At 72.3% G+C, this 57,538-nt stretch carries 49 protein-coding genes, 2 pseudogenes and 1 riboswitch (2 of these 52 only partly in view); of the genes and pseudogenes, 17 read left to right on the forward strand and 34 right to left on the reverse strand.

All coding sequences use genetic code 11. The features are described 5' to 3' along the window. Both lspA and ACH4NX_RS08020 read right to left on the reverse strand, forming a co-directional pair. Positions 1–375, reverse strand: partial view of a signal peptidase II gene (gene lspA / locus ACH4NX_RS08015; RefSeq protein WP_398127725.1) — the 5' portion only. It extends 219 nt beyond the left edge of the window; 375 of the gene's 594 nt are visible here — the first part of the coding sequence; the start codon lies at positions 373–375; the stop codon falls past the left edge of the window. A gap of 120 nt (positions 376–495) precedes the next feature. Further along, positions 496–1,275, reverse strand: coding sequence for a TraR/DksA C4-type zinc finger protein (locus ACH4NX_RS08020; protein WP_351392141.1), 780 nt, complete (start codon positions 1,273–1,275; stop codon positions 496–498). 594 nt (positions 1,276–1,869) lie between these two features. On the opposite strand from ACH4NX_RS08020, the gene ileS reads away from it, so the two are divergent. Then, positions 1,870–5,049, forward strand: coding sequence for an isoleucine--tRNA ligase (gene ileS / locus ACH4NX_RS08025; RefSeq protein WP_351392144.1), 3,180 nt, complete (start codon positions 1,870–1,872; stop codon positions 5,047–5,049). A gap of 182 nt (positions 5,050–5,231) precedes the next feature. On the opposite strand, the gene divIVA is transcribed toward ileS, so the two are convergent. From divIVA to rsmH, 16 genes are all read right to left on the reverse strand, one after another. After that, entirely contained in the window at positions 5,232–6,443 is a 1,212-nt protein-coding gene (gene divIVA, locus ACH4NX_RS08030) for an apical growth/hyphal branching protein DivIVA (RefSeq protein ID WP_398127726.1), read from the reverse strand. 55 nt (positions 6,444–6,498) lie between these two features. After that, positions 6,499–6,783, reverse strand: a complete 285-nt coding sequence (locus tag ACH4NX_RS08035) for a YggT family protein (protein WP_003976737.1) — start codon at positions 6,781–6,783, stop codon at positions 6,499–6,501. A gap of 81 nt (positions 6,784–6,864) precedes the next feature. After that, positions 6,865–7,506, reverse strand: coding sequence for a cell division protein SepF (locus ACH4NX_RS08040; RefSeq protein ID WP_279563271.1), 642 nt, complete (start codon positions 7,504–7,506; stop codon positions 6,865–6,867). 129 nt (positions 7,507–7,635) lie between these two features. Then, on the reverse strand, positions 7,636–8,355 hold the full coding sequence (locus ACH4NX_RS08045) for a YggS family pyridoxal phosphate-dependent enzyme (RefSeq protein ID WP_351392152.1): 720 nt from the start codon (positions 8,353–8,355) through the stop codon (positions 7,636–7,638). A 6-nt stretch (positions 8,356–8,361) separates the two neighbouring features. Continuing rightward, positions 8,362–9,090, reverse strand: coding sequence for a peptidoglycan editing factor PgeF (gene pgeF / locus ACH4NX_RS08050; protein ID WP_351392155.1), 729 nt, complete (start codon positions 9,088–9,090; stop codon positions 8,362–8,364). Next, entirely contained in the window at positions 9,087–10,289 is a 1,203-nt protein-coding gene (gene ftsZ, locus ACH4NX_RS08055) for a cell division protein FtsZ (protein WP_351392157.1), read from the reverse strand. The genes pgeF and ftsZ overlap by 4 nt, the downstream gene beginning before the upstream one ends. 287 nt (positions 10,290–10,576) lie before the next feature. Continuing rightward, positions 10,577–11,371, reverse strand: a complete 795-nt coding sequence (gene ftsQ, locus ACH4NX_RS08060) for a cell division protein FtsQ (protein ID WP_351392160.1) — start codon at positions 11,369–11,371, stop codon at positions 10,577–10,579. 59 nt (positions 11,372–11,430) lie between these two features. After that, positions 11,431–12,525, reverse strand: coding sequence for an undecaprenyldiphospho-muramoylpentapeptide beta-N-acetylglucosaminyltransferase (murG, locus tag ACH4NX_RS08065; protein WP_279563266.1), 1,095 nt, complete (start codon positions 12,523–12,525; stop codon positions 11,431–11,433). Between the two features lie 6 nt (positions 12,526–12,531). Further along, complete coding sequence (gene ftsW, locus ACH4NX_RS08070; protein WP_351392163.1) at positions 12,532–13,902, reverse strand: putative lipid II flippase FtsW; 1,371 nt, start codon at positions 13,900–13,902, stop codon at positions 12,532–12,534. A 76-nt stretch (positions 13,903–13,978) separates the two neighbouring features. Further along, entirely contained in the window at positions 13,979–15,394 is a 1,416-nt protein-coding gene (gene murD, locus ACH4NX_RS08075; protein ID WP_351392496.1) for a UDP-N-acetylmuramoyl-L-alanine--D-glutamate ligase, read from the reverse strand. A gap of 11 nt (positions 15,395–15,405) precedes the next feature. After that, positions 15,406–16,497 carry a phospho-N-acetylmuramoyl-pentapeptide-transferase gene (gene mraY / locus ACH4NX_RS08080; protein WP_351392499.1) on the reverse strand — a complete coding sequence of 364 codons (1,092 nt, stop codon included), beginning with the start codon at positions 16,495–16,497 and terminating at the stop codon, positions 15,406–15,408. Next, positions 16,497–17,912: a UDP-N-acetylmuramoyl-tripeptide--D-alanyl-D-alanine ligase gene (murF, locus tag ACH4NX_RS08085; RefSeq protein ID WP_351392166.1), complete on the reverse strand. Its 1,416-nt coding sequence runs from the start codon at positions 17,910–17,912 to the stop codon at positions 16,497–16,499. Before murF ends, mraY begins: the two co-directional genes overlap by 1 nt. Before the next feature lie 45 nt (positions 17,913–17,957). Further along, a complete protein-coding gene (locus ACH4NX_RS08090) occupies positions 17,958–19,478 on the reverse strand; it encodes a UDP-N-acetylmuramoyl-L-alanyl-D-glutamate--2,6-diaminopimelate ligase (protein WP_398127813.1) in 1,521 nt (506 codons plus the stop codon). Between the two features lie 250 nt (positions 19,479–19,728). Then, positions 19,729–21,696 carry a peptidoglycan D,D-transpeptidase FtsI family protein gene (locus ACH4NX_RS08095; protein WP_398127727.1) on the reverse strand — a complete coding sequence of 656 codons (1,968 nt, stop codon included), beginning with the start codon at positions 21,694–21,696 and terminating at the stop codon, positions 19,729–19,731. Then, positions 21,693–22,196, reverse strand: coding sequence for a septum formation initiator family protein (locus ACH4NX_RS08100; protein ID WP_351392171.1), 504 nt, complete (start codon positions 22,194–22,196; stop codon positions 21,693–21,695). The genes ACH4NX_RS08095 and ACH4NX_RS08100 overlap by 4 nt, the downstream gene beginning before the upstream one ends. Positions 22,197–22,255: 59 nt before the next feature. Continuing rightward, positions 22,256–23,212, reverse strand: a complete 957-nt coding sequence (gene rsmH / locus ACH4NX_RS08105; RefSeq protein WP_351392174.1) for a 16S rRNA (cytosine(1402)-N(4))-methyltransferase RsmH — start codon at positions 23,210–23,212, stop codon at positions 22,256–22,258. A gap of 423 nt (positions 23,213–23,635) precedes the next feature. Here rsmH and ACH4NX_RS08110 point away from each other — a divergent pair, with 423 nt between their 5' ends. The 4 genes from ACH4NX_RS08110 (at position 23,636) to ACH4NX_RS08125 (ending at position 29,581) form a co-directional block, all read left to right on the forward strand. Continuing rightward, complete coding sequence (locus ACH4NX_RS08110) at positions 23,636–24,184, forward strand: carbonic anhydrase (RefSeq protein WP_351392177.1); 549 nt, start codon at positions 23,636–23,638, stop codon at positions 24,182–24,184. Positions 24,185–24,442: 258 nt separating this feature from the next. Beyond that, a complete protein-coding gene (locus tag ACH4NX_RS08115; RefSeq protein ID WP_351392180.1) occupies positions 24,443–25,480 on the forward strand; it encodes a MoxR family ATPase in 1,038 nt (345 codons plus the stop codon). After that, positions 25,480–26,844 (forward strand): DUF58 domain-containing protein, encoded by a 1,365-nt coding sequence (locus tag ACH4NX_RS08120; protein WP_351392182.1) that lies wholly within the window; start codon positions 25,480–25,482, stop codon positions 26,842–26,844. The genes ACH4NX_RS08115 and ACH4NX_RS08120 overlap by 1 nt, the downstream gene beginning before the upstream one ends. A 346-nt stretch (positions 26,845–27,190) precedes the next feature. Next, complete coding sequence (locus ACH4NX_RS08125) at positions 27,191–29,581, forward strand: transglutaminaseTgpA domain-containing protein (protein WP_398127728.1); 2,391 nt, start codon at positions 27,191–27,193, stop codon at positions 29,579–29,581. A gap of 330 nt (positions 29,582–29,911) precedes the next feature. Here ACH4NX_RS08125 and ACH4NX_RS08130 read toward each other — a convergent pair whose 3' ends face one another. From ACH4NX_RS08130 to ACH4NX_RS08140, 3 genes and pseudogenes are all read right to left on the reverse strand, one after another. Beyond that, positions 29,912–30,352, reverse strand: a complete 441-nt coding sequence (locus ACH4NX_RS08130) for a DUF3040 domain-containing protein (RefSeq protein ID WP_351392187.1) — start codon at positions 30,350–30,352, stop codon at positions 29,912–29,914. Between the two features lie 279 nt (positions 30,353–30,631). Then, the gene (locus ACH4NX_RS08135; protein WP_398127729.1) at positions 30,632–31,459 is read right to left on the reverse strand and encodes a methyltransferase; all 828 of its coding nucleotides are present in this window, start codon (positions 31,457–31,459) and stop codon (positions 30,632–30,634) included. Positions 31,460–31,914: 455 nt separating this feature from the next. Then, a pseudogene (locus tag ACH4NX_RS08140) lies at positions 31,915–32,475 on the reverse strand (SAV_6107 family HEPN domain-containing protein); the annotation flags it as partial. A 160-nt stretch (positions 32,476–32,635) separates the two neighbouring features. On the opposite strand from ACH4NX_RS08140, the gene ACH4NX_RS08145 reads away from it, so the two are divergent. Together ACH4NX_RS08145 and ACH4NX_RS08150 are read left to right on the forward strand one after the other, a co-directional pair. Next, a complete protein-coding gene (locus ACH4NX_RS08145; protein ID WP_351392192.1) occupies positions 32,636–33,265 on the forward strand; it encodes a TetR/AcrR family transcriptional regulator in 630 nt (209 codons plus the stop codon). Positions 33,266–33,774: 509 nt separating this feature from the next. Next, positions 33,775–35,274, forward strand: a complete 1,500-nt coding sequence (locus ACH4NX_RS08150; RefSeq protein WP_351392195.1) for an NAD(P)/FAD-dependent oxidoreductase — start codon at positions 33,775–33,777, stop codon at positions 35,272–35,274. A gap of 46 nt (positions 35,275–35,320) precedes the next feature. Here ACH4NX_RS08150 and ACH4NX_RS08155 read toward each other — a convergent pair whose 3' ends face one another. The 5 genes from ACH4NX_RS08155 to ACH4NX_RS08175 form a co-directional block, all read right to left on the reverse strand. Next, a complete protein-coding gene (locus ACH4NX_RS08155) occupies positions 35,321–36,328 on the reverse strand; it encodes a hypothetical protein (protein WP_398127730.1) in 1,008 nt (335 codons plus the stop codon). Between the two features lie 56 nt (positions 36,329–36,384). Then, positions 36,385–37,308 carry a methylenetetrahydrofolate reductase [NAD(P)H] gene (gene metF / locus ACH4NX_RS08160; RefSeq protein WP_351392199.1) on the reverse strand — a complete coding sequence of 308 codons (924 nt, stop codon included), beginning with the start codon at positions 37,306–37,308 and terminating at the stop codon, positions 36,385–36,387. A gap of 148 nt (positions 37,309–37,456) precedes the next feature. Continuing rightward, complete coding sequence (gene thiE, locus ACH4NX_RS08165; RefSeq protein ID WP_351392201.1) at positions 37,457–38,119, reverse strand: thiamine phosphate synthase; 663 nt, start codon at positions 38,117–38,119, stop codon at positions 37,457–37,459. 311 nt (positions 38,120–38,430) lie between these two features. Further along, entirely contained in the window at positions 38,431–38,796 is a 366-nt protein-coding gene (locus tag ACH4NX_RS08170) for an Rv2175c family DNA-binding protein (protein WP_351392204.1), read from the reverse strand. A 76-nt stretch (positions 38,797–38,872) separates the two neighbouring features. Further along, positions 38,873–40,150 carry an NAD(P)/FAD-dependent oxidoreductase gene (locus ACH4NX_RS08175; RefSeq protein WP_398127731.1) on the reverse strand — a complete coding sequence of 426 codons (1,278 nt, stop codon included), beginning with the start codon at positions 40,148–40,150 and terminating at the stop codon, positions 38,873–38,875. Between the two features lie 153 nt (positions 40,151–40,303). Continuing rightward, positions 40,304–40,415, forward strand: a riboswitch (TPP riboswitch). On the opposite strand from ACH4NX_RS08175, the gene thiO reads away from it, so the two are divergent. From thiO to ACH4NX_RS08200, 5 genes are all read left to right on the forward strand, one after another. After that, positions 40,413–41,624, forward strand: coding sequence for a glycine oxidase ThiO (thiO, locus tag ACH4NX_RS08180; RefSeq protein WP_351392207.1), 1,212 nt, complete (start codon positions 40,413–40,415; stop codon positions 41,622–41,624). Its footprint overlaps the riboswitch before it by 3 nt. Next, positions 41,621–41,821 (forward strand): sulfur carrier protein ThiS, encoded by a 201-nt coding sequence (gene thiS, locus ACH4NX_RS08185; RefSeq protein ID WP_398127732.1) that lies wholly within the window; start codon positions 41,621–41,623, stop codon positions 41,819–41,821. The genes thiO and thiS overlap by 4 nt, the downstream gene beginning before the upstream one ends. Before the next feature lie 2 nt (positions 41,822–41,823). Next, on the forward strand, positions 41,824–42,621 hold the full coding sequence (locus ACH4NX_RS08190) for a thiazole synthase (protein WP_351392211.1): 798 nt from the start codon (positions 41,824–41,826) through the stop codon (positions 42,619–42,621). Positions 42,622–42,750: 129 nt separating this feature from the next. Further along, positions 42,751–44,706, forward strand: a complete 1,956-nt coding sequence (gene pknB / locus ACH4NX_RS08195) for a Stk1 family PASTA domain-containing Ser/Thr kinase (RefSeq protein ID WP_351392214.1) — start codon at positions 42,751–42,753, stop codon at positions 44,704–44,706. Positions 44,707–44,753: 47 nt separating this feature from the next. Beyond that, positions 44,754–45,644: a deoxyribonuclease IV gene (locus tag ACH4NX_RS08200; RefSeq protein ID WP_351392217.1), complete on the forward strand. Its 891-nt coding sequence runs from the start codon at positions 44,754–44,756 to the stop codon at positions 45,642–45,644. Between the two features lie 49 nt (positions 45,645–45,693). Here ACH4NX_RS08200 and ACH4NX_RS08205 read toward each other — a convergent pair whose 3' ends face one another. Further along, positions 45,694–46,341 (reverse strand): sulfite oxidase-like oxidoreductase, encoded by a 648-nt coding sequence (locus ACH4NX_RS08205; protein ID WP_351392220.1) that lies wholly within the window; start codon positions 46,339–46,341, stop codon positions 45,694–45,696. 182 nt (positions 46,342–46,523) lie between these two features. Between ACH4NX_RS08205 and bfr the strand changes: the two genes are divergently transcribed. Then, on the forward strand, positions 46,524–47,027 hold the full coding sequence (gene bfr / locus ACH4NX_RS08210) for a bacterioferritin (RefSeq protein WP_398127733.1): 504 nt from the start codon (positions 46,524–46,526) through the stop codon (positions 47,025–47,027). Positions 47,028–47,067: 40 nt separating this feature from the next. Here bfr and ACH4NX_RS08215 read toward each other — a convergent pair whose 3' ends face one another. Further along, positions 47,068–47,301, reverse strand: coding sequence for a (2Fe-2S)-binding protein (locus ACH4NX_RS08215; protein WP_351392226.1), 234 nt, complete (start codon positions 47,299–47,301; stop codon positions 47,068–47,070). A gap of 183 nt (positions 47,302–47,484) precedes the next feature. Next, positions 47,485–48,837 (reverse strand): class II 3-deoxy-7-phosphoheptulonate synthase, encoded by a 1,353-nt coding sequence (locus ACH4NX_RS08220; protein WP_351392229.1) that lies wholly within the window; start codon positions 48,835–48,837, stop codon positions 47,485–47,487. A gap of 104 nt (positions 48,838–48,941) precedes the next feature. Between ACH4NX_RS08220 and ACH4NX_RS08225 the strand changes: the two genes are divergently transcribed. Both ACH4NX_RS08225 and ACH4NX_RS08230 read left to right on the forward strand, forming a co-directional pair. Next, on the forward strand, positions 48,942–48,998 hold the full coding sequence (locus ACH4NX_RS08225; protein ID WP_351392507.1) for a trp operon leader peptide: 57 nt from the start codon (positions 48,942–48,944) through the stop codon (positions 48,996–48,998). 116 nt (positions 48,999–49,114) lie between these two features. After that, complete coding sequence (locus tag ACH4NX_RS08230; protein WP_351392232.1) at positions 49,115–50,974, forward strand: anthranilate synthase family protein; 1,860 nt, start codon at positions 49,115–49,117, stop codon at positions 50,972–50,974. Between the two features lie 60 nt (positions 50,975–51,034). Here ACH4NX_RS08230 and ACH4NX_RS08235 read toward each other — a convergent pair whose 3' ends face one another. From ACH4NX_RS08235 to ACH4NX_RS08255, 5 genes and pseudogenes are all read right to left on the reverse strand, one after another. Further along, the gene (locus ACH4NX_RS08235) at positions 51,035–52,030 is read right to left on the reverse strand and encodes a 2-hydroxyacid dehydrogenase (protein WP_351392235.1); all 996 of its coding nucleotides are present in this window, start codon (positions 52,028–52,030) and stop codon (positions 51,035–51,037) included. 193 nt (positions 52,031–52,223) lie between these two features. After that, positions 52,224–52,857: pseudogene (locus tag ACH4NX_RS08240) on the reverse strand (6-phosphofructokinase); the annotation flags it as partial. 344 nt (positions 52,858–53,201) lie between these two features. Continuing rightward, the gene (locus ACH4NX_RS08245; RefSeq protein ID WP_351392238.1) at positions 53,202–53,879 is read right to left on the reverse strand and encodes a response regulator transcription factor; all 678 of its coding nucleotides are present in this window, start codon (positions 53,877–53,879) and stop codon (positions 53,202–53,204) included. Further along, on the reverse strand, positions 53,876–55,117 hold the full coding sequence (macS, locus tag ACH4NX_RS08250) for a MacS family sensor histidine kinase (protein WP_351392241.1): 1,242 nt from the start codon (positions 55,115–55,117) through the stop codon (positions 53,876–53,878). The genes ACH4NX_RS08245 and macS overlap by 4 nt, the downstream gene beginning before the upstream one ends. Before the next feature lie 128 nt (positions 55,118–55,245). Then, positions 55,246–56,034 (reverse strand): lysophospholipid acyltransferase family protein, encoded by a 789-nt coding sequence (locus ACH4NX_RS08255; RefSeq protein ID WP_351392510.1) that lies wholly within the window; start codon positions 56,032–56,034, stop codon positions 55,246–55,248. Positions 56,035–56,227: 193 nt separating this feature from the next. On the opposite strand from ACH4NX_RS08255, the gene ACH4NX_RS08260 reads away from it, so the two are divergent. Together ACH4NX_RS08260 and ACH4NX_RS08265 are read left to right on the forward strand one after the other, a co-directional pair. After that, positions 56,228–57,031 (forward strand): alpha/beta fold hydrolase, encoded by an 804-nt coding sequence (locus tag ACH4NX_RS08260; protein ID WP_351392244.1) that lies wholly within the window; start codon positions 56,228–56,230, stop codon positions 57,029–57,031. Continuing rightward, positions 57,024–57,538: the 5' portion of a hypothetical protein gene (locus ACH4NX_RS08265; protein ID WP_351392247.1), read on the forward strand. It continues 160 nt past the right edge of the window; only the first 515 of its 675 coding nucleotides appear in the window; it begins with the start codon at positions 57,024–57,026; its stop codon lies beyond the right edge, outside the window. The genes ACH4NX_RS08260 and ACH4NX_RS08265 overlap by 8 nt, the downstream gene beginning before the upstream one ends.

Consider the following 57,538-nt stretch of genomic DNA (forward strand, 5'->3'; position numbering starts at 1 on the left):
CGCCCACGGCAGGCTGTAGAGCTTGCGCGCGAGGCGGGCGATCACGACGATCACGGACGCCGCGATCACCGTGAAGATCACGGTGAAGGCCTCACCGATGCCGAAGGCCGCGCCCGCGTTGCGGATCGCCACGAACCGCAGCCAGTCCCCGACGATCTCGATGGGCTCCTGGTGCTCCAGCTCGGCGACCACGATCATCTTGCTGACCAGGTCGAGGAGGTACGCGAACGCGGCCACCGCGAACAGCACGGCGATCCGCCGCTTGCCCCGGGGGCGCTCCGGGGGCTGCTCCTGCTCGGCGTCGGGCCGCTCCTGTCCGTCCCCGGCCGCGTCCGGGGTGTCCGGCGTACCGATGATGCGCTCCGCCTCTGCCACGTGAGTCCCTCAACCTAGGTACCTGACTGAGGACGAGGGTACGGCACGTCCCGCGTCCCGTACGTGCTCAGGACGCGTACGGGGGGCGGACGGCGGCGGACAGCGGCCTGCCTCGGCGGATCAGTACCGGCGCTCCTGCTTCTGCTTGCACTCGACGCACAGGGTGGCCCTCGGGAAGGCCTGCATGCGCGCCTTGCCGATGGGGTTGCCGCAGTTCTCGCACAGGCCGTAGGTGCCCGTGTCCAGGCGTTCCAGGGCGCGCTCGGTCTGGGTGAGCACCTCGCGCGCGGTGGCGGCCAGCGCCAGTTCGTGCTCGCGCGTGATGTTCTTGCTGCCGGTGTCGGCCTCGTCGTCGCCCGCGCCGTCCCCGGAGTCCCGCATCATGCCCTGCAGCGACCGCTCGGAGGCGTCGATCTCGGAGCGCAGCCGGTCGGACTCGGACTGCAGCTCCCCGCGCGCCTCGTCGACCTCCTGCGGGGTCCAGGGTTCCTCTCCGGGGCGTACCGCGAGGTCACCGGGGTCCGCGGCGCCGCGGGCCTTGGGAACGGCGGACTTGGCCGCCGTGGCCGTGCCAGGAGTCTTCTTCGCAACCACCGTCGTGGCTCCCGTCTGCTCCGCGGCCTCGGCCGCGCCCGCCTTCTTGGCCGTGCTCTTCTTCGCCGTGCTCTTCTTGGCCGCGGTCTTCCTCGCCGGGCCCTTCTGCTTCGCCGCGGTCTTCTCTGCCGCGTCCTCCGCCGTCGTTCCTGCCGTACCCTCAGCCGCGTTGTCTGCCGCTTCCTCTGCCGTGTCCCTCTCCGCAGTGCTCTCCTCCGCGGCGGCCTGCTTCGCCGGGGCCTTCCTCGCCGCGGACTTCTTCGCAGTCGTCTCCGACTGCTGTACGGCGGTCTTCTTCCCCACCATGGCCGCGGCCCCTTCACATCTTGCGATCTTGCGCGCGAATCGTGCTGGGACGATAAATCGACTCGGGTCCCGCGGCAACGGGGCACGCCGCCCGAATCGCCCGCCCACCGTGCGCCGCGCGGCGAGCATGCATGCGTTGTGCCCAGCTCCCCGCCCGGTAATCCGCCGGGATTCCTCCCTCCCGGGCCGCCCCGGGGCCGTACGCCCGCGACGGCATTCGGGTCACGCCCAGCCGTACGAAGGCCACGGAGCACCCCCGCTCGCCGCGGTGCCGAAAACCGGTCGGCCGCTGTCCGCGCGGCGCCGTACACTGGGCGCAGCGAAAGGCGTGGATGGGGACGAGTAGCGGCGTGAGCGGCCCAGAGCGACCCGGGGACGGTGTGAGCCCGGGGGCGAGCGCGACGTGAAGATCACCCCGGAGCCGCCGGAGGAAAGCCGTGACAAGACGGTCACGGCGAGTAGAACCGGCTCGCGACCCCAATGAGGGGGCTCACCGGCGCACACGAAGCACCGGAGAGCCAAGGAGGGTGGTACCGCGGGAGCACAACTCTCGTCCCTCCGACGGAAGGCAGCACGTCCGCCGGAGGAAGCTCGTTGAATACGCAGCCGCAGTACCGCCAGGTGCCCGCCCAGGTCGACCTGCCCGCGCTCGAACACGCGGTGCTCGACTTCTGGCGTGAGCAGAAGATCTTCGCCAAGAGCCTGGAGCAGTCCGAGGGCCGCCCCGAGTGGGTGTTCTACGAGGGCCCGCCCACCGCCAACGGCATGCCGGGCGCCCATCACATCGAGGCCCGCGTCTTCAAGGACGTCTTTCCCCGCTTCCGCACCATGCGCGGGTACCACGTGGGCCGCAAGGCCGGCTGGGACTGCCACGGTCTGCCGGTCGAGCTGGCGGTGGAGAAGGAGCTCGGCTTCTCCGGCAAGCAGGACATCGAGGCGTACGGCATCGCCGAGTTCAACGCCAAGTGCCGCGAGTCGGTGACCCGCCACACCGACGCCTTCGAAGAGCTCACCACCCGCATGGGCTACTGGGCCGACCTCCAGGACCCGTACCGCACGATGGACCCGGAGTACATCGAGTCCGTCTGGTGGTCGCTGAAGGAGATCTTCGGCAAGGGCCTGCTGGTCCAGGACCACCGCGTCGCCCCGTGGTGCCCCCGCTGCGGCACCGGCCTGTCCGACCACGAGCTGGCGCAGGGCTACGAGACGGTCGTCGACCCGTCCGTCTACGTCCGCCTCCCGCTGACCTCCGGCCCGCTGGCCGGCGAGGCCGCGCTGCTGATCTGGACGACCACGCCCTGGACCCTGGTCTCCAACACCGCGGTCGCCGCGCACCCCGAGGTCACCTACGTCGTCGCGACGAACGGCGAGGAGAAGCTCGTCGTCGCCGAGCCGCTGGTCGGCAAGGCCCTCGGCGAGGGCTGGGAGACCACCGGCCGGTCCTTCACCGGCGCCGAGATGGAGCGCTGGAGGTACCAGCGGCCGTTCGAGCTGGTGGAGTTCCCGAGCGCCGGCGAGGGAACCGACGGGCACAGCCCCGAGCCCGCCCACTACGTGGTGAACGCCGACTACGTCACCACCGAGGACGGCACGGGCCTGGTCCACCAGTCCCCCGCCTTCGGTGAGGACGACCTCAAGGTCTGCCGCTCCTACGGCCTGCCGGTGGTCAACCCGGTCCGCCCGGACGGCACCTTCGAGGAGGACGTCCCGCTGGTCGGCGGCGTCTTCTTCAAGAAGGCCGACGAGAAGCTGACGGAGGACCTGGACACCCGGGGCCTGCTCTTCAGGCACATCCCGTACGAGCACAGCTACCCGCACTGCTGGCGCTGCCACACCGCGCTGCTGTACTACGCGCAGCCGTCCTGGTACATCCGCACCACCGCCGTCAAGGACCGTCTCCTCGAGGAGAACGAGAAGACCAACTGGTTCCCGGACTCGGTCAAGCACGGCCGGTACGGCGACTGGCTGGACAACAACATCGACTGGGCGCTCTCCCGCAACCGCTACTGGGGCACCCCGCTGCCCATCTGGCGCTGCGAGGACGACCATCTCACGGTCGCGGGCTCCCGGGCCGAACTGACCGAGCTGACCGGCACCGACCAGTCCGCCCTGGACCCGCACCGCCCGTACATCGACGAGGTCACCTTCGCCTGCCCGCAGGACGGGTGCGGCAAGACGGCCACGCGCGTGCCGGAGGTCATCGACGCCTGGTACGACTCGGGTTCGATGCCGTTCGCGCAGTGGGGCTACCCGCACAAGAACAGGGAACTGTTCGAGTCCCGCTACCCGGCGCAGTTCATCTCCGAGGCCATCGACCAGACCCGCGGCTGGTTCTACACGCTGATGGCGGTCGGCACCCTGGTCTTCGACAAGTCGAGTTACGAGAACGTCGTCTGCCTCGGCCACATCCTGGCCGAGGACGGCCGCAAGATGTCCAAGCACCTGGGCAACACCCTGGACCCGGTCCCGCTGATGGACCGGCACGGCGCGGACGCGGTCCGCTGGTTCATGGCGGCCGGCGGCTCCCCGTGGGCGGCCCGCCGCGTCGGCCACGGCACCATCCAGGAGGTCGTCCGCAAGACGCTCCTCACCTACTGGAACACGGTCGCCTTCCAGGCCCTGTACGCCCGCACCACGGGCTGGTCGCCGAGCGAGGCCGATCCGGCCCCCGCCGACCGCCCGGTCCTGGACCGCTGGCTGCTCTCCGAACTGCACGCGCTGACCGACCAGGTCACGCAGGCACTGGACGCCTACGACACCCAGCGCGCCGGCAAGCTGCTGTCCGCGTTCGTCGACGACCTGTCGAACTGGTACGTACGCCGCTCCCGTCGCCGCTTCTGGCAGGGCGACAAGGCGGCGCTGCGCACGCTGCACGAGGTCGTCGAGACGGTCACCAGGCTCATGGCCCCGCTGACCCCGTTCATCACCGAGCGGGTCTGGCAGGACCTGGTCGTCCCGGTCACCCCGGGCGCCCCCGAGTCCGTGCACCTGTCCACCTGGCCGGAGGCGGACCTGCCGGCGATCGACCCGGAGCTGTCGAAGCAGATGGTCCTGGTCCGCCGCCTGGTCGAACTGGGCCGCGCCACGCGCGCGGAGTCGGGCGTCAAGACCCGGCAGCCGCTGAGGCGCGCGCTGATCGCGGTGGCGGGCTTCGAGACGCTCTCCCCCGAGCTGCACTCGCAGATCACGGAGGAGCTGAACGTCGAGTCCCTCGCGTCACTGAGCGAGGTCGGCGGCTCCCTCGTCGACACGACGGCGAAGGCCAACTTCCGCGCGCTGGGCAAGCGGTTCGGCAAGCGCGTCCAGGACGTCGCCAAGGCCGTCGCGGACGCGGACGCGGCGGCGCTCTCCCTCGCCCTGCGCGAGGGCACGGCGTCGGTGGAGGTCGACGGTGAGACGGTCACCCTCGCTCCCGACGAGGTGATCATCACGGAGACGCCGCGCGAGGGCTGGTCGGTCGCCTCCGACTCGGGCGCCACCGTCGCCCTGGACCTGGAGATCACCGAGGAGCTCCGCCTGGCGGGCCTCGCCCGGGACGCGATCCGCCTGATCCAGGAGGCCCGCAAGAACAGCGGGCTCGACGTGGCCGACCGGATCGCGCTGCGGTGGACGGCCACGGACCCGGCGACGATCGCCGCCCTGACCGGCCACTCCGGCCTGATCTCCGACGAGGTCCTCGCGACGGACTTCGCCCAGGGCGAGGCGGACGACGCGTACGGCGCCCCGTTCACGGACGAGGGGCTGTCCCTGACGTTCCGTCTGCGCAAGCGATAACCGGCCGCGAAAGGCCCGGTCCCCGCGGGGGGCCGGGCCTTTCGTCATACCGGCACGGCCCGCGCCCGCCCGGACCGGCACACCGGCCCCGCGCGCGACAAAAGGGCGGGCCCCGGGTCAGAAACCCGGGGCCCGCCCTGAACGCTGCCGGCTGCTACGCCGTACTACTGTTCGTCAACCCGTCAGTTGTCGTCCTCGTCGATCAGGAACCCACGCATCGGCGAAGGCGCCTGCCCCATCGGCGACGGCCCCTGCGGCCGTACCGGAGCCATCGGCTGGGTCATCGCGGGCGACATCTGCTGCTGACCGCCGTAGGACGGACCGTTCTGGCTCGGCCCGTTGCCCATCGACTGGTTGCCGCCGCCGTACGACGGGGCACTCGCGCCGGCCGGTGCCATGGAAGGCGCCGGGGACGGCGGCAGAGAGGCCGTCGCGGGCGTACGCGGCGGGGCGAGCGAGTCGTCCGCCTGGGTCTCCAGCTGACGCAGCTGCGACTCCAGATACGACTTCAGCCGCGTCCGGTACTCGCGCTCGAAGCCGCGCAGGTCCTCGACCTTGCGCTCCAGCGTGGCGCGGGCGGACTCCAGGGAGCCCATCGCGACGCGGTGCTTCTCCTGCGCGTCCCGCTCCAGGGCGTCCGCCTTGGCACGGGCGTCCCGCTCAAGACCCTCGGCACGCGAACGCGCCTCGCCGACGATCTTGTTGGCCTCGGACCGGGCCTCGGCGATCGCCTGGTCGGCGGTCTGCTGGGCCAGCGAGAGGACACGCGCGGCGCTGTCGCCGCCGGGGCCGCCCTGACCGGGCATGCCGGGGCCACCAGGACCGCCGTGACCCTGCGGGCCGCCCATGGGGCCACCCATCGGACCGGGACCCATCTGGCCCTGCATCGGGCCGGGGCCGCCCTGGCCCATCGGCCCCGGACCCTGGCCCATCGGGCCGGGACCCTGCGGGCCGCCCTGTCCGCCGGGGCCGGCGGGCAGCTGCGGGGCGCCGCTCGGCAGCTGGGGCGGACCACCCATGGGGCCACCCATCTGCTGCTGCGGCGGGCCCGATATGCCGGCGGGCACCGGAGCGCCGGGACCTCGCATGCCCTGCTGCGGCATACCCCCCTGCTGAGGGTGCTGCTGCTGGTGCTGCTGTTGCTGGTGCTGCTGCTGTTGTTGCTGCTGGTCCTGCGGCGGTTCCGGGGGCTTGCGCATGTTCTGCTGGTTCTGCGCAGCCGCGCGCGTCGCCGCGGCCAGCTTGGCCCGCAGGTCCTCGTTCTCGCGGAGCAGGCGGGTCAGTTCGGCTTCGACTTCATCGAGGAAGGCATCGACCTCGTCCTCGTCATAGCCTTCTCGGAGGCGGACGGTCGTGAACTGCTTGTTCCGCACGTCCTCGGGGGTCAACGGCATCTCTTCACCTCAACGTTGTCGTCGGCATTCGGCAAGCCCGTATCTCTGTCATCGCTCACAGCTGGCTCACGATCGAGATCAGGATGTAGACGATGATCATCAGTACGAAGAAGGACAGGTCGAGCGCCACGCCCCCGAGACGCAGCGGCGGGATGAACCGCCGCAGAAGCTTCAACGGTGGATCGGTGACAGTGTAGGTGGCCTCCAGAACGACCACCATCGCCTTGCCGGGTTGCCACGAGCGGGCGAACTGGAACACGTAGTCCATGACCAACCGGAAGATGAGCACGATGAGGAAGCACATCAGCGCGATGTAGACGACATCCAGGACCACGCTCATGACCTGTGCTTCCCTCTCCCCTGAACCATCTCTCGGACCCGTTCTCGGATCCGCGTTCTTGCTCTGTACCGGTGGTGCGTCTCAGCTCTGGTTGAAGAACCCGCCCTCTGCGATGCGGGCCTTGTCCTCCGCCGTGACATCGACGTTAGCAGGAGACAGCAGGAACACCTTCTGCGTCACCCGCTCGATACTGCCGTGAAGACCAAACACCAAACCGGCCGCAAAGTCGACAAGTCGCTTCGCATCTGTGTCATCCATCTCAGTCAGATTCATGATCACCGGCGTGGCCTCACGGAAGTGTTCCCCGATGGTACGGGCCTCGTTGTAGGTCCGGGGGTGAAGCGTGGTGATCCGGTAGGGCTCTCGTTCGGACACGACCTTGGGCATGATGACCGGTGCGCTCTTTTCCAGGCTCGCGCGTTCTTGTGTGATGGATGCCACGGGCGCGATACGCGCCGGGCGGCCCGATTCCGCCGCGAGCGAAGTGGCACGTGGCACCGGCTCGCGTTGCGCGGGCGGTTGTACGACTCGTACCTCTTCGTCCCTTAGGGGCTGATGTGACACGTGCGGCTGGTGCGCCGGTTCGTGCCGCCGGTGGTCCCGCTCGGGCTCCGGGTCCAGTTCCGGTTCGAAGTCGTCATCGGGGTCGAACCCCCGGCCGTCGTACCCATCGTCCTCCACGAGGCCGAGGTAGACCGCCATCTTGCGCATCGCGCCGGCCATGCTCTGAGTCCTCCGCTCTGTGGTGGATCGGCTGACGACTGCCAAATGCCCGCGATCCACGAGGTCGTTGCGTCCGCCTTTCGGCGGTAATGACCATATTTTCTGCTGTGGTCCGACTTCTTGGCGACGTTACCCGAGCCCGGGGCGGACTCCGAGTACCGCACTGCCGACGCGCACATGTGTCGCTCCGGCGGCCACGGCCTGCTCGAGGTCCGCACTCATCCCTGCGGAGACCATGTTCGCAGCCGGATGGGTTCGGCGCACGTAGGTCGACAAATCCATGAGGCGCTCGAAGGCGGCCTGTTGGCGTCCCGCGTATGCGCCGGTGAGCGGGGCGACGGTCATCAGTCCGTCGAGCCGCAGCCCCTCCGATCCGGCGACGAGGTCGGCCAACTCTTCGATTCCCGCGGGCGAGACACCACCGCGCTCGCCGCGCCCGCCCTCCCCCGCGTCGAGCGCGACCTGGAGCAGGCAGCCCACCTCGCGCCCGGCCCGCGCGGCCTCCTTGGACAGGGCCGTGACGAGCCTGGCCCGGTCGATGGACTGCACGACGTCCGCGTAGCCGACCACGGACCGCACCTTGTTGGTCTGCAACTGACCGACGAAATGCCACGAAAGCGGCAGATCCGAGCATGCGGCGGCCTTGGGGGCCGCGTCCTGGTCGCGGTTCTCGGCGACATGGCGCACACCCAGTCCCGAGAGAATGCGCACATCGTCCGCCGGGTAGGTCTTGGTGACCACGATCAGGGTCACCTCGTCGCGGCGACGGCCCGCGGCCTCGCACGCGGCGGCGATGCGCTCTTCCACTCTCGCCAGATTCGCGGCGAGTTCCTGCTTACGGTCCGTCATGCCCCATCAGTCCAGCCAGACATAGCCCGCGAGCCGCCCGGTGGTGCGGTCGCGTCGGTACGAGAAGTGGTCCTTCGACTCCAGGGTGCACACCGGCGACCGCGCCCGGTCGCGCACCCCGAGGCGTTCGAGCTGCGCGTGCACGCCGGCGCTCACATCGACCGCCGGTGTGCCCCAACCGGTCTCGGCGTACGCCTCCGGTACGGCGCCGGCGACCTCGGCCCGCATCCGCTCCGGCACCTCGTAGCACCGTCCGCACACGGCGGGTCCGGTCCGGGCGACGATCCGGGCGGGGTCCGCGCCGAGTTCGGCCATGGCCCGTACCGCGGCGGGGACGACCCCGGCGACCAGGCCCGGCCGGCCCGCGTGGGCCGCGGCGGCGACGCCGGCGACGGGGTCCGCCAGCAGGACGGGCACGCAGTCGGCGGTGAGGACGGCGAGGGGGAGACCGCGTTCGGCGGTGACGACCGCGTCGACCCGGGGAACCGGGCCGTCGCCCCAGGGCCCGTCGACGACGGCGACGTCGGCGCCGTGCACCTGGTTCATCCAGACCACCCGGGCCGGGTCGGCGCCCAGCGACTTCGCCGCCAGTTCCCGGTTGGCCGTCACGGCGCCGGGGTCGTCGCCGACCGCGCCGCCGAGGTTGAGCTCCTCGTACGGAACGGCGCTCACTCCGCCCCACCGGTCGGTGAAGCCGAAGTGCGCGCCGTTCACGGTGTCGCGCTGTCCTATCACTTCAGGAAGTCCGGCACGTCCAGTTCCTCGGCGGCGCTGTCCGAGTAGGTCCGGGACGGCGGGACCGGCGGCGCGGAGACCGGCGGCAGGTCGCTCACCGGCTCCGGCGCGGGGGCCGGCTCCGGGTCCTCCTTCGGCTTGACGCTGCCGAGCGACCCGAAGGACGGACGGCTCTCGGTCTGCCGCACCGGGGTGGGCTCCTCGCGCTTGGCCGAGGAGGAGCCGAGGACGTTGTCCCGCTTGGACGGCGGCTGGCCCCCGTCGAAGCCGGCCGCGATCACGGTGACCCGGACCTCGTCGCCCAGGGCGTCGTCGATGACCGCGCCGAAGATGATGTTGGCCTCGGGGTGTGCGGCCTCACTGACCAGCTGGGCGGCCTCGTTGATCTCGAACAGGCCGAGGTCGGAGCCGCCGGAGATGGAGAGCAGCACGCCCCGGGCGCCGTCGATGGACGCTTCGAGCAGCGGCGAGGAGATCGCCATCTCGGCGGCGGCCACCGCGCGGTCGTCGCCGCGGGCCGAGCCGATGCCCATGAGGGCCGAGCCGGCCTCGGACATGACCGACTTCACGTCGGCGAAGTCCAGGTTGATCAGGCCCGGCGTGGTGATGAGGTCGGTGATGCCCTGCACACCGGACAGCAGCACCTGGTCCGCGGACTTGAACGCGTCGAGCACGCTCACCTGTCGGTCCGAGATGGACAGCAGTCGGTCGTTGGGGATGACGATGAGGGTGTCGACCTCTTCGCGGAGTTCCGCGATGCCGTCCTCGGCCTGGTTGGCGCGGCGCCGCCCCTCGAAGGTGAACGGGCGCGTGACCACGCCGATGGTGAGGGCGCCCAGTGAGCGGGCGATGTTGGCCACGACGGGTGCACCGCCGGTGCCGGTGCCGCCGCCTTCTCCGGCCGTCACGAAGACCATGTCGGCCCCCTTGAGGACCTCCTCGATCTCCTCGCGGTGGTCCTCGGCGGCCTTGCGGCCGACGGCCGGGTTGGCTCCGGCGCCGAGTCCGCGGGTGAGTTCGCGGCCGACGTCGAGCTTGACGTCGGCGTCGCTCATCAACAGAGCTTGCGCGTCGGTGTTGATGGCGATGAACTCGACGCCCTTGAGACCGACCTCGATCATCCGGTTGATGGCATTGACACCACCGCCGCCGACACCGATGACTTTGATGACTGCGAGGTAGTTCTGCGGTGCTGCCACGTCGAAGGCCTCTCGCCTCGAGTTACGTGTCGTCGATCCGCCGGAGCACTGCTGCCCCGCGACCCGACGACTGATGCCGAATGGGACGGTCCGTAGTGCCGACCCGAACCCTAACGCTGAAGTTTAGGGTTACCAGTGTGTCTGTTCCTTGGAGTCTTCTGAACAGGACACTAAGTCGACAAGTGGCGCACGTTCAACGAACACGCCGAACCTCCCGTTTTTCTTTTCACCCTATGTGATCAGCCGTAGCGCTGCCCAACCAGGGTGCTGGCCTGCACGTATACCCGTCAACTCCCGGATGACGCCGGGGCAGTGGGGACACTCACGTCGAAGTGCCGCGCGTCCGGCGACGCTTTCACCAGCGCGGTGAGTACGCGCGCTTTCCGTACGCCCCGTTCACCGCTCCCCCACGCCACGGTCCTCTCGCCGCTCAACTCCAGCGAGATGTCGTCGTAGGAACGGACCTTGACGACCCGTGTGTCCTTGGCGACCGCGTCCGGGAGGTGGCCGGCCACCCGGACCGCCTCCCGCACCAGGCGGTCCTCGTCGAAGCGCCGCAGACTCGCCGCCGCCGTCCCGGACCGGGCGAGCTCCAATTCCAGCGTGGGAACGTTTTTCGGCGCCCGGGAAACCGTGGCGAAACGGACGCCTTCATCGTCCACTTCCACGAAGTTTCGGCCCTTTTGAACAATCAGAACCGGAGTACGTTCCGTCACTTTCAGGTCGATTCCGTGCGGCCAGGAACGTTCCACGACGACCTCGTCGACGCGGGGCAGTTCCTGTCGCAGCCGCGCCTCGACCACCTCGGTGTCGACGGAGACCAACGGGTCGCCCTCGGGCACGTCGGCCGCCTCGCGCACCTGCGCGGCCGTCAGAACGCGAGTCCCGGAGACGGACACGCGTTCCACCCGTGTCCAGTTCGAGCCGTAGAGCAGCCAGAGGGTCGCGCCCGTGACGAGCACGAGAGCCCCGGCCAGGATGATGATCGTACGAAGACGGGGTCGGCCGAACCGCCACGCACGGGGCGGGCCGGACGACTTCCGCTGGCGTTCACCGCGCTCGGCAGTGGTCGGTCCGGCCACGCGCACTCCCTTTCCTGGCTCGGCTCACCTCCCGGACGCCTCAGGCGCCGAGACGTTCCCTAGCGGTGCGCACGGGCGGCGATCGCCTCGTACACCATGCCGACGAGCAGGTCGTCGGCGTCCCGGCGGCCGAACTCGGCGGCGGCGCGGGACATCTCGTACAGCCGGTGCGGGTCGGCGAGCACGGGCAGGACGTTGTGCTGCAGCCACTCGGGCGTCAGTTCCGCGTCGTCGACCAGCAGTCCACCGCCGGCCTTGACCACCGGCTGGGCGTTGAGCCGCTGTTCGCCGTTGCCGACCGGCAGCGGGACGTAGGCGGCCGGGAGTCCGACGGCGGAGAGTTCGGCGACGGTCATCGCGCCCGCGCGGCAGAGCATCATGTCGGCCGCGGCGTACGCGAGGTCCATCCGGTCCAGATAACTTACCGGGATGTACGGGGGCATCCCCGGCATCTGGTGCACCTGCGGCAGTTCGTTCTTGGGCCCGACCGCGTGCAGGATCTGGATGCCGGCCTGCTGGAGCCAGGGCGCGACCCGCTGCACCACCTCGTTGAGGCGGCGGGCGCCCTGCGAACCGCCGGAGACCAGCAGCGTCGGCAGGTTGGGATCGAGCCCGAACGCCGCGCGGGCCTCGGGACGCGCGGCGGCGCGGTCCAGGGTGGCGACGGCACGGCGCAGCGGGATGCCGATGTAGCGGGAGTTGCGCAGCTTGCTGTCGGGCGTGGAGACCGCGACCTGCGCCGCGTACCGCGAACCGATCTTGTTGGCCAGCCCGGGGCGGGCGTTGGCCTCGTGGACGACGATCGGCACCCCGAGCCGCTTGGCCGCGAGATAGCCGGGCAGGGCGACGTAGCCGCCGAAGCCGACCACGGCGTCCGCCCTGGTGCGTTCCAGGATCTGCTCGGTCGCCTTGATCGTGCCGCGCAGCCGGCCCGGGACGGTGATCAGTTCGGGGGTGGGCTTGCGCGGCAGCGGTACGGCCGGGATCAGCGCCAGTTCGTACCCGCGCTCGGGTACGAGGCGGGTCTCGAGGCCGCGTTCCGTGCCCAGGGCCGTGATCCCCACGGTGGGATCCTGCCTGCGCAGGGCGTCCGCGAGGGCGAGCGCGGGCTCGATGTGGCCCGCGGTTCCTCCGCCGGCGAGTACGACATGCACCGAAATTCACCGCTCTCCGGACGAACGCGCCGCAGAGGCACGCCGTCGCATCGTGTTCCAACTCCGGGGGCTCCGCTTGGACCCGGAAACCCCGGCTCCCCGCTTTCTACCAAAGCGAGGTTGCCGCAGCGCAAGCGCCGCCCGCGCACCGGGCTCGTCGCGCGCGAAGGCGATGAGGAGTCCGATGGCGAACATGGTCGGCAGCAGGGCCGACCCCCCGTAGGAGAACAGCGGGAGGGGCACACCGGCGATCGGCAGCAGCCCGAGGACCGCACCGATGTTGATCACGGCCTGGGCCGTGATCCAGGTGGTCACGCCTCCCGCGGCATACCTCACGAAGGGGTCCTCCGTGCGTCCGGCCACGCGGATACCCGCATAGCCTAGAGCCGCGAACAGGGCGAGCACCGACAGCGTCCCCGCCAGGCCCAGTTCCTCACCGGTGACGGCGAAGATGAAGTCGGTGTGGGCTTCGGGGAGTTGGCCCCATTTCTCCACACTGGCACCGAGCCCGGAACCGAACAGTCCGCCCGAGGCGAGGGCGTAGATGCCGTGCACGGCCTGCCAGCAGGCGTCGCCGGGGCCCGGGTCGGTGGCGCCGATGCAGTCCAGCCGGGCCATGCGGTTGGGGCTGGTCTTGATGAGGATGAAGCCGAGCAGCACGGCGATCGACAGCACGCCGGCGAACAGCCGTGTGGGCGCGCCGGCCAGCCACAGCAGGCCGAACAGGATCGCCGTCAGGATGATCGCCGTGCCCATGTCGCCGCCGAGCATGATCAGTCCGAGCAGCATGAACGCCGCCGGCACCAGGGGCACCAGCATGTGCTTCCACTGCGTCAGCAGCTTCTTGTCCTGCTTGCGGGCGAGCAGGTCGGCGCCCCACAGCACCAGGGCCAGCTTGCCGAACTCGCTGGGCTGGATCTGGAAGGAGCCGCCCAGCGCGATCCAGTTCTGGTTGCCGTTGACCGCCATCCCTATCCCCGGCACCTGCACCAGGATCATCAGGACGACGGCCCCGGCGAGGATCGGGTAGGCCAGCGCCCGGTGCAGCTTCACCGGCATCTTCATGGCGGCCACGAGGAGGACGACGCCGATCAGCGCCGCCAGGGCCTGTTTGCGGAAGAAGTACGACCCCGGCAGCGACAGCTGGAGCGCGGTGATCTGGGAGGCCGAGTAGACCATCACCAGGCCGAGCACGGTGAGCAGCGCGCTGCCGCCGGAGATCAGGTAGTACGCGGTCAGCGGCCGGTCCCAGGCGCGGCGGAGGCGGCCGTGCAGGCGGAGCAGCGGGTTCTCGTGCGGCGGCCCCGGCGTGGCGGGTCGCTTGACGGCCCGCTGTACGGGCGGACGTCCGGTACGGCTCTGAGGACTACCCGGCATCGCGGCCTCCGCTATACGTCGGCATGGACCGTCCCACCCGTCCTCCCGAAGTCACCCGGCGCAGGAGACGGCCGGGTCAGGCGCCGAGTTCGCGAACGGCCTCCGCGAACGCGTCACCGCGCTTGTTGTAGTTGGTGAACATGTCCATCGAGGCGCAGGCCGGGGCCAGCAGGACCGTGTCGCCGGGCCTGGCGAGCCGCTGGGCCTCCCGGACGGCCTGGAGCATCGCCCCAGTGTCGGTCCGGCCGAGGTCGACCACGGGTACCTCGGGGGCGTGTCGCGCCAGGGCTTCGCGGATCAGGGCGCGGTCGGCGCCGATCAGCACCGCCCCGCGCAGCCGCTCGGCCGCCCCCGCGACCAGCTCGTCGAAGGTCGCGCCCTTGGCCAGCCCGCCGGCGATCCAGACGATCGACCCGTACGCCGCCAACGAGGCCTCGGTGGCGTGGGTGTTGGTGGCCTTGGAGTCGTCCACGTACGCGACGCCGTCGACGTCGGCGACGTGCGCGATCCGGTGGGCGTCGGGCGTGAAGGCGCGCAGCCCGTCCCGTACGGCGGCGGCGGGCACGCCGTAGGCGCGGGCGAGGGCCGCCGCGGCAAGGGCGTTGGCGATGTTGTGCGGGGCCGGCGGGTCGACGTCGGAGACCTCGGCGAGTTCCTGGGCGTTCTTCTGCCGGTTCTCGACGAAGGCGCGGTCGACCAGGATGCCCTCCACGACGCCGAGTTGGGAGGGGCCGGGGGTGCCCAGGGTGAATCCGACCGCCCGGCAGCCCTCCTCGACGTCGGCTTCGCGGACCAGGTCCTCGGTCGCCTTGTCGGCGACGTTGTAGACGCAGGCGACGGTGTTGCCCTCGTAGACGCGGCCCTTGTCGGCGGCGTAGGCCTCCATGGAGCCGTGCCAGTCGAGGTGGTCGGGGGCGAGGTTGAGCACGGCGGCCGAGTGGGGGCGCGGTGAGGGCGCCCAGTGGAGCTGGTAGCTGGACAGCTCCACGGCCAGGACGTCGTACTCCGTCTCGCCGGTGACCGCGTCCAGCAGCGAGACGCCGATGTTGCCGACGGCGGCGGTGCGCAGGCCGGCGGCCTTCAGGATCGACGCCAGCATCTGGACGGTGGTGGTCTTGCCGTTGGTGCCGGTGACGGCCAGCCACGGCGCGGCCTTCCGTCCGTCCAGGCCGCGCAGGCGCCAGGCGAGTTCGACGTCGCCCCAGACGGGGACGCCGGCCTCGCGTGCCGCCGTGAACAGCGGCTTGTCCGGCTTCCAGCCGGGCGCGGTGACGATCAGCTCGGTGCCCTCGGGGAGGGTGGCCCCGTCGCCGAGGCGCACGGTGACGCCGAGCGCCTCCAGGTCGGCCGCCTGCGCCCGCGCGCGCTCGTCGTCGCCGTCGTTGACGACGGTGACGCGCGCGCCCAGGCCGTGCAGGACCTTGGCCGCCGGGACACCGGAGACACCCAGTCCCGCGACGGTGACGTGCTTGCCCTGGAAGTCGAAAGGCACCGAGGAGGAGGTCACTTGTCCGCTGCCCATCCCGCGTAGAAGAGGCCCAGTCCGACGATCACACAGATGCCCTGGATGATCCAGAAACGGACCACGACAAGGACCTCGGACCAGCCTTTGAGTTCGAAGTGGTGTTGGAGTGGCGCCATCCGGAAGACCCGCTTGCCGGTGAGGCGGAAGGAACCGACCTGGATGACCACCGACATGGTGATCAGGACGAACAGGCCGCCGAGGATGGCCAGCAGCAGTTCGGTGCGCGAGCAGATCGCCAGACCCGCGAGCACGCCGCCGAGCGCGAGCGAGCCGGTGTCACCCATGAAGATCTTGGCCGGCGAGGTGTTCCACCACAGGAAGCCGAGGCAGGAACCCATCAGCGCGGAGGCGACCACGGCGAGGTCGAGGGGGTCTCTCACCTCGTAGCAGGCGCCCGGGTTGGTCAGGGTCAGCGCGTTGGCGCAGGACTCCTGGAACTGCCAGACGCCGATGAACGTGTAGGCGCCGAAGACCAGGACGGAGGCGCCGGTGGCGAGACCGTCCAGACCGTCGGTCAGGTTCACGCCGTTCGACATCGCGAGGATCATGAACAGCGCCCAGATGACGAACAGCACCGGGCCGATGGTCCAGCCGAAGTCGGTGATGAACGACAGCTTCGTGGACGCCGGGGTGTTGCCCCGGTTGTCCGCGAACTGCAGCGAGAGCACGGCGAAGGCGATGCCGACGATCAGCTGGCCGGCCATCTTCGCCTTGGCCCGCAGGCCCAGCGACCGCCGTTTGACGATCTTGATGTAGTCGTCGAGGAAGCCGACCAGGCCCATGCCCACCATCAGGCCGAGCACCAGCAGTCCCGAGAAGGTCGGCGCGGCGTCGACCTCGGGGTCCGTGTAGCCGGTGATCACCTTGGCGAGGAAGTACGCGGCGACCGTCGCGAAGATGAAGGCGATACCGCCCATCGTCGGCGTACCGCGCTTGCTGGCGTGCTCGCGCGGGCCGTCGTCGCGGATGTACTGGCCGTAGCCCTTGCGGGCCAGCAGCTTGATCAGCAGCGGAGTGCCGACCAGCGTCAGGAAGAGGCCGATGACTCCCGCGAACAGGATCTGCTTCATCATCGGGCGGCAACCTCACCCTCGGCGCCGGTCTCCAGCAGCGCCGTGGCGACGCTCTCCAGACCCACCGAACGGGACGCCTTCACGAGCACGACGTCCCCTGGGCGCAACTCGCTGCGCAACAGGTCGACCGCCGCCTGTGCGTCGGACACGTGCACCGACTCCTCACCCCACGAACCCTCGTTGTATGCGCCCAGTTGCAGCCATCGGGCTTCCCTGCCCCCGACCGCGACGAGCTTGCTGACGTTGAGCCGGACGGCGAGCCGCCCGACCGCGTCGTGCTCGGCGAGCGCCTCGTCCCCGAGCTCGGCCATCTTGCCGAGCACCGCCCACGTACGACGTCCCTTGCCCATGGCCGCGAGCGCGCGCAGGGCGGCTCGCATGGACTCGGGGTTCGCGTTGTAGGCGTCGTTGACGACCGTCACGCCGTCCGGGCGCTCGGTGACCTCCATCCGCCAGCGGGAGAGGGAGCCCGCCTCGGAGAGCGCGGTGGCGATCTCGTCTGCGGACATGCCCAACTCGTGGGCGACGGCGGCCGCGGCGAGCGCGTTCGACACGTGGTGCTCACCGTACAGGCGCATGGTCACATCGCTTGCACCGGAGGGTGTGTGAAGCCTGAAGGAAGGCTGTCCGCTGTCCGTGAGTCGCACGTTCTCGGCAGACACGTCCGCTTCGTCGGACTCTCCGAAAAGGAGCACCTTCGCCTTCGTTCGGGAGGCCATGGCCCGTACGAGGGGATCGTCCGCGTTGAGGATCGCGGTGCCGCCCTCCTCGGCCGGCGGCAGCGCCTCGACGAGTTCGCCCTTGGCCTGGGCGATCTGCTCCCGGCCGCCGAACTCGCCGATGTGCGCGGAGCCGACGTTGAGGACCAATCCGACCCTCGGCGGGGTCAGTTCGGCGAGGTAGCGGATGTGACCGATGCCGCGGGCGCCCATCTCCAGGACGAGGAAGCGCGTCTCCTCGGTGGCGGTGAGCGCGGTGAGCGGCAGCCCGACCTCGTTGTTCATGGAACCGGGCGTGAAGACCGTGGGCGCCTTGCGGCGCAGCACCTGGGCGATCAGGTCCTTGGTGCTGGTCTTGCCGGCGGACCCGGTGAGGGCCACGAGGGTGGCGCCGAGGCGTCGTACGACGTGCCGGGCGAGGGCACCGAGGGCGGCCTGGACGTCGTCCACGACGATCGCGGGCACGCCGACGGGGCGGGAGCCGAGCACGGCCACCGCGCCCGCCTCGACGACCGCCGGTGCGAAGGCGTGGCCGTCCACCCGCTCGCCGACGAAGGCGACGAAGAGGCAGCCGGGCCCCGCTTCCCGGGAGTCCCGGACAACCGGCCCGGTGACCTGCGCGGACGCGTCCGGTATGTCATGCATCCGCCCGCCGACGACTTCTGCGATCTCGGCGAGAGAGAGGGTGATCACAAGTTCGTCCCCTGGATCATCGGATCAGCTGGATCATTCGGGATCTCATCCCTGGGTCTTCTGGATGGCTTCGCGAAGCACCTGGCGGTCGTCGAAGGGACGGACCACTCCGGCGATGTCCTGGCCCTGCTCGTGGCCCTTGCCCGCCACCAGCACGGTGTCGCCGGGCTCGGCCCGGGCGACGGCGGCGGCGATCGCGGCGGCCCGGTCCTCGAAGACCTGCACCTCGCCGCGCTCGTAGGCGGGCACGGAGGACGCGCCCTGGAGCATGGTGGCGAGGATCGCGAGGGGGTCCTCGGAGCGTGGGTTGTCGGAGGTCAGTACGGCGGTGTCGGCGAACCGGGCCACGGCGGCGCCCATCGGCTCCCGCTTGGTGGTGTCCCGGTCGCCGCCGCAGCCGAGCACGGCGTGCAGCTTGCCCTCGGTGACCTTGCGCAGCGCCTTGAGGACGGACTCGACCGCGTCGGTCTTGTGGGCGTAGTCGACCACCGCGAAGTAGGGCTGGCCCTCGTCCACCCGCTCCAGGCGGCCGGGCACGCCCGGCACCGCGGCGATGCCGTCGGCGGCGGCCTGCGGGTCGAGGCCGGCCGCGGCCAGGGCGACGATCGCGGCGAGCGTGTTCGCCACGTTGAACGGGCCGGCCAGCGGCGACTTGGCGGCGATCCGCTCGCCCTTCGGCCCGAGCACGGTGAACGTCGAGTCCAGCGGGCCGACCTCGACCTCGTCGGCGCGCCAGTCGGCGTCCGGGTGGCCCTCGGCGGAGTAGGTGACGACCGGGACGGTGGCCTCGTTCGCGAGGCGGCGCCCGTACTCGTCGTCGACGTTGACCACGCCGAACCTGCTGCGTTCCGGCGTGAAGAGCTGGGCCTTCGCCTGGAAGTAGTCCTCCATGCCGGAGTGGAACTCCATGTGCTCCGGGCTGAGGTTGGTGAAGACCGCGAGGTCGAAGACACAGGCGTCGACCCGGCCGAGCACCAGGGCGTGGCTGGAGACCTCCATGGCGACCGCCTCGGTGCCGCGCTCGCGCATCACCGCGAACAGCGCCTGGAGGTCGGTGGCCTCGGGCGTGGTGCGCTCGGACTTGATGCGCTCGTCGCCGATGCGCATCTCGACCGTGCCGATGAGCCCGGTGGACTTCGCCGTGCGCAGGCCGCCCTCGACGAGGTAGGCGGTGGTGGTCTTGCCGGAGGTGCCCGTGATGCCGATCTGAAGGAGATCGCGGCCGGGGTGGCCGTAGATCGTGGCCGCCAGTTCGCCCATCCGCGCGCGCGGGTCGTCGACGACGAGCGCCGGCAGACCGGTGGCGGCGACGCGCTCCGCGCCGGCCGGGTCGGTCAGCACGGCGGCGGCGCCGAGGCCGGCGGCCTGCGTGACGAAGTCGGCGCCGTGGGCGCGGGCTCCGGGGAGGGCGGCGTACAGGTCACCGGGGCGGACGGCACGCGAGTCGTGGGTGATGCCCGTGACCTCCGCGGTGCTGTCCGGTGCGGTGACACCCAGCTGACCGGCGAGTTCCGCCAGGGGTGTGGCGGAGATCCGCACCGGCCGGGGCGGTCCCGGGTAGGTCACGGGGTGGCCCTTCTGGGTGGTTTGGGACTGATCAGCGTGTGGCACGGCGGTGAGCGTACCGGGCGTACCCGCTTCCGGGCGAAGTGAGGTGGGGGAGGTGCTCTGGTTCCCGGGCTCGGGGGTGATCGTCGTCACGGGTGGTTCCTGGTGGCTCGGTACTGAATCGGCGCTGGCTCGGTACTGGCTCGGTTCTGGCTCGGTTCTGTGCTCTCTGGTGGGCTCTGTGCCGGTCCGGGTCCGTCGCTCCCGGTCAGGGCTTGAAGGTGACCGGGAGATTCGCGGGGTCGGCACCGGTCGGCGGGACCTGGAGGGTCTTCAGGGCGAACTCCATGACCTGCTTGTGGATGGGGCCGCAGATCTGGCCGCCGAAGTAGCTGCCCTCGGTGGCGTTCTGGATGGCGCAGTAGACGGTGACGCGAGGCTTGTCGGCGGGGGCGAAGCCCGCGAACGACGAGGTGTAACCGTGGTACTTGCCGGTGGCCGGATCCACCCGGTTGGCCGTGCCCGTCTTGCCCGCGACCCGGTAGCCGGGGATGCGTGCCTTGGTGCCGGTGCCCTCCTCGTCGTCGACGACGGACTCCAGCATCTGCGAGAGCGTCTTCGCCGTCTTCTCGCTGATCACGCGGGTCTTCTCGGGTTCGGCGGCCGGGGTGAAACGTCCGTCCTCCCCCTTGGTGCCGCGCACCAGGGTGGGTTCGACGCGGACGCCGCCGTTGGCGATGGTCGAGTACACGGAGGCCGCCTGCAGCGCGGTCACGGAGACGCCCTGGCCGAAAGGGATCGTGTACTGCTGCGAGGTCGACCACTGGCCGGGCGGCGCGAGGATGCCCTTGGTCTCGCCGGGGAAGCCGAGGCCGCTGTGGCTGCCGAGGCCGAACTTGCGCAGGTAGGAGTAGAGCACCTTGTTGGCCTCCTCCTGCGTCCTGCCCAGCTCGCCGGTGGCCATGATGGTGCCGATGTTGCTGGACTTGGCGAGCACGCCGTTGAGCGTGAGGTACCAGGTGGGGTGGTCGATGTCGTCCTTGAAGAGCCGGTCGCCGCGCTTGAGCCGGTTCGGGATGACGAGGTGGGTCATCGGGGTGGCGGCGTTCTCCTCCAGTACGGCCGCCATCGACATCACCTTGGCGGTGGAGCCGGGCTCGAAGGCGTCCTGGAGGGCGGCGTTGCCCAGCGCGTCCGGGTCGGCGTGGGCGAGGTCGCCGGGGTCGAAGCCGGGCGAGTTGGCCATGGCGAGGATCTCGCCGGTGGCCGTGTCCTGGACGATGACGTAGCCGCCGTCCGCCTTGGACTTCTCCACCTGCTCGCTGATGGCGTGCTGCGCGGCCCACTGGATGTCGCGGTCGATGGTGAGCTCGACGTCGCTGCCGGGCACGGCGGGCGTCCCGGTGGAGCCGGCGGTGGGCACCTGCCGGCCGCCGGACTGCACGTAGCGGATCTCGCCGTCCTTGCCGGCCAGCGTCTTGTCCAGCTTCCGTTCGAGACCGCCGCCGCCCTTGCCGTCCGCTCCGACCCAGCCGATGATACCGGCCGCGAGGTCGCCGCCCGGGTACACGCGCTTGCTGCTGGGGTCGGCGAGGACACCCGCGAGGACGTTGACCGCGGACTTGTCCGTCTCCGCCTTCTTGGCGAGCGCGGTCTTCAGGTCCTTGATCTGGTTCCAGACCTGCGGGGTCTGCCGGCGGGCGAGGACGACGTAGCGCAGTTTCTCGTTCTCGGGGCGGAGCCGGTCGGCCAGGTCCGCCGGGTCCTCGCCGAGGATCGGCGCGAGGAGCGCCGCCGCCTGCTCGGGGCCGTCGCCGACATCCAGCTGCTCACGGGTGAACAGCGTGGGGTCGGCGGTGATGTCGTAGGCGTCCACGGTGGACGCGAGGGCGACGCCGTTGCGGTCGGTGATCCCGCCGCGCTCGGCGGGCAGGGCGTGGACGACGAAGTGGTTCTGCTCGGCCTTGGCGGCGTACGTGCCGGCGTCGACGGCCTGCACCTGGAGCAGCCGTACGACGAAGGCGGAGAGCACCAGGGTCAGCGCGAGGCCGATCATGCGCAGGCGCGGGCGGGGGCTGCCCAGCCGGATGGTGCGGGGCGCGGCGGGCCGGGGCGGGCCCGGCCTGCGGGCGGGCCGGGCGCCGGGGCCGGGCTGCCGCCGTCCGCCGGGGCGGACGGGCCTGGCGGGTCCGGGCACTCGGCGGCGCGGCGGTTCCCTGTCGGACACTTCCGTCACCTGCCGGGAGTCGGGGTCGGGGCGGGGGTGGTCGTGCTGGTGGGGGTGGGGGTGGCCGCGGCGGTGGGGGGTGCCGTGGTGGGGGGTGCCGTGAGCGCCTCGGGGGCGAGGACCAGCGGGGTGGCGGCGGCGGGCGCGGGGCTCGGCGAGCCCTTGACGGTGCCGTCGGGGGCCAGGAAGGCGGGATCACCGCCGGGCACCATGCCCAGCTCGCGGGCGCGGCGCTGGAGGGCCCGGGGCGCGGAGTACGCGTCGATGTCCCGCTGGAGCGCCTGCTCCTCGTCGGTGAGCTCCTTGGTCTTCTGCTTCAGGTCGTCCAGTTGGAACGAGCCCTCGCTCATGGCGGAGTTCAGCACCAGGAGCCCGATGAGGCCGCCGCCGAGGAGGACGACCACGAGGAGGACGAACGGGGCCCGGGCCGCCTGGCCGCGTCCGCCCGCGGGCGGCAGGAGCTGGGCCAGCCGGGCCGCCCTCCCCTTCAGTTCGGGTTTCCCGCCCACTCGCCCTCCCTGGGCCCGGGTGGACCGTCCGGGCCCGCTCCTGGCCTGCCTCGCTCGTTTCACCCGATGGACTCCCTGATGCGCTGGGCTCCGCGCAGCCGTGCCGGTGCCGCCCGCCGGTTCTCGGCGATCTCCTCCTCGGTGGGAAGTTCGGCACCGCGCGTGAGGAGCTTGAGCCGGGGCGCGTAGCGTTCGGGGACCACCGGCAGACCGGGCGGCGCGGTGTTGGCGGCGCCGGCCGCGAACACCTGCTTGACCAGCCGGTCCTCCAGGGAGTGGTACGACAGCACGGCGATCCGCCCGCCCACGTCGAGGGCCTCGACGGCGGCCGGGATCGCCCGCTCCAGGACGGACAGTTCCCCGTTGACCTCGATGCGCAGGGCCTGGAAGGTGCGCTTGGCCGGGTTGCCGCCGGTGCGCTTGGCGGCCTGCGGCAGCGCGGCGCGGATCAGCTCCACGAGGCGGGCGCTGTTGCTGAACGGCTCCTTCTCGCGCTCGCGCACGACCGCGGACACGATCCGCTTGGCCTGCTTCTCCTCGCCGTACGCGCGCAGGATGCGGACGAGTTCGCCCGGCGGGTAGGTGTTGAGGACCTCGGCGGCGCTCATGCCGGTGCTCTGGTCCATCCGCATGTCGAGCGGGGCGTCCTGGGCGTAGGCGAAGCCCCGGTCCGCCTCGTCGAGCTGCATGGAGGAGACACCGAGGTCGAACAGCACGCCCTGGACGCGCGGGATACCGAGCCGGTCGAGTACGTCGGGCAGCTCGTCGTACACGGCGTGCACGAGGGTGGCGCGCTCACCGTGCGGCGCGAGCCGCTCGCCGGACAGGCGCAGGGCCTCCTTGTCCCGGTCGAGGGCGACGAGCCGGGCCTCGGGGAAGCGTTCGAGGAGCGCCTCGCTGTGTCCGCCGAGTCCCAGCGTGCAGTCGACGACCACGGCGCCCGGCTCCGTCAGGGCGGGCGCCAGCAGGTCCAGACACCGCTGGAGCATCACCGGGACGTGTCGACTCTGGCTCAAGTGGGGCGGCCTCTCAGGTCCGGCGCGGCGTCACGCACCGCCGGGTCCCCTCCCGCTCGTGAAGGGGAGGCCTGCCGGCGCCAAAAGCGTCGGCCGGCCGGGAGCGGGAGGAGGCCGAGCCGTACGTACGCGCCGCGCACGTGGGGAGATCTGGCGGGACGTCGCCCAGGTCTCCGGGGATTTCAGTCCAGCAGGGAGAGCCTCGCCTCCCGCTTCGCGTCACTTTAGTCCACCCTGTCGCCCGGTCAATCAACCGGCCTGCGCGTCGCGGGTACGGCGTCCGCAAACCGGTGCCGTACGGCTTTTCACTCGTACGGACGCGTCCGCTCCGCCCTGTGGGTTGGCTCACAACAAGCCTCGATGGCGTTCTTTGTCCCGCTTCACAGCGGGCCGCGGCGGGGGACGGCCAGTAACGTCATGGATATGACGACTTCTGCATCGGTACCCGCCGGCTCCGGATCCGCCATGGTCGGCGACCACACCGTCACCGACCGGCTCGTCGAGGCGAACGAGCGCTACGCCGCCGCGTTCACCGACCCCGGGATGGACGCCCGCCCCGTACAGCGCGTCGCCGTCGTGGCCTGTATGGACGCGCGGCTCGACCTGCACGCGGCGCTCGGCCTGGCACTCGGTGACTGCCACACCATCCGCAACGCGGGCGGTGTCGTCACCGACGACGTGATCCGCTCGCTCACCATCAGCCAGCGGGCGCTCGGCACCCGCAGTGTGGCCCTCATCCACCACACCGGCTGCGGCATGGAGTCCATCACCGAGGAGTTCCGGCACGACCTGGAGCTGGAGGTCGGCCAGCGCCCGGCATGGGCCGTGGAGGCCTTCCGGGACGCCGACCAGGATGTGCGGCAGTCGATGGAGCGGGTGCGCACCTCGCCGTTCCTGCTGCACACCGAGGACGTACGCGGCTTCGTCTTCGACGTGAAGACGGGCCTGCTGCGCGAGGTCGACGCCGCCTGACCTCGTCGCCCACCCCGACGAGTCCCGCCGCACAAGCGCCGCAAAGAACGCAAGGCCCGACATATCGCGGCCAGTTGTCCACAGGCGAGTGACACGAATCGGTAACGGCGGCAAGAATGCGGGAAGTGGTGTCGCGCGGAACTATTTCCGCGCGCTGTCCGTGATTCGGGGTGGGCCGGTCCGCGATGCGGGGGCCCGCCCGGCAAGTTGGGGTACTCCCGCTTCCCAGGAAGCGCGGGGCAAGGCCGAGGAGGGCCGGTGACGACCTATGACGATCGAGCGAGCCTCACTGATCTGACCGCTGTGGTGGAGCGGGTGCGCGGTTCGGTGGAGGGCGTGATCGAGGGCAAGCCCGAGGTCGTAAGGCTCTCGCTGACCGTGCTGCTCGCCGAGGGACACCTGCTGATCGAGGACGTCCCGGGGGTCGGCAAGACCATGCTGGCCAAGGCGCTGGCGCGGTCCATCGACTGTTCCGTGCGCCGGATCCAGTTCACGCCGGACCTGCTGCCGTCGGACATCACCGGGGTGTCCATCTGGGACCAGCAGCGCCGGGACTTCGAGTTCAAACCGGGCGCGATCTTCGCGCAGGTGGTCATCGGCGACGAGATCAACCGCGCCTCGCCGAAGACGCAGTCCGCGCTGCTGGAGTCGATGGAGGAGCGCCAGGTCACCATCGACGGCCAGACCTACGAGCTGCCCAGCCCCTTCATGGTGGTGGCGACGCAGAACCCGGTCGAGATGGAGGGCACCTACCCGCTGCCGGAGGCCCAGCGCGACCGCTTCATGGCACGCGTCTCCATCGGCTATCCCAGCCCGGAAGCCGAGCTGCAGATGCTCGACGTGCACGGCGGGGTGAACCCGCTGGACGACCTGCAACCGGTGGCGCACGCGGACGAGATCCTCAAGTTGGTCGAGGCGGTCCGGGGCGTCCATGTCGCCGACCCGGTCCGGCGGTACGCCGTGGACCTGGTCGCCGCCACCCGCACCCATCCGGATCTCAGACTCGGCGCCTCGCCGCGCGCCACACTGCATCTGCTGCGCGCGGCGAAGGCGTCCGCCGCCCTGAGCGGCCGGGAGTACGCGCTGCCGGACGACGTGCAGGCCCTCGCGGTCGCCGTCCTGGCCCACCGCCTGCTGCCCACCGCCCAGGCCCAGCTGAACCGCCGCACCGCCGAGCAGGTCGTCCAGGAGATCCTCCAGCGCACCCCGGTGCCCGCGGCACCCCAGCAGCAGACGGGCTTCGGCGCCGGCCGCGGCTCGTCGGCGTACGACCACCAAGCGCCACGGAGGCTGTGATGGACGCCGGGGGGACGGACCGGTCGCGGGACGACCGGGGCGAGGGCGGCGGCATCCGTACCGCCCTGACCGGGCTGACCACCCGCGGGCGCTCCTTCCTGGCCGCCGGCATCGCCGCCGCGGTCTGTGCGTACGTCCTCGGCCAGAGCGATCTGCTCCGTGTGGGACTGCTGCTGGGCGTGCTGCCGCTGGTCTGCGCGACCGTGCTCTACCGCACCCGGTACCGGGTCGCGGGCAGCCGCCGGCTCTCCCCCGGGCGGGTGCCCGCGGGCAGCGAGGCCCGGGTGCATCTGCGCGTCGACAACGTCTCGCGGCTGCCCACCGGCCTGCTGATGCTTCAGGACCGGGTGCCCTACGTCCTCGGACCGCGGCCCCGCTTCGTCCTGGACCGGGTGGAGCCGGGCGGTCGCCGCGAGGTGTCCTACCGGGTCCGCTCGGACCTGCGCGGGCGCTATCCGCTGGGCCCGCTCCAACTGCGCCTGACCGACCCGTTCGGGCTGTGCGAGCTGACCCGGTCCTTCTCGACGTACGACACCCTGACCGTGATCCCGCGCGTGGAGGCACTGCCGCCGGTGCGGCTGAGCGGGGAGGCCAAGGGATACGGGGAGGGCCGGCAGCGCTCGCTCGCGCTGGCGGGCGACGACGACGTGATCCCGCGCGGGTACCGCTACGGCGACGACCTGCGCCGCGTGCACTGGCGCTCCACCGCGCGCTACGGCGAGCTGATGGTGCGCCGCGAGGAGCAGCCGCAGCGCGCCCGCTGCACGGTGCTCCTGGACACCCGGGTCGTGGCCTACGAAGGCACCGGGCCCGACTCGGCCTTCGAGTGGGCGGTCTCGGGCACCGCCTCCGTGCTGGTGCACATGCTGGAGCGGGGCTTCTCCGTCCGGCTGCTCACGGACACCGGCAACTCGGTGCCCGGCGAGGGCTCCGACGGCTTCGCCGGCGCGAGCCAGGGCACGGCCGACGCGGCCGGGCTGATGATGGACACCCTCGCGGTGATCGACCACTCCGACAGCACGGGCCTGTCCCAGGCGTACGACGTGCTGCGCGGCGGGAACGAGGGGCTGCTGGTGGGATTCTTCGGCGACCTGGACGAGGAGCAGGCCACGGTGGCCGCCAGGATGCGGCAGCGCAGCGGCGGCGCCGTCGCCTTCGTCCTGGACAGTGAGACCTGGGCGCGGGAACCGGCCGACATGCGCGGCCCGTCGGCCAGGGGCCAGGAACGGCTGCGGATGCTGCGCGAGGCGGGCTGGACCGCCGTGATCGTGCCGCGGGGGGCCACCATGGAGGAGCTGTGGCGCCTGGCGGACCACGAACGCACGGGCCTGGCGGCGGCGAGCGGCGGGGAGGGCACGCGATGAGGCGAGTGGCACGGCCGACGTCGTCCGCGGAGACGAGTGGACGTGGGCGGACACGACCCCGCGCGGGAGCGGACAGGCCCCGCGCTGGAGCCGGCAAACCCCGCGCGGGAGCCGGCAGGCCCGACCACACCCGGCGACCGGCGGACCAGCGCACCAGGTCCGCGACGGCCACCGGCGGACCGCGGGCGCACCGGACCGACGACGGCCACCGGCCGGAAGGGCACGCGATGAGCGCAGCGGCGCGACCGGCGGCACACGCCCGGGCGGCCACACCTGAACGACACCGGCGACCGGCGGACCACGAGCCCACCGGGCCCGGGGCGGCCGCCGGCCGGGAGGGCGGGCGATGAGCGGGCGGGCGCGGCTGGCGTTGTGCGCGTGGGCGGCCACGTTGATGGCGGCGTGCGCGCTGCTGCCCCTGGTCGATCCGGCCACCTGGATACTGCAGGCCGCGTTCCTGCTGGCGGTCCAGTCCGGGGTGGGCGCGGCGGCCCGCCGGGTTCCGCTGGCCCGGCCGCTGACCATCGCCGCGCAGGCCCTGGTCACGCTGGTGTTCCTGACCCTGGTCTTCGCCCGGCAGCAGGCGCTCGCCGGGCTGATCCCCGGCCCGCAGGCCTTCCAGCGCTTCGCCGACCTGCTGCAACAGGGCGGCGACGACATCGCCCGGTACGCGATCCCGGCGCCGCTGGAGTCCGACGGCATCCGGCTGATGCTGGTCGGCGGTGTCCTGGTGATCGGGCTGCTGGTGGACACCCTCGCGGTGACCTTCCGCAGCGCCGCCCCCGCCGGGCTGCCGCTGCTCGCGCTCTACTCGGTGGCCGCGGGGCTGTCCGAGGGCGGTGCCGACTGGCTGTGGTTCCTCGTCGCGGCGGCCGGTTACCTGACGCTGCTCCTGGCCGAGGGACGTGACCGGCTCTCGCAGTGGGGCCGGGTCTTCGGCGGCACACCACGCGCCCCGGGCGGGGAGCGGAGCGGTGCGGTCGCCCCGGTCCGCACCGGGCGGCGCATCGGCGCGTTCGCGCTGGGCGTCGCCCTGGTGGTACCCCTCGCCCTGCCCGCGATGGACGGCGGGCTGCTGGACAGCGCCAGGACGGGTGTCGGCTCCGGGACCGGGGGCGGCGGCACGATCTCCGCGGTGAACCCCCTGGTCTCCCTGCGCGACAGCCTCAACGTCGACGAGAACCGAGAGGTCCTCTCCGTCGACACCGACTCGAACGACCTGTCGAACCTGTACCTGCGCATCGTCTCCCTGGACGACTTCGACGGCACCACCTGGAAGCCGTCCAAGCGGCACATCACCGCCGTGCCGGACGGCACGTTCCCCACGCCGGTCGGCCTCGGGTCCGACATCGCGCGGGCGGAGACCCTGACCACCATCTCGGCCGCGGACTGGTACGCCCAGGACTGGCTGCCGATGCCGTATCCGCCGAGCGGCGTGCGCATCGCGGGCAACTGGCGCTACGAGCCCGTCGGCATGACACTGGTCGGCGACCACGGGCAGAACACGCGCGGGCTGACGTACGAGGTGTGGAGCCTGGACGTGCAGCCGACGGCGGACCAGCTCGCCGCCGCTTCGCAGCCGCCCGCGGTACTGAAGCGCGAGCACACCGAGCTGCCGGACTCGCTGCCCGAGGTGGTCTCCGAAACCGCCCGCCAGGTCACCGCCGGCGCGGCGAACCCCTACGAGCAGGCGGTCAAGCTCCAGGAGTACTTCGCGGTCAACGGCGGTTTCGAGTACGACACCGAGGTCAAGGTCGGCGGCGGCTCGCAGGCGATCGCCCGCTTCCTCAAGGACAAGCAGGGCTTCTGCGTCCACTTCTCCTTCGCCATGGCGGCCATGGCACGCTCCCTGGACATCCCGGCCAGGGTGGCGGTCGGCTTCGCGCCGGGCTCCCCGCAGGCGGACGGCTCGGTGTCGGTGGGGCTGCGGGACGCCCACGCCTGGCCCGAGGTGTACTTCGAGGGCGTGGGCTGGACGCGCTTCGAGCCGACGCCGACCCGCGGGACGACCCCGTCGTACACGCAGACGGAGACACCGGGCAGCACCGTTCCGGACCCGGCGCTGCCGTCCCGCGACGCGGAGACGGAGCCGTCGGCGGCGCCTTCGACGAGCGAGAGCTGCACGGCCCAGGACAAGAAGCTGGATGCCTGTTCCGACGAGTCCGCGGCGGCCGCGCCGGTCACGGGCGGGAGCGGTCCGAAGTGGTACGCGGTACCGGCCTGGGTCCTGGGTGGGCTCGTGGTGCTGCTGATCCCGCTCGCGCCGATGCTGTGGCGGCTGCGCACCCGGTCGGTGCGGCTGGGGGCGCACGGCCGCGCCGAGGCGGACGCGGGACCGCACACCCTGGCGGTCTGGCGGGAGCTGACCGACACGGCGTGGGACTTCGGCATTCCGCCGGAGGAGTCGCAGACTCCGCGCAAGGCGGCGGCCCGGATCGTCCGGCTCGGCGAGCTGGAGCCGGCGGCCGCGGCGGCGGTGCACCGGGTGGCGGATGCCGTGGAGCAGGTGCTCTACGCGCCCCGGCCCCGCCTGACGGCGGGTCTCACGGAGGACGTCCACCGGGCGAGCGCCGGTCTGCGGGCCGCGGTCGGCCGCGGCACGCGGCTGCGCGCACGGTTCGCACCGCGTTCGACCGTGCGGGTGGTCTGGGCGGTCTCGGCCCGGTGGGCGGCCCTGAGACAGCGGGCCGTGGCGGCCCGGCCCACGTGGCGGAAGGCTTCGGGGCAGCAGAGCTGAGAGTCGTCGGGCCGGGCCGGGCCGTGGGGGCTGCGCCCACAGGGCGGGGCCGCGGGGCCCGTGCGGGACCGGGGCGGGTCGGGAGCTGCCGAGTCCACGCGGGAGCACCGGCCCCGGCCCTCACTCCGCCCCGCCCCGGACCCGCGGGGCTGTCCAACGTGCTCTTCTCCGGGTGCCACCGCGCTCATCCGGTGGCCCGACCGCGCCCAGTCGGGTGAACGACCGCCCGGCTCTCCGGCCTCCGGCACTCATGGGTACGCGTGAGGGGGTGACCACCTCGACGGTGGTCACCCCCTCACGCAGATGTCCTGGCGAGCGGCTGCCGAAAGGCTACTGGCCGCCCTGCTGCTCATCCCTGCGGCGCTGCCAGCGCTCGTCGATGCGGTCCATCATGGAGCGCTTCTGCCGCCCCTGACGTCGCGCCTGCGGTCCTCCACCGGCACCGCCACTACCTCCACCGCCGCCGCCACCTGCGCCGGCGGCGGGCTGCTCGCCCGGCTTCGGGGCCTTGCGCCAGCCGGTCACGGCGAGAACCGCACAGCCCAGCATGACGAGGAAGCCCACCACACTGAGCCAGACCTGCTGGGCGACCATACCGGCCATGAGGAGCGCAATACCTACGAGGAAGCCCGCGACCGCTTGGTAGACCCGTCGCCGGGTGTACGTACGCAGCCCGCTTCCCTCGAGCGCTGTCGCGAACTTGGGATCTTCGGCGTACAGCGCTCGCTCCATCTGCTCGAGCATTCGCTGCTCGTGCTCCGAGAGCGGCACGGAGTCCTCCTCATCGTGCAGTCGCCGGGGCGACCCGGGGGGGGTCCCTTCAGGATAGGCAGGGAATCGCCCCCGTGAAACCCGCCCCTCTACGCCAATTGGCCAACCGGTCTCCGTCATGGCCGTGCCGGCTCGCTGAAGTTCCCATTCCCCAGCGGCCGACCGGTCATGCCGGGCGGTCTCCCTCGATCATACGGCGACTGGCCGCCGTTCGGGGGGCCTGTGGCGTACTCCATCTGCAGTCGCGTCCCTGATCAGCGCCTTACCCCACCGGGCGGCTCAGGCCCCCTGGGTCCCTCGCGTCTCACCGAGCACGTGAAGCTGTGTGGCCACGGAGTGGAACGCGGCGAGTTCGGCCGCCGCGGCCTCCAGCTTCAGCAGCGCCTCCATGGCGCCGGGCTCCGTGTCCACCAGCACTCCCGGAACGAGGTCGGCGAAGACCCGTACGCCGTGCACGGCGCCGATCCGCAGCCCCGCGGCCTCGACCAGCCCGGTGAGCTGCTCGGCCGTGAACCGGCGCGGCACGGGGTCACCCGTGCCCCAGCGGCCGTCCGGGTCACCGAGGGCCTGCCGGGCCTCCGAGAAGTGGCCGGCGAGGGCCCGCGCGAGCACGGCCCCGCCGAGGCCCGCGGCGAGCAGGCTGAGGACGCCCTCGGAACGCAGGGCGGCCACCACGTTGCGGATGCCCTCCGCGGGGTCGTCCACGTACTCCAGGACGCCGTGGCACAGCACCACGTCGTAGCCGCCGCGCTCGACCACGTCGAAGAGGCCGTGGGCGTCTCCCTGGACGCCCCGCACGCGGTCGGCGACGTCGGCCTCGGCGGCGCGGCGCTCCAGGGCGAACAGCGCGTTGGGGCTCGGGTCGACGACGGTGACGCGGTGGCCGAGGCGGGCCACGGGCACGGCGAAGTTGCCGCTGCCGCCTCCGGTGTCCAGGACGTCCAGCGCCTGGCGGCCCGTGGCCTTGACCCGACGGTCGAGGGCGTCCTGGAGAACGTCCCAGACCACAGCGGTACGCAGGGCGGCGCGGGAACGAGAGGGCTCCGAGCGCGGCGACGCCGTTTGCGGGCGGTGGGGGGAGACGGGCGGGCGCATCGGGTCCGACACGGCAGTTGACTCCTCGGCGCGGCACCGCCTCGGCACGGGCGGAGCGAACGGGCTGCCGCCCCGGCCCGGGTACCGGGAAGGGGCAGGCTTCAGGCGTCTCCCACCCTATTGCCTCCGCTGCGCCGACCGGTCATCCCGTCCCACCGCCCCCACAGGAGCCCGTGCGTCCTCCGCCGAAGCGCTCATCCCACGTCCGGCAGGTGGTGACCCGCATGCCCGCCTCCCGCCCGGCCGCCTCCCGCCCGCCCGCCTCCCGGATGGTCGGAGCCGGGTCCGTCCGAGCCGGCTCCGTCGTAGCCGGGTCCGTCGTAGCCGGGTCCGTCGTAGCCGGGTCCGTCGTAGCCGGGTCCGTTCAAGCCCGGCCGGTCGGCGGACGGGTGGTCGGTGGACGGCCGGTCGGCGGGCGGGTGGTCGGCGGCTGGGCGGTCCGGGTTCGGACGGTCCGGGTTCGGACGGTCCGGGTTCGGACGGTCCGGGTTCGGACGGTCCGCGTCGGGACGGTCCGCGTCGGGACGGGGCTGGGGCAGGACCGGCTGGAGGACCAGCATCCGCTCCACGAGGCGCAGGAACATCGCCACGTCGCGTATCAGGTCGTCGGCGTCCCGCCGGTTGGCCGCGCCCTGGATGCCGGCCTCGGCCCGCGCCCGGCGCCGGGCGCCCGCGGCGAACAGCGCGCTCCAGTCGGAGAGCTCGGGGGCGATCTCGGGCAGCACTTCCCAGGCGCTGCGGATGCGGGCCCGGGCCCGTGGGGTGGTCTCGGGACGGCCTCGCGCGGCGAGCACGGCGGCGGCGGTGCGCAGGGCGGCGAGATGGGCCGTCGCGTAGCGCTCGTTCGGCGTTTCGAGGACGGTGGCCTCCTCCAGTCCGGCCCGGGCCTGGGCGAGCAGACCGAGGGCGGCGGGCGGGGCGGTCGTCCGGCGGAGTACGGGGTGCACGTCGCTCGCCGGGCCGGTCAGTGAGGGTGCAGGGCCGGCCGCGCGGCGCCGCCGGGCGGCGGCTGCGGACGAGTGGGCCATGACGATCCTCCTGTCGTCTCCATGACGGCACGCCCTGGCAGGAGGTGCCGTATGTGCCCATCGTGAGGTATGCCACTGACAATCCGCCCCGACCTGGACTTTTGCCTCGGTCGTAGGTTCGAGTCGGCTGGTCCGGAAAGGTGCTGTGACAATCGGGACCATGGAAAGCAGCAGCGCCGCCACGCACGGCGGCAGCCGTCGCGAGGCCACCCGGCAGAAGCTCTACGAGGCGGCCGTCACCCTCATCGCCGAGCAGGGCTTCTCCGCCACCACCGTGGACGAGATCGCCGAACGCGCCGGGGTCGCGAAGGGCACGGTCTACTACAACTTCGCCAGCAAGGCCGTCCTCTTCGAGGAGCTGCTGCGCCATGGTGTCCGGCTCCTCACCGCATCGCTGCGGGAGGCGGCGGAGCGGACGGCGCGGGAGGGCCGCGGCCGGGTCGACGCCCTGGACGCGATGATCCGCGCGGGGCTCGTCTTCATCGACCGCTACCCGGCCTTCACCCAGCTCTACGTGGCCGAGCTGTGGCGGACCAACCGGGCCTGGCAGTCCACGCTGCTGGTGGTCCGGCAGGAGGCCGTCGCGGTGGTGGAGGGCGTGCTGCGCGAAGGGGTGGCAAGCGGTGAGTTCAGCGAGGAGATCGACGTACCGCTGACCGCCGCGGCGCTGGTCGGCATGGTCCTGGTGGCGGCGCTGGACTGGAAGTCGTTCCAGTCGGAGCGCTCCCTCGACGACGTGCACGCGGCCCTGTCGCGGCTGCTTCAGGGGCGCGTGAGCGGACGCCCCTGAGCCGGGGCCGCGCCGGGACCGCCCGGCCGCGCACGAAGAGCGCCGGCCCGTGGTGGCCGCGTCCCCCGCGGGCCACCGTCGGACCGGCGCCTTCTCCTGCTCCCCCGTACGTTCCCCCGTACGTTCCCCCGTTGGAACCCCCGTTCCCGGTCGTTCCCCCGGACTCCCCCGTGCCTCGCTCCCGCCGACCGCGGCCGGCGGAAGGAGCGGATCGCGGGCCCGGCTCCGTTCCGGCGCCCCGTGTCGCCGGTTCCGGAGCCGTGCCCCTCTCCGTGCCTCCACTCTCTCGTTCTCGCAGGTCGTGGCCCATCCGCGCGGGTACTCATCTACCGGGCTAGGTACGGGTACTCAGTCGTGCGCACCCCGGCTCACAGGGGCGTGTCCCCGGCCGGTCACGCGCGCGCCCGTCGCGGTACTCGGTTCCGGTCGGTCGGGGGCCGTTCCCGCGGGTGTGCGGCCCGGCGGCCCCTGGGGCCGGACGGCCGGTGGCGGCGGATAAAGTCCCTGGCATGGCACGGATTGCGGTGATCGGCGCCGGGATGGGCGCGATGGCGGCCGCCGCCCGGCTGGCCGTCGCGGGCCACCGGGTGGCGGTGTACGAGCGGACTCGGACGTACGGCGGCGCCCTGGGCCGCTTCGAGCGGGACGGCTTCTCCTTCGACACCGGCCCAGGTCTGCTGCCCCTGCCCGCGGTATGGCGTGATCTGTTCGTCAAGACCGGCAAGGAGCCGCTGGAGGCGTGTGCCGAGCTGGTCCAGGTCGACCCGTCGTCACGGCACGTGTTCGCGGACGGCACGGAGGTCTCGCTGCCGAACGCCTCCCGGGCGGGCGTCGTCGCCTCCCTGGACGAGGCGCTCGGCCGGGGCGCCGGGCAGCGCTGGGGTGACTTCCTGGTGCGCGCCCGGGAGACCTGGGACCGGACACGCCGCCCGCTCCTGGAGGAGCCGCTGTGGCCGAACTGGGAGGTGCTGGCCGAGCGCGAGCCCTATCCCGCGGTCCCTCACAAGCGGCTGCTGCGTACCCGCCGGGCCGGCACGCTCGCCGAGGTCGGCGCCTGGGAGCTGCGGGACGCCCGGCTCGCCGCCCTTTTGGAGAGCCACGCGCTCGCGTACGGCCTCGACCCCCGGACCGCCCCGGCGAACGCCGCCGTGCTGCCGTACATGGAGTACGCCTTCGGTGTGTGGTACGTGCGCGGTGGCGGTCTGCGGGAGCTGGCGCGGGCGGTGTACGAGCGGTGTCTGGCCCGCCGGGTCGAGTTCCGTTTCGGCGCCGAGGTCACGGGCGTCGTCGAGAAGGACGGCCGGGTGGCGGGGGTGGAGCTGGCCGAAGGCGGCGTCGCCGAGGCGGAGTTCGTGGTGGCCGGTGTGGCGCCCGGTGTCCTGGACCGCCTGTGCGGGGGGTCGGCGGTGCGGGGCGAGGGGGAGGTGCCGCCACAGCGCGGTGGGGCAAGCCGGCTGACGGTGCTGCTGGCGCTGCGCGGCGGCCGTCCCCCGGGCGCGGCACACCGGACGGTGGTGCACGCGCCGGACCGTGAGGCGGAGTTGGACGCGCTGTTCGGTCCGGCGCCCGGCATGCCCGCGCGTCCGACCGTCACGGTACTGCGCCCCGACGACGCGGCGCTGGTCCCGGACGCGGACCACGAGGCGGTCACCCTGACCTCGGTGGTGCCCGCCGGCGGCGGGGCCGACGCCGGAGATCTCGCCGGGCGCCTCGTCGAGGTCGCCGAGCGTGCGATACCGGATCTGCGCGAGCGTCTGCTGTGGCAGGAGGTACGCACTCCGGCCGATGTCGCGGAGGCGACCGGTGCGCAGGGCGGCGCGGTGCCCGTGCCGGCGCTGGCGGGGGCCGGCGGACGCCTGCTGCACGCGGCGAACGGCACGCGCGTCGGCGGACTGTTCACGGCCGGCGGCTGGTCGCATCCCGGCGGAGGCCTGCCGCACGCGGGTATGTCGGGCGCGCTGGTCGCCGGACTCGTCGTGGAGGGACCGGAGTTCCGGGGCTCCCGGTGAGCGGCCGGGTGCCGCTCACCGGACGGCGGAGGCCGCGCGGGGCGCGTCAGAAACGGTACTGCTCGTCGTAGCCCTGGCCCTGCGTCTGGTTCTGGCCCTGCGTCTGGCCGTCGCCCTGGTACGGGTACGTCTGCTCCTGCGGGAGTTCGCCGCCGTAGGGGTCGTCGGTGCTGCGCTGCTGCGGCACCCACACCCCGCCGGCCGGGGTCTCGCCGCCGTAGCCGCCGGGCGTGCCGGTGGCGTACTGGTCCTGCCCGTAGCCCTGCTGGCCGTACTGCTGCCCGCCGGCCGTGTCGTAGGAGCCGGTGTCGTACGACGCCCCGCCGTAGGTGTGGGTGCCGATGTACGGGTCGGAGTAGGCGGCGTACTGCTGCTGGGCGCCGGTGTCGTAGCCGTACCCCTGCTGCTGCCCGTAGCCCGAGTAGTCGTAGGCGTAGGAGGGGTCGGAGCCCTGCGCGGCCGCGGCCGGTGTCTGCTGGTCGTGGCCGAAGCCGGAGTCGGCGTACACACCGTAGGAACCGGTGTCGTCCGGCATGGGCTGCGGCTCGTAGACGGCGGTGGTCTCCGCGGCCGTGGGGTCGGCCGGGCGGGCCGGGGTGAAGACGTCGTCGCGGTCGTCGTGGCCGTAGTCGTCGTGGCCGTACGGGAGGCCGCCCGGCCCCGCGGCATGGCCCTGTGCGCCGTCACCGTAGGCGTCGTGGTCGTGCCGGCCGCCCTCGGCCGCCTCGAGACCGGAGACCTCCAACGTCGGTTCCCGGCGGCCCCGTTCGGGACGACCGCGTTTGCCGACGAGGCTCGCCGGGGCGTTGACCGCCCAGCCGGCCTCGAAGCCCCGGCGGAACGACAGCGTGACGTAGGTCTGACCGACCGCGAAGGCGGCCGCGCCCAGCCCGATGACGACGACGGACGGGATCAGGACACCGATCACGACGCCGAGGAAGCCGCCGAAGGCGAGCAGTCGGTAGCGCAGCCGCGCCTTGTACTGCAGCAGCACCTCACCGAGCAGCCACAGTGCGACGCCGCCGAACGCGATGTAGAGGACCGTCCAGCCCATGTACGCCCCTCTCCCAGTGGCCGTTACGCAGTGTGTCGTAAATACGTGCGACCGGTCTAGGCCCGCGGTGGGTGGTGCAGGCCCAGGTTCTCGTAGATTTCCAGGGTCGCCGTGGAGTTGTTGAGCGTGATGAAGTGCAGTCCGGGCACACCCTCGGCCAGTAGCCGCGCGCAGAACTCCGTGGCGAACTCGATGCCAATGGAGCGTACAGCGGTCGGATCGTCCTTTGCTCCGAGGATCCGCTCTTTCAGCTCGGCCGGGAACGAGGCGTTGCTGAGCTTTGGCAACCTCTCCAGCATCTTCACACTGGTCACCGGCATGACCTCGGGAATCACCGGGGTCTCGCAGCCGGCCGCGGCGACCCGGTCGCGCAGGCGCAGGTAGGACTCGGGCTGGAAGAACATCTGCGTGATCGCGTAGTCGGCGCCGGCCCGGCACTTGTCGACGAAGTGCGTCACGTCCGTGTCCCAGTCGGCGGAGCGCGGGTGCATCTCCGGGAAGGCCGCGACGCCGACGCAGAAGTCGCCCGACTCCTTGATGAGCCGGACCAGTTCGGCGGCGTAGGTCAGCCCCTGCGGGTGCGGGACCCAGTCGGCCGTGGGGTCGCCGGGCGGGTCGCCGCGCACCGCCAGCATGTTGCGGATGCCGGCGTCCGCGTACTGGCCGATGATGTTGCGCAGCTCGGCCACGGAGTGGTCGACGGCGGTGAGGTGTGCCACGGGGGTCAGCGTCGTGTCGGCGACGATCTGCTCGGTCTCCTTGACCGTCCCCGCGCGCGTGGAACCGCCGGCGCCGTAGGTCACGGAGACGAAGTCGGGCGCGACCGCCTCGACCCGCCGCAACGCGCTCCACAGGTTCTTCTCGCCCTTGGCCGTCTTCGGCGCGGAGAACTCGAACGAGTACGTCGTCTTGCCGGACGCGAGCATGTCGCGCACGGTGCGTGCGCGATCAGTCCTGGTGGATGCGGTTCCGAGGGCCATACGGGCAGGTTAGCCAGGGGGCGGCGGTCACCCAACCGGATGCGGGACATTTGTCCGCATTGTCGAGTTGTTGTCCACTCCTTGGACACTCACGGGGCACGACCCCGGGGCCCATGCCTCCGGCACCCGCCGGGGACCGGCCGGAGACCTACGCCTGCCGCAGTCGCTTCGCGAACTCGGCGGCCGCCGCGCCCGGGTCGTCGGCCGCGGTGATCGCTCGGACGACGACGACGCGCCGGGCACCGGCCTCCAGCACCTCGTCGAGGTTGCCGAGGTCGATGCCGCCGATGGCGAACCAGGGGCGGTCGGTGCCCAGGGACGCCGTGTGACGGACCAGACCGAGGCCGGGTGCGTGGCGGCCGGGCTTGGTGGGAGTGGGCCAGCACGGGCCGGTGCAGAAGTAGTCCACGCCGTCCTGGACGGCGGCGGAGGCGGCCTCGGACTCGGCGTGCGTGGAGCGGCCCACGAGGACGTCGTCGCCGAGGATCGCCCGGGCGGCGGGCACCGGCAGATCGCCCTGCCCGAGGTGCAGCACGTCGGCGCGGGCGGCGTGGGCGACGTCCGCCCGGTCGTTCACCGCGAGGAGACTGCCGTGGCGGGCGCAGGCGTCGGCGAAGACCTCGAGGTGCTCCAGCTCCTCCCCCGCCTCCATGCCCTTGTCGCGCAGCTGCACGATGTCGACGCCGCCGGCCAGCACCGCGTCCAGGAACTCGGGCAGGTCGCCCTGGTCGCGGCGGGCGTCCGTGCACAGGTAGAGCCGGGCGTCGGCGAGCCGGGCTCGGGCGGTGGCGGTGGCGTCGGTGCCGGGCATGCTGGTGTCCCCCTGGGTTCGGTGGCGTGGGCCCGCGCGGGGCCGCACGGCCTTGGCTCGCGTGCTGCGGTGGCGCCTCGGGCGCCGCCACGGCCCCGAGGATACGGAGCGCGCCGCGGGCGGCGGCCTGCCATGGTCCCGGTCGTGCGCTGGGAGCCGTGGCCGGCCGCACCGCGGCCCGGCTGTCCCCCCGCCCGGCGGCGGTGGAGCGCGGTCGTGGCGTGCGGTGGGTGGCGTGCGGGCGGCGGACCGGCAGGGCCTCCGGGGCGGGGGCCCTGTGCCGCGGCCCGCACGCACGGTGGTGTGTCAGGTCAGACGGCGAGCGCCTGGGCGCGGCGCTTCACCTCCGTGCCGCGATTCTCGCTCAGCGCCTGCGCGGGGGTGCCGGGCAGGGTCTCGTCGGGCGTGAAGAGCCACTCCAGCATCTCCTCGGTCGTCCAGCCGTCGTCCCGCAGCAGCGTCAGGGTCCCGACCAGGCCTTTGACGACCTTGTCCTCATCGATGAAGGCCGCGGGGACGTGCAGCGCGCGGTTCTCACCGCGGCGTACGGCGATGAGCTGGCCTTCCTTGATCAGCTGGCGTACGCGGGTCACCTCGACACCGAGCATCTCGGCGATGTCGGGGACGGTGAGCCAGGCAGGCACGAGAGCATCGGTCTTTGCGTCAATCTCGGTCACGGCCCAAGCCTGCCATCTGGCACCGACAGTCGGAAGCCGGACCCGTCCGACCTGGGCCGGGCACCCGCCGGAAGGACTACGCGGTCGCCGCCTTCAGCGGCCTCGCCGGGTCGGCCAGCCGCCGCGGGTCCATCGTCGCACCCGCCTGGATCAGGCGTCTTCCCTGGGCCAGGTCCCGGGGGCGGCCCACCGCCAGCAGGGCGACCAGGCGGCCCTCGCGCAGCCAGCAGACCGTCCAGGCGGGTCCCGAGGGGTCCCCGCGCCACAGGGTGGTGTCGGCGGCCGTGTGATGACCGGCGTACTGGACGAAGCGGCCGAACTGCTCGGACCAGAAGTACGGCACCGGGTCGTAGGCCGCCACGGCCTCGCCGCCGACGGCGCCGATGATGTCGGCGGCGACCGTGCGCGGCCCCTGGAGGGCGTTGTCCCAGTGGTGCACCAGCAGCCGTTCGCCGTAGCGGCCGGAGGGGAAGGAGGCGCAGTCGCCGACCGCGTGGACGTCCGGCGCAGAGGTGCGCAGGCGGTCGTCGGCCAGGACCTCCCCCTGCGAGCCGAGAGCGATCCCGGAGCCGGCGAGCCAGGCGGTGGCGGGCCGGGCGCCGATGCCGACGACGACCGCGCCGGCGGGCAGCCGTGAGCCGTCGTCCAGGACGACGACGTGACCGGGCTCCCCGGGGCCGCCGCCGGACTCCACGCGCTCCACGCGGGCGTGCGTGCGCAGGACGGCGCCCGCGTCGGCGTACCAGGCGGTCATCGGCGCGGCGACCTCGTCGGGCAGCGCGCCGGCGAGGGGCCGGTCGGCGGCCTCCACGACGGTCACGGCGCAGCCCGCCTCGCGCGCGGCGGTGGCGAACTCGGCGCCGATCCAGCCCGCGCCGACGACCACGACGTCGTGCTGCCGGGCCAGCACGGGGCGCAGCCGTTCGGCGTCGTCCAGGGTGCGCAGCAGGTGCACGCCGGGCACGCCCTCGGTGCCGGGGAGGCGGACCGGTTCGGCGCCGGTGGCGAGGACGAGGGCGTCGTACGGCACGGGCCCCGCGGAGGTGTCGAGGACGTGCTCCGCCAGGTGGACGCCCAGGGCCTCGCAGCCGAGCCGCAGCGTGATGCCGAGCGCCTCGAAGTCGACGTCGAAGGCGGAGCCCTCGGCCGTGCCGAGCAGGACGGCCTTGGACAGCGGAGGGCGGTCGTACGGCTGGTGCGGCTCCGCGCCGATCAGGGTCACGGTGCCGGTGAAGCCCTGCTCCCGCAGGGCGACGGCGGTCTGCACGCCCGCCATGCCCGCGCCGACGACGACCACGCGGCGTTCCGCGTCCGCTTCCCGTTGCCGGGTCCGCTCCTGCGTCTGCTCGCTCACGTGATCACCTTAGACACCGGCCGGTCGTCAGTCAGGGGCCGTGCGCGGTGACCTGCTCCACACCGCTTGGCCGTACGGGTCGTACGCGTCGTACGCGGGCGCGGGGCGGCTCCCCTTACGAGTGCGACGCGCCGCGGGCTAGGCTGGCCGGCGTAAGACACTCGCGGGAGCCCGGACGCACCGGGCTGAGAGGGAGGCTGGCGGCCTCCGACCGTACGAACCTGATCCGGGTCATGCCGGCGAAGGGAGGGGCTGGACGCCCATGCCGTCACCGTCACACACGACGTCACGCACGCCGTCACCCACACCCGACGTCCTCGTCGTCGGGGGCGGGATCATCGGACTGGTCACGGCCTGGCGGGCCGCGCAGCGCGGGCTCGTCACGGCGCTCGTGGACCCCGAGCCGGGCGGTGGGGCCGCCCAGGTGGCCGCCGGGATGCTGGCCGCCGTCACGGAACTGCACTACGGCGAGCAGACGCTGCTCGCGCTGAACCTCGCCTCGGCCCGCCGCTACCCGGAGTTCGCGGCCGAGCTGGCCGACCTCACCGGCCACGACCTCGGCTATCGCCGGTGCGGCACCCTCGCCGTCGCGCTGGACGCCGACGACCGCGCCCACCTGCGGGAACTGCACGCGCTCCAGCAGCGCTCGGGCCTGGAGTCCGAGTGGCTGACGGGGCGCGAGTGCCGACGTCTGGAGCCGATGCTCGCGCCGGGCGTGCGCGGGGGGCTCCGGGTGGACGGCGATCACCAGATCGACCCCCGGCGCCTGGCCGTCGCGCTCGTGGCCGCCTGCGAACGCGTGGGCGTCGTCTTCCACCGGGTGTGGGCCGACCGGCTCACCGTCGGGCGCGGCGGCGAGCGGGCCACGGGTGTCGTCACGGCCGACGGCACCGCGCTGGAGGCCGGGCAGGTGGTGCTGGCCGGGGGCAGCCTGAGCGGGCGGCTCACGGGCGTCCCGGACGACGTGCTGCCGCCGGTGCGGCCCGTGAAGGGGCAGGTGCTGCGGCTGGCGATGCCGCGGACGCACGGCCCGCTGCTGAACCGGACGGTGCGTGCCGTGGTGCGCGGCAACCCCCTCTACCTGGTGCCCCGGGAGAGCGGCGAGCTGGTCGTCGGCGCCACCAGCGAGGAGATGGGCTGGGACACGACGGTGACCGCGGGCGGCGTCTACGAGCTGCTGCGCGACGCCCACGAGCTGGTCCCCGGCATCACCGAGCTGCCCCTGCAGGAGACCCGGGCGGGTCTGCGCCCGGGGTCCCCGGACAACGCCCCGCTGCTCGGCCCGACCGGGCTGGCCGGCCTGCTGCTGGCCACCGGGCACTTCCGCAACGGCGTCCTGCTCACCCCGGTCACCGGCGACGTCATGGCGGACGCCCTGACCACCGGGGAGCTTCCCGCCGAGGCGCTGCCCTTCAGCCCCCGGCGCTTCGGCGCCGCCCCCGCACTCAAGGAACTCTCGGAGCAGCCCGCATGAACATCTCCGTCAACGGCGAGCCGCGCGAGGTGGCTCCCGGCACCGCCCTGGACGCCCTGGTGGACACGCTCACCGCGGCACCGTCCGGCGTGGCCGCCGCCCTGAACGAAACCGTCGTCCCGCGCGCGCGGTGGTCCGCCACCGCGCTGGCCGACGGCGACCGCGTCGAAGTCCTCACCGCCGTCCAAGGAGGCTGACCATGGCCGACGATCCCTTTGTCCTCGGCGGTACGGCGTACGGGTCCCGCCTGATCATGGGTACCGGCGGGGCGCCCAGCCTCGACGTGCTGGAGCGGGCGCTGGTGGCCTCCGGGACGGAGCTGACGACCGTCGCGATGCGGCGGGTGGACGCCTCGGTGCACGGGTCCGTGCTGTCGGTGCTGGAGAAGCTGGGCATCCGGGTGCTGCCGAACACGGCCGGCTGCTTCACCGCCGGGGAGGCCGTCCTCACCGCCCGTCTCGCGCGCGAGGCCCTCGGCACCGACCTGGTCAAGCTGGAGGTCATCGCCGACGAGCGCACCCTGCTGCCGGACCCGATCGAGCTGCTGGACGCGGCGGAGACACTGGTCGACGACGGGTTCACGGTGCTGCCGTACACGAACGACGACCCGGTCCTCGCGCGCAAGCTGGAGGACGTCGGATGCGCCGCGATCATGCCGCTCGGCTCGCCGATCGGGTCGGGGCTCGGTATCCGCAATCCGCACAACTTCGAGCTGATCGTGGAGCACGCGCGCGTGCCGGTGATTCTGGACGCGGGGGCCGGCACGGCGTCGGACGTGGCGCTGGCGATGGAGCTGGGGTGCGCGGGTGTGATGCTCGCCTCCGCGGTGACGCGGGCGCAGGAGCCGGTGCTGATGGCGGAGGGGATGCGGTGCGCGGTGGAGGCGGGGCGCTTCGCGCGGCGGGCGGGGCGGATTCCGCGGCGGCGGTTCGCCGAGGCGTCGTCTCCTGCGGAGGGCCTGGCTGCTCTTGATCCGGAGCGGCCCGCTTTCCGGTGAACCTCGTCCATGGGGGCCGAGCTCCGTCGGCGGCCGCCGCGCGTGTGAAGCGTCACAGGTGCGCTGCAGTACCGCCCCCGAGCGCCGGCGGCGACGCCGGGTGTCCGTGGCGACTCGTAGACTCGCTGCGTGGACACGACCCTTCAGGACCCTCTCGTCGGGCAGGTGCTCGACGGCCGGTACCGCGTCGAGGCGCGGATCGCGGTCGGCGGGATGGCCACGGTCTACCGGGCCGTGGACACCCGCCTGGACCGCGTGCTCGCGCTGAAGGTGATGCACCCGACGCTCGCGGCCGACGCCACCTTCGTGGAGCGGTTCATCCGCGAGGCGAAGTCGGTGGCCCGGCTCGACCACCCCAACGTCGTGCAGGTTTTCGACCAGGGGGCGGAGGGCGCGTACGTCTACCTGGCCATGGAGTACATCGCCGGCTGCACCCTGCGCGACGTGCTGCGCGAGCGCGGGGCGCTCCGGCCGCGGGCGGCGCTGGACATCCTGGAGCCGGTGCTGGCCGCGCTCGGCGCCGCGCACCGGGCCGGGTTCGTGCACCGGGACATGAAGCCGGAGAACGTCCTGATAGGGGACGACGGCCGGGTCAAGGTCGCCGACTTCGGCCTGGTCCGGGCCGTGGACACGGTCACGAACACCACCGGGTCCGTCCTCGGCACCGTCTCCTACCTGGCACCCGAGCAGATCGAGCACGGCACCGCCGACCCGAGGGTCGACGTGTACGCGTGCGGTGTCGTGCTGTACGAGATGCTGACCGGCGGCAAGCCGCACGACGGGGACTCCCCCGCCCAGGTGCTCTACAAGCACCTGCACGAGGACGTGCCGCCGCCGTCGGCCGCCGTGCCGGGGATGGCGTTCGAGCTGGACGAGCTGGTCGCCTCGGCGACCGCCCGCAACCCGGAGATCCGTCCGCACGACGCCGTGGCGCTGTTCGCGCGGGCCCGTGAGACGCGCGAGGCGCTGAGCGCGGACCAGCTGGACGCGGTGCCGCCGCAGGCGCTCGCCGCGGAGCACGACAACGCCGAGGACCGCACGAGCGTGATCCCGCGGGCGCTGACGATGCCCCGGCCGCTGCCCGTGAACGAGGACGAGGGCACGGGCGCGGGCGTCGGCTTCCCCGCCGACGGTGTCGACCGCACCAGCCGGCTGGCGCCTTGGCCACCGGCCGCCCCGCCCCGGCGGCGCCTGCCGGAGCTGCGGCGCGGCCCGCTGGCGATCGTCGTCGCCGTCCTGCTGGTGCTCGGCGTCGGTACGGGCGTCTGGTACATCAACTCCGGCCAGTTCACCAAGGTGCCGCCGGTGCTGTCCAAGACCGAGGCGCAGGCCCGGGACCGGCTGGACGACGCCGGCCTGGACGTCGGCAAGGTCCGGCACGCCTACAGCGACACCGTGGAACGCGGCAAGGTCATCAGTACCGACCCCGGCGTGGGCACCCGCATCCGCAAGAACGACTCCGTGTCGTTCACGGTCTCCGACGGCCCCGACACCGTGAAGCTGCCGGACATCCAGGGCTACAAGCTGGACCGGGCGCGGAAGCTGCTGAAGGACGAGGGGCTGGAGCCGGGCATGGTGACCCGGGCGTTCAGCGAGGACGTGCCCCAGGGCTTCGTGGTCTCCACCAAGCCGGCGACGGGCACCACGGTGCGCTCGGGCTCGGCGGTCGCGCTGGTCGTCAGCAAGGGCAGCCCGGTGGACGTCCCGGACGTCACCGGCGACGACCTGGCCGATGCCAGGGCCGACCTGACGGAGGCCGGCCTGAAGGTGAAGGTCGCCACCGAGCAGGTGAACTCGGAGCACGACAAGGGCCAGGTCGCCCGGCAGACGCCGGATCCGGGCAGCCGGGCCGCCAAGGGCGACACGGTGACGCTCACGGTGTCCAAGGGCCCCGAGATGATCGAGGTCCCGGACGTGGTCGGTGACAGCGTGGACGACGCCAAGCGGGAGCTGAGGGACGCGGGCTTCCAGGTGGACGAGGACCGCGGTCTGCTCGGCCTGTTCGGCGACACCGTGAAGGACCAGTCGGTGGACGGCGGGGACACGGCGCCCAAGGGCTCCACCATCAGGATCACCATCAGGTGACGGCGCTCACGGTCCGGACGCGTATCCCCGCATGACACCCTGAATGGGTGAACAGTCAACAGTCCGCCCCCTCTCCCACGCTCCCCCGCAACCCCGTCGGCGGTCACGTCCCCGTGGCCGGCGGCCTGCACTCCGTGGGTCTGTCCTACGCCCGTGACCTGAAGGCGGAGGCCGTGCAGGTCTTCGTCGCCAACCCGCGCGGCTGGGCCACGCCGGCCGGCAACCCGAAGCAGGACGAGGCGTTCCGGGAGGCCTGCGCGGCCGGTTCGGTCCCGGCCTACGTGCACGCGCCGTACCTGATCAACTTCGGTTCGCACACCGAGGCGACGGTGGAGCGGTCGGTCGAGTCGCTGCGGCACTCGCTGCGGCGCGGGCGGGCGATCGGGGCGCTGGGCGTGGTCGTGCACACCGGCAGCGCGACCGGCGGACGGGACCGGTCGGTGGCACTGAAGCAGGTACGGGAGTACATGCTGCCGCTGCTCGAGGAACTCACCCACGACGACGACCCCTGCCTGCTCCTGGAGTCGACCGCCGGGCAGGGCGCCTCGCTCTGCTCGCGGACCTGGGACTTCGGGCCGTACTTCGAGGCGCTGGACGCCCATCCGAAGCTCGGCGTGTGCCTGGACACCTGCCACATCTTCGCGGCGGGACACGACCTGACCGGCCCGACGGGCATGCACCGGACGCTGGACCTGCTGGTGGACACGGTCGGCGAGGGCCGGCTGAAGCTGATCCACGCCAACGACTCCAAGGACGTGTCCGGCGCGCACAAGGACAGGCACGAGAACATCGGCGCCGGTCACATCGGTGAGGACCCGTTCCGGGCGCTGATGACCCACCCCGCGACCGAGGGGGTGCCGCTGGTCATCGAGACGCCGGGCGGCAAGGAGGGCCACGCGGCCGACGTGGAGCGGCTGAAGAAGCTGCGCGACGGCTGACAGCGCAGGCCAGGGGGAACGCCAGGCCGCCCGACAGGCGTACGGCGGCTCAGAGCCCGGGGCCGTCCCCGGGCTCCTCCTGGTAGGAGTAGCGCTGTTCCCGCCACGGGTCGCCGATGTTGTGGTAGCCGCGCTCCTCCCAGAAGCCGCGGCGGTCGGCGGTCATGTACTCGATGCCGCGGACCCACTTCGGGCCCTTCCAGGCGTACAGGTGCGGGACGACCAGCCGGAGCGGGAAGCCGTGCTCGGCGGTGAGCAGCTCGCCGTCCTTGTGGGTGGCGAACAGGGTGCGGTCGGCGGCGAAGTCGGACAGCCGGAGGTTGGAGCTGAAGCCGTACTCCGCCCACACCATCACATGGGTGACTGCGGGCGCGGGCGGGGCCAGGTCCAGGATCGTGGCGGCCGGTACGCCGCCCCACTCGGAGCCGAGCATGCTGAACTTCGTGACGCAGTGCAGGTCGGCGACGACCGTGGTGTACGGCAGGGCCGTGAACTCCTCGTGGCTCCAGCCGCGCTTGCCACCGTCGGCGGTGGTGCCGAAGACCCGGAACTCCCAGCGCTCGGGGCGGAACCTGGGGACCGGTCCGTAGTGCGTGACCGGCCAGCCGCGCTGCAGTCGCTGCCCCGGCGGTAGCTCGAACCGCGACGCTCCTTCCGGACCGCCTTCTCCCGATTCGTGTCCCACCGGCTGACCCATGCCTCCATCCTGACAGACCCGGACCGATGCCCCTGACCCGCTCCACTTACATTCGGTCGAACAGGCACAAGCTGGACTAAGCCTGTACTTACTTACTAAGTAGAGACTTACTGGACGATCTTCGGAGCCGGTGCAATCATGCGGCGCAACACGCCAGTTCCCGTTCGAAGGAGCGTCAAGCGATGCAGGGCGACCCCGAGGTCATCGAGTTCCTCAATGAGCAGCTGACCGCCGAGCTCACGGCGATCAACCAGTACTTCCTGCACGCGAAGCTGCAGGACCACAAGGGCTGGACCAAGCTCGCGAAGTACACGCGCGCGGAGTCCTTCGACGAGATGCGCCACGCCGAGGTGCTGACCGACCGCATCCTGCTCCTGGACGGCCTGCCGAACTACCAGCGGCTCTTCCACGTGCGGGTCGGCCAGAGCGTGACCGAGATGTTCGAGGCCGACCGGGAGATCGAGATCGAGGCGATCGACCGGCTGCGCCGGGGCATCGAGGTGATGCGGGCCAAGAACGACATCACGTCGGCCAACGTCTTCGAGGCCATCCTCGCCGACGAGGAGCACCACATCGACTACCTGGAGACGCAGCTCGACCTGATCGAGAAGCTGGGCGAGCCGCTCTACCTGTCGACGGTCATCGAGCAGACCCAGCCGGACCCGTCGGGCCCCGGCTCGCTCTAGCCGAACCGCTCGCGCTCCGGCCGGGCCGTCGCCGCTCGGGTCAGGCCGCTTCCGGGAGCTTCGCGAGGACCGGTTCGTTCCGGTCGGCCTGCTGCCGGCGGGGGCAGGCGCCACGGCCGAGCAGCGCCTGGATGCGACGCACGCAGCCGCCGCAGTCGGTGCCCGCCTTGCAGGCGGAGGCGATCTGCCGGGGAGTGCAGGCACCGGCGTCCGCGTGGCTCTTCACCTGTTCCTCGGTGACACCGAAGCAGCTGCAGACGAACACGTGGTTCACCTCCCGGGCGGAGTACAGGGTCGTGCCGTACCGACGACCGGAGACTCCGACTGTTCGGTGAGGCAAACCTAACCTTACCCATCACGCAGGAACGGCAAAAGGGAAGGGGGCGCGGATCGTATGTGACCCGCGCCCCATTCCGTGTCCCCGCCGCCCGTCCGGCCTCGTCCGACGGGCGGTGCGTCACTGGTCCCGGTACATCTCCGCCACCAGGAACGCCAGGTCGAGCGACTGGCTGCGGTTCAGCCGCGGGTCGCAGGCCGTCTCGTAGCGCTGGTGCAGGTCGTCGACGAAGATCTCGTCGCCGCCGCCCACGCACTCGGTGACGTCGTCGCCGGTCAGCTCCACGTGGATGCCGCCCGGGTGGGTGCCGAGCGACTTGTGGACCTCGAAGAAGCCCTTGACCTCGTCGAGCACGTCGTCGAAGCGCCGTGTCTTGTGGCCGGAGGCCGCCTCGTAGGTGTTGCCGTGCATCGGGTCGGTGATCCAGGCGACGGTGGCGCCGGACGCGGTGACCTTCTCCACCAGCTCCGGGAGCCTGTCGCGGACCTTGTCCGCGCCCATCCGGACGATGAAGGTCAGCCGGCCGGGCTCACGCTCCGGGTCGAGGCGCTCGATGTACTGCAGCGCCTCCTCGGCCGTGGTGGACGGGCCGAGCTTGATGCCGATCGGGTTGCGGATCCGGGAGGCGAACTCGATGTGCGCGTGGTCCAGCTGCCGGGTGCGCTCACCGATCCACACCATGTGCCCGGAGACGTCGTACAGCTGCCCGGTGCGCGAGTCGACGCGGGTGAGGGCCGACTCGTAGTCGAGCAGCAGCGCCTCGTGCGAGGAGAAGAACTCGACCGTCTGGAACTCGGCCGGGTCCGTCCCGCAGGCCCGCATGAAGTTCAGCGCGTTGTCGATCTCCCGGGCGAGCTGCTCGTAGCGCTGGCCGGAGGGCGACGACTTCACGAAGTCCTGGTTCCAGGCGTGCACCTGGCGCAGGTCGGCGTAGCCGCCGGTGGTGAAGGCGCGCACCAGGTTCAGCGTGGACGCCGACGCGTGGTACATGCGCTTGAGCCGCTCGGGGTCCGGGATCCGGGCCGCCTCGGTGAACTCGAAACCGTTGACGGAGTCGCCGCGGTAGGTCGGCAGCGTCAGGCCGTCGCGGGTCTCGGTCGGCTTGGAGCGCGGCTTGGAGTACTGGCCGGCGATCCGGCCCACCTTCACCACGGGCACGGACGCGGCGTACGTGAGCACGGCGCCCATCTGGAGCAGGGTCTTGAGCTTGTTGCGGATGTGGTCCGCGGACACGGCGTCGAAGGCCTCGGCGCAGTCGCCTCCCTGGAGGAGGAACGCCTCTCCCTTGGCGACGGCCGCCATCCGGGCGCGCAGCTGGTCGCACTCGCCCGCGAAGACGAGCGGCGGATACGACTCGAGGTCCGCGATCACTGCGCGCAGAGCCTCGGTGTCGGGGTACTCGGGCTGCTGCGCCGCGGGCAGGTCTCGCCAGGTGTTGCCAGCGCTCGCGCTGGTCTTAGCGTTCACGGTCACGGCCCCAACATTACGGGGTCGGACCGCGGCTCCCGCCCCGTGCCCAGGGAATGAGACGCGTGGAACGCCCTGCGGACGGGCCGCGGTGCGGTACGCTGCGCCGTATGTTCGCGCACTCGATCCAGAACTGGTGGTGGACCGCTCTTCCGGCGGCCCACTGACTGCGCGTACGCAAGACTTCGCGAAGGCCGCCCGAGGGGCGGCCTTCGGTGTTTTCGCGACCGGGCCGTTCCTCCCACCGAGAGTCTCGCCGAGAGACCGAGAGGGACACGGACCCATGACACCGATCGACCGCCTTCTGGACGACTCCCGCCCGTTCGCCCTGCTCCGCCGCCGCACCCCGGGCCACGACCACGACACCGTGGAACTGCTGCTCGGCCCGGTCACGGAGCACGACAGACTCGCCGGCCTGCCCGACGAGGGGCTGGCGCTCGTCCCCTTCCGGCAGATCCGCGAGCGCGGCTTCGACGTCCGCGACGACGGCACGCCCCTGCTGGTGCTGACCCCCGAGGAGCGGCACGACATCCCGCTCGCCGAGGCCCTCGACCGGCTCCCCGCGCACGACGTCCAGGTCGAGGACGGCGGCTTCGACGTGGACGACGAGGAGTACGCGAAGATCGTCGGGCGGGTGCTGGACGAGGAGATCGGCGGCGGCGAGGGCGCCAACTTCGTGATCCGGCGGACGTACGGAGGGCTGATCCCCGGGTTCGGGCGGGCCGACGCGCTGGCGCTGTTCCGGCGGCTGCTGGCGGGCGAGCGGGGCGCGTACTGGACGTTCGTGGTGCACACGGGGGACCGCACGCTGGTCGGGGCGAGCCCCGAGGTGCATGTGCGGATGTCCGGCGGCACGGTCGTCATGAACCCGATCAGCGGGACGTACCGCTATCCCGCCGAGGGACCGACCCCGGACCACCTGCTCGGCTTCCTCGCCGACGGCAAGGAGATCGAGGAGCTGTCGATGGTGGTCGACGAGGAACTCAAGATGATGTGCACCGTCGGCGACATGGGCGGTGTGGTCGTCGGGCCGCGGCTGAAGGAGATGGCGCACCTCGCGCACACCGAGTACGAGCTGCGCGGCCGCTCCTCGCTGGATGTGCGGGAGGTGCTGAAGGAGACCATGTTCGCGGCGACGGTCACCGGCTCGCCGGTGCAGAACGCCTGCCGGGTCATCGAGCGGCACGAGGTCGGGGGGCGTGGCTACTACGCGGGCGCCCTGGCCCTGCTCGGCAGGGATTCCGGCGGGGCCCAGACCCTCGACTCCCCCATCCTCATCCGCACCGCCGACATCGACGCCGCCGGGCGGCTGCGGGTGCCGGTCGGCGCCACGCTGGTGCGGGGCTCGGATCCGGCCGGCGAGGTCGCGGAGACCCACGCCAAGGCGGCCGGGGTGCTGTCGGCGCTGGGCGTACGCCCCGCCCGGCCGCGTACGGAGGCCGGGCGGCCGAAGCTGGCCGACGACCCGCGGGTGCGGGCGGCGCTGGACGGGCGCCGCTCCTCGCTGGCGCCGTTCTGGCTGCGGATGCAGGAGCCGTCCCACGCGCTGGAGGGCCATGCCCTGGTCGTCGACGCCGAGGACACCTTCACGGCGATGCTCGCGCACGTGCTGCGCTCGTCGGGGCTCACCGTGAGCGTACGGCGGTACAGCGAGCCGGGGCTGCGGGAGGCGGTGCTCGGGCACGACGGGCCGGTGGTGCTGGGGCCCGGCCCCGGTGATCCGTGCGACCCCGCCGATCCCAAGATGGGCTTCCTGCGCGCCCTGACCGCCGAGGTGCTCCGGGACAACCGGCACGGTGTCCTCGGCGTCTGCCTCGGGCACGAGCTGATCGCGGCGGAGCTGGGGCTGGACATCGTCCGCAAGGAGGTGCCGTACCAGGGGGCGCAGACGGAGATCGACCTGTTCGGGCGGCGCGAGACCGTCGGCTTCTACAACAGCTTCACCGCCCGCTGCGACGACGGGGCGGCCGCGTCGCTGGCCGCGCACGGCGTGGAGGTGAGCCGGGCGGCGGGCGGCGAGGTGCACGCGCTGCGGGGTGCGGGGTTCGCGTCGCTGCAGTTCCATCCCGAGTCCGTGTTGACACTGAACGGTCAGGCGATCGTCACGGCGCTGATGACCGGGTCACTGATCCGGCAGCCGTGACGTCCCCAGGGCGTCGCCGTTGGCGTGACGGACCGTCCCCGCTCCAGCGGGGACGGTCCGTCAGCTCCGCGGCACCAGCACGTTCTCCGAACGGCGGCCGGCCAGGTGGTCGAGGACGTTCTTCACCGTGGTGTCGACGATCTGGCCGACGGCGTCCTCGGTGTAGTACGCCTGGTGGGAGGTCACCAGGACGTTCGGGAAGGTGACGAGGCGGGCCAGGGTGTCGTCGGCGATGGCCTCCAGGGACTTGTCGAGGTAGAACAGGCCCGCCTCCGCCTCGTACACGTCCAGGCCGACGCCGGTGAAGCGCCCCGCGCGCAGTTCGCCGACGAGCGCGGTGGTGTCGATCAGGCCGCCGCGGCTGGAGTTGACCAGGATGGCGTCGTCCCGCATCGACTTCAGGGCGGCCGCGTCGATCAGGTGCCGGGTCTCGGGCATCAGCGGAACGTGCAGGGTGATCAGGTCGGACCGGGCGAGCAGCTCGTCCTTCGGGACGTAGGACATGCCGAGTTCCATGCAGGCGGGGTTCTCGGCGACGTCCCAGCCGAGCAGCCGCATGCCGAAGCCGTGGGCGATCCGGGCGAAGGACTCGCCGATCCTGCCGGTGCCGATGACGCCGGCGGTGCGGCCGTGCATGTCCCGGCCCATCAGGCCGTGCAGGCGGAAGTCGAAGTCGCGGGTGCGGGTGGCGGCGCGCACGATCCGGCGGTTGACGGCCATGGCCAGGGTCCAGGCGAACTCGGCGACCGAGTGGGGCGAGTAGTACGAGACCCTGGCCACGGTCAGACCGAGCCGCTCGGCCGTGTCGAGGTCGATGTTGTTGAAACCGGTGGAGCGCTGGGCCACCATCCGGGTGCCGCCGGCCGCGAGGATCTCCAGGACGCCGGCGCCGAGGTCGGCGTTGACGGAGGTGGAGACGATCTCGTGGCCGGCCGCGATGGGGGCGGTGTCCTCGTTGAGGAACACGTCCAGGCAGCGGACCTCCTCGTGGCCCTGGAAGGCCCGCTCGATCAGGGGCTTCTCGTCGGCCTGGACGCCGAAGACCAGGATCTCCATGACCGCTCCCGTTTCTGCTGGACTCCGGGCTGCTGCCGGGCTCCGGGCTGCTGCCGGGCTCCGGGCCGCTGCCGGGGCTCCGGGCCGCTGCCGGGGCTCCGGGCCGCTGCCGGGGCTCCGGGCCGCTGCCGGGGCTCCGGGCCGCTGCCGGGGCTCCGGGCCGAATATACGGCGCCGCGCCTTCGGCCGCCGGTCAGCCGAAGAAGACCCCGGCCTTCTCGTACAGCTTCGGGTCGACCGTCTTCAGCCGGGCCGTGGCGTCGGCGATGGGGACGCGGACGATGTCCGTGCCGCGCAGGGCGACCATCTTGCCGAAGTCGCCGTCGCGGACGCGGTCGACGGCGTGCAGGCCGGTGGGGGTTCCCCCCCCCACGCCGTCAAGGCAGTGGGGGAGGGTGGCGAGCCTGCGGTCGAAGGCGCTCGGGGTGCCGCCGCGCCGGACGTGGCCGAGGACGGTGGTCCGGGCCTCGTTGCCGGTGCGTTTCTCGATCTTCTTCGCCGGCCACTCGCCCACCCCGGACAGCCGGACGTGCCCGTAGGAGTCCAGCGACTGGTCCTTGAGCACCATGTCGCCGTCCCTCGGCATCGCCCCCTCGGCGACCACCACGATCGGGGCGTAGGACGCCCGGAACCGGGAGGTCACCCAGGCGCAGACCTGCTCGGTGTCGAAGCGCTGTTCGGGGATGAATGACGTTGGCGCCGCCGGCCGGGCCGGAGTGGAGCGCGATCCAGCCGGCGTGCCGGCCCATGACCTCGACGACCAGTACGCGCATGTGCGACTCGGCGGTGGTGTGCAGCCGGTCGATGGCCTCGGTGGCGATGGCGACGCCCACAGGTGTCCTCGCCGCCAACCGTGATGAGCGCCTCGACGCTGAACGCAGCGAGGCTACCTGTATGCGCCTCCCTTGGGCGATGGCCCAGATGGCATTGAACGCCGGGCAGTCGCCGCCTCCGCCGGGTCAGAACTCCGACGCGCGTGACTCCGCCCCCTCGTGAACGAGGGGGCTTCTCACTTGGATCCGAGGACCCTCATGACGGCCGGGCCCTGACCGCTGCCGAAGCAGGTGCGCGGCGTCCCATGTCGCTCCGCTGCTCCGATCACCAGGATGCGTCTTCTTGCCCGGCTGAAGCCGGGGCAGCTCACACTCGAACGGTCGGTGTCGCGCGTCACTCACTCGTCGTCGAGGCCGCGCTCTATCGCGTACCGCACGAGTTCCACGCGGTTGTGCAACTGGAGCTTGCCCAGGGTGTTCTGGACGTGGTTCTGCACGGTGCGGTGGGAGATGACGAGGCGTTCGGCGATCTGCTTGTAGCTGAGTCCCTTGGCGACCAGGCGCAGCACCTCGGTCTCGCGGTCGGTGAGCCGGGGCGCCCCGGGTTCGCCGGTCTCCGCGGCGGGGACCGGTTCGGAGGCGAGGCGGCGGTACTCGCCGAGGACCAGTCCGGCCAGCCCCGGGGTGAAGACCGGGTCGCCGGCGGCCGTGCGGCGCACCGCGTCCTGCAACTCCTCGGTGGAGGCCGACTTCAGCAGGTATCCGGTCGCGCCGGACTTCACCGCCTCCAGCACGTCGGCGTGCTCCCCGCTCGCGGAGAGGACGAGGACGCGCAGCTTCGGGTCGGCGCCGACGACCTCCTTGCAGACCTGGACGCCGGGCTTGCCGGGCAGGTTGAGGTCGAGGACGAGGACCTCGGGCGCGACGGCCCGGGCGCGGCGCACCGCCTGGTCGCCGTCGCCGGCGGTGGCGACCACGTCGAAGCCGGACTCGGCGAGGTCCCGGGCGACGGCGTCGCGCCACATCGGGTGGTCGTCGACCACCATGACCCTGATCGGTTCCTGTCGTTCGGTCATCGCTCCGCTGCCTTCCCCCGTGCGGTGGTACTGCTGGTCGTCTTCTTCGGTGCCCTCAGTTCGACCTCCGTGCCCTGACCGGGCACCGAGATCAGCTCGGCCGTGCCGCCCAGCTCGCGCAGCCGGCCCCGGATCGACAGGGCCACGCCGAGGCGTCCCTCGCCCTCCGCCTCGGCGAGCCGGCCCTCCGGGATGCCGGGCCCCTCGTCGCGGACGGTGACGATCACCTCGTCCGGTTCGTCCTCGACCAGGATCCACGCGCGCGCGTGCTCACCGACGTGCTTGCGCACGTTGTCCAGGGCGGCGCCCACGGCGGCCGCGAGCTCCCGGGCCGCGAGGGGGGCCATCGGGACCGGCGCGCCCGGCTCGGCGAGGTTCACGAGGGAGCCGGCGTACGGGGCGAGCAGGGCCCGCAGGTCGACGGGACCGTCCGGATCGTCCCGCTCCGGTTCGTCCACCGCCCGTACGACCGCGCCCTCGGCGGTGTCCTCCGAGACGCGGGAGACGGGCACCAGGCCGCCGGAGACCATGGTGCGCAGTGCCACCTCCTGCTCACCGGCCATCCGGCCCAGCTCGGCCGCCTCGCCGCCGATGACGGCGCCGCGCCGCTGCACCATCGCCAGCACCTGGAGCACGCTGTCGTGGATGTCCCGGGCGAGCCGCTCCCGCTCCCTGGTCGCCGCCTCGATCTCCAGGGCGCGGGCGAGGGTGCGTTCGGAGGCGCGGGCGACCTCGACGACGTAGCCGATGGCGATGGAGGCGACCCAGACGAGGATGACGTTGTGGACGGTGTCGCGGGCCGGGCTGCCGCGTTCGACCAGGTTGGCGACGGCGACGAGGGTGGAGGCGACGGCCGCCCAGCGCCAGCCGCCCTTGATGGCGAAGGCGAGGACGGAGCCGGCGGTCCATATGGACGGCAGGGTCGGGCCGCCGTCCATGACCCGCTCGTGCGCGTCGGCGAACGGCGTGAGCAGGATGCCGGTCAGCGCGATGGTGAGATCGGCGGTGAGGAACCGCTTGGTGCAGCTCGCCGCGCTCGAGACCTTGGGGAGGGTGGCCAGGGTCCAGACGAAGAGGACGGCGTAGTAGGCGACGGCGAGCCAGGGACGGGCGAAGCCGGAGTAGGCGGTGGTGAAGAAGCCGATCGCGTACAGCATGGTGAGCACGCGGTAGCCGGCGAGGGCGCGCCACAGCGGCTGCTCGACCGACATCCTCATGACTCTCTCGCGCCTGGCCATGTCCCCCCGTCCCCCGGCTGCCCTGTCCGGCCGGCTCCCCTGCCGGCCGCTGCCCTGCTCGACCGCTTCCCCGGCCGGCCGCCGCCCTGCTCGACGGCTTCCCGTCCGGCCGCCGCCCTGTCCGGCCGCTACCGGTCGTCGGTGGGGCGGTCCTGCTCGGCCGCCGCCTTCTCCTTGGCGGCCTGTTCCTTCTCCGCCTGCGCGAGCGCGGCCTTCGCGGCCTTGCCCGCCTCCTTCTCGGCCTTCGCCGCGTCCGCGATCTGCCGCTTCATGGCGGTCGCGTACATGTCGACGTACTCCTGGCCGGAGAGCTTCATGATCTCGTACATGACCTCGTCGGTCACCGCGCGGAGCACGAAGCGGTCGTGCTCCATGCCCTGGTAGCGGGTGAAGTCGAGGGGCTTGCCGATGCGGATGCCGGGCCGCATCAGCTTCGGCATCACCTTGCCGGGCGGCTGGATCTTCTCGGTGTCGATCATGGCGACCGGGATGACGGGCGCGCCGGTGGCGAGCGCCACGCGCGCGAGGCCGCCCGGCTTGCCCCGGTAGAGCCGGCCGTCCGGGGAGCGCGTGCCCTCGGGGTAGATGCCGAAGAGCTCGCCGCGCTCCAGGACCTCTATGCCGCTCTTGATCGCGGCCTCACCCGCGCCTCGCACGCCGGAGCGGTCCACCGGGAGCTGGCCGACGCCCTTGAAGAAGGCGGCGGTCAGCCGGCCTTTGACCCCGGGAGTGTTGAAGTACTCGGCCTTGGCGATGAAGGTCACCTTGCGGTCGAGGACGGCGGGCAGGAAGAACGAGTCGGAGAACGACAGGTGGTTGCTCGCCAGAATGGCCGGGCCGTCGGCCGGGATGTGCTCCAGGCCTTCCACCCAGGGCCGGAAGGCGAGCTTCAGCGAACCCCCGACGGTGACCTTCATCGCGCCGTACAACAAGCGAGTGCCTCCTGTGTCTGTGGGTCAGACCCTATCCCGGGGCACCGTCAATGGCCCCGACGGCCCTGGTCGGTGTCAGTGCGGTCGCGTACGGTGAAGTTCCCGCAAGTACCGCACCCGCATGTACCGCACCCGACGTGCCGGCTGTGCCGGCCCCCTGACGACAGGAGACCGAGACGTGCCGGTCCTGCCCGGAGCCGAGCCGTTCCGCCACGAGGGCGGCGAGGTCGGCGTCCTCCTCTGCCACGGGTTCACCGGGTCCCCGCAGTCGTTGCGCCCCTGGGCCCGGTATCTCGCCGCGCGCGATCTGACCGTCGCGTTGCCGCTGCTGCCCGGGCACGGCACGCGCTGGCAGGACATGCAGGTCACCGGCTGGCAGGACTGGTACGCGGAGGTGGACCGCGAGCTGCGCGCCCTGCGGGAGCGGTGCGCGCGCGTCTTCGTGGCCGGCCTGTCCATGGGCGGTGCGCTGGCGCTGCGGCTCGCGGCCAAGCAGGGGGACGCGGTGTCGGGCGTCATGGTCGTCAACCCGGCGAACCGGATGCACGGCGTGGCCCAGCACGCCCTCCCGGTCCTGCGTCATCTGCTGCCCGCGACGAAGGGCATCGCCAGTGACATCGCCAAGCCGCTCGGCACGGAGCTCGGATACGACAGGGTGCCGCTGCACGCGGCGCACTCGCTGCGCACGTTCTTCCGTCTCGCCGACGGCGACCTGCCGCAGGTGACGCAGCCGCTGCTGTTGCTGCGCAGTCCGCAGGACCACGTGGTGCCGCCGGCCGACTCGGCCCGCGTCCTCGGCCGGGTGTCCTCGACGGACGTCACTGAGGTCCTGCTGGAACAGAGCTACCACGTGGCGACGTTGGACCACGACGCGGACCGGATCTTCGCGGAGAGTGTCGCGTTCATCGGCCGGCTCGCGCCCGGTTCCGTCAGGGAGCCGGAGCCCGGTCTCGGCAAGGAAGGGACGGCCGCAGGTGGCTGAGCACGACTCGGACCGCGAGGACCGCGAAGAGCGCGAGAAGCGGGATCCGGAACGGGACCTGGGAAGAGACCTGGGACAGGACGTGGCGCGGGAGCGGGAGCACCGCGAGGGACGGGAGGACGCGGTGGACCGCGGGCCCGAGGAGCAGGGCGTGCCCTTCGACGAGGACGCCGCGTGGGACGCGATCGTCGCCGGTTACGGGGACGAGCCGCCGGACCCGCCGGGCTCGAAGCCGTTCAAGTCGGTCGAGGACCTGGCGCTCCTGGAGCCCGAGACCAACGACGACAAGCCCGGGGCCGACCGGCCCGCCTCGGCACGGCCGCTGGGCGGCTCGATCGCCTTCGCCCCCGGCGTCGGCCCCGGCCCTCGCGACCACACGCCGGCCGAGCCGTCGGACGACGACCTGGACGAGGACGACGAGGGCCACTTCGTGCCGCCCGAGCCGCCCCGCCTGCCGGAGGGGGACACCACCGCGAGGTTCGCGTGGCTGGGAGTGCTCGGCGGGCC

The organism is Streptomyces sp. NPDC017225, assembly GCF_044331465.1.
Classification (GTDB): domain Bacteria; phylum Actinomycetota; class Actinomycetes; order Streptomycetales; family Streptomycetaceae; genus Streptomyces.

What these genes read in the sequence shown, in the direction of transcription:
- ACH4NX_RS08020 (WP_351392141.1), bottom strand. Translation starts at nt 1,275, where the DNA reads ATGGTGGGGAAGAAGACCGCCGTACAGCAGTCGGAGACGACTGCGAAG.
- divIVA (WP_398127726.1), bottom strand. Translation starts at nt 6,443, where the DNA reads ATGCCGTTGACCCCCGAGGACGTGCGGAACAAGCAGTTCACGACCGTC.
- ACH4NX_RS08035 (WP_003976737.1), bottom strand. Translation starts at nt 6,783, where the DNA reads ATGAGCGTGGTCCTGGATGTCGTCTACATCGCGCTGATGTGCTTCCTC.
- ACH4NX_RS08040 (WP_279563271.1), bottom strand. Translation starts at nt 7,506, where the DNA reads ATGGCCGGCGCGATGCGCAAGATGGCGGTCTACCTCGGCCTCGTGGAG.
- ACH4NX_RS08045 (WP_351392152.1), bottom strand. Translation starts at nt 8,355, where the DNA reads ATGACGGACCGTAAGCAGGAACTCGCCGCGAATCTGGCGAGAGTGGAA.
- ftsW (WP_351392163.1), bottom strand. Translation starts at nt 13,902, where the DNA reads ATGCCGGGTAGTCCTCAGAGCCGTACCGGACGTCCGCCCGTACAGCGG.
- mraY (WP_351392499.1), bottom strand. Translation starts at nt 16,497, where the DNA reads ATGAAGCAGATCCTGTTCGCGGGAGTCATCGGCCTCTTCCTGACGCTG.
- ACH4NX_RS08110 (WP_351392177.1), top strand. Translation starts at nt 23,636, where the DNA reads ATGACGACTTCTGCATCGGTACCCGCCGGCTCCGGATCCGCCATGGTC.
- ACH4NX_RS08120 (WP_351392182.1), top strand. Translation starts at nt 25,480, where the DNA reads ATGGACGCCGGGGGGACGGACCGGTCGCGGGACGACCGGGGCGAGGGC.
- ACH4NX_RS08125 (WP_398127728.1), top strand. Translation starts at nt 27,191, where the DNA reads ATGAGCGGGCGGGCGCGGCTGGCGTTGTGCGCGTGGGCGGCCACGTTG.
- ACH4NX_RS08145 (WP_351392192.1), top strand. Translation starts at nt 32,636, where the DNA reads ATGGAAAGCAGCAGCGCCGCCACGCACGGCGGCAGCCGTCGCGAGGCC.
- ACH4NX_RS08150 (WP_351392195.1), top strand. Translation starts at nt 33,775, where the DNA reads ATGGCACGGATTGCGGTGATCGGCGCCGGGATGGGCGCGATGGCGGCC.
- ACH4NX_RS08155 (WP_398127730.1), bottom strand. Translation starts at nt 36,328, where the DNA reads ATGGGCTGGACGGTCCTCTACATCGCGTTCGGCGGCGTCGCACTGTGG.
- metF (WP_351392199.1), bottom strand. Translation starts at nt 37,308, where the DNA reads ATGGCCCTCGGAACCGCATCCACCAGGACTGATCGCGCACGCACCGTG.
- thiE (WP_351392201.1), bottom strand. Translation starts at nt 38,119, where the DNA reads ATGCCCGGCACCGACGCCACCGCCACCGCCCGAGCCCGGCTCGCCGAC.
- thiO (WP_351392207.1), top strand. Translation starts at nt 40,413, where the DNA reads ATGCCGTCACCGTCACACACGACGTCACGCACGCCGTCACCCACACCC.
- thiS (WP_398127732.1), top strand. Translation starts at nt 41,621, where the DNA reads ATGAACATCTCCGTCAACGGCGAGCCGCGCGAGGTGGCTCCCGGCACC.
- ACH4NX_RS08190 (WP_351392211.1), top strand. Translation starts at nt 41,824, where the DNA reads ATGGCCGACGATCCCTTTGTCCTCGGCGGTACGGCGTACGGGTCCCGC.
- ACH4NX_RS08205 (WP_351392220.1), bottom strand. Translation starts at nt 46,341, where the DNA reads ATGGGTCAGCCGGTGGGACACGAATCGGGAGAAGGCGGTCCGGAAGGA.
- bfr (WP_398127733.1), top strand. Translation starts at nt 46,524, where the DNA reads ATGCAGGGCGACCCCGAGGTCATCGAGTTCCTCAATGAGCAGCTGACC.
- ACH4NX_RS08230 (WP_351392232.1), top strand. Translation starts at nt 49,115, where the DNA reads ATGACACCGATCGACCGCCTTCTGGACGACTCCCGCCCGTTCGCCCTG.
- ACH4NX_RS08235 (WP_351392235.1), bottom strand. Translation starts at nt 52,030, where the DNA reads ATGGAGATCCTGGTCTTCGGCGTCCAGGCCGACGAGAAGCCCCTGATC.
- ACH4NX_RS08245 (WP_351392238.1), bottom strand. Translation starts at nt 53,879, where the DNA reads ATGACCGAACGACAGGAACCGATCAGGGTCATGGTGGTCGACGACCAC.
- macS (WP_351392241.1), bottom strand. Translation starts at nt 55,117, where the DNA reads ATGGCCAGGCGCGAGAGAGTCATGAGGATGTCGGTCGAGCAGCCGCTG.
- ACH4NX_RS08255 (WP_351392510.1), bottom strand. Translation starts at nt 56,034, where the DNA reads ATGAAGGTCACCGTCGGGGGTTCGCTGAAGCTCGCCTTCCGGCCCTGG.